Here is a 55754-nt window from a genome sequence, read left to right on the forward strand (position 1 = left end):
GTGCGGGGTGCGGGGTGCGGGGTGCGGGGTGCGGGGTGCGGGGTGCGGGGTGCGGGGTGCGGGGTGCGGGGTGCGGGGTGCGGGGTGCGGGGTGCGGGGTGCGGGGGGTTTTGGGTGATGTCTCAGCCGTGGTCCGGCGCTTGGGAGGTGGTGTCGGGTTGTGGGCAGCGCGAACGGGGCCCGGGGTGGAGCGAGCAGGCCAGGGGTTGGTGGGGGTGTGGCTAGGCGCGGGGGTGGGCTTGGCGGTAGGCGGCTCGGAGGCGGTCTATGGAGACGTGGGTGTAGATCTGGGTGGTGTTCAGGGAGGAGTGGCCCAGGAGTTCTTGCACGCTGCGCAGGTCGGCGCCGCCTTCCAGGAGGTGGGTGGCGGCGCTGTGGCGTAGGCCGTGGGGGCTCAGGTCTGGGGCGCCCTCTACCTGGCGCAGGCGGGTGTGGACGACGCGGCGGACGGTGCCGGGGTCGATGCGTCCGCCTCTTGTGCCCAGGAAGAGGGCGTTGGCGGACTTGGGGGTGCTCCAGAGAGGACGGGCGTTGACGCACCACAGGTCGACGGCTCGTAGGGCGGGGAGGCCGAAGGGGACGGTGCGTTCCTTGCGGCCCTTGCCCACTACCCGGATCACGTGGCGGGTGCGGTCCATGTCGTCCACGTCCAGGGAGCACAGTTCGCTGACGCGGATGCCGGTGGCGTAGAGGAGTTCGAGGATCGCCTGGTCGCGCAGCGACTTGGGGGTCGTGTCGTCCGCTGGGGTCAGGGCGGCCTGGGCCTGGGGCTGGTCCAGTACGGCGGGCAGTGTTCTCGGCGCCTTGGCGCTGCCCAGCAGGAGGCCCGGGTCGGTGGAGATCCGGCCTTGGCGGTGGCAGAACGCGGTGAAAGTCCTCGCACATGCGGTACGGCGGGCCAGCGTCGCCCGGGACAGCCCTTCGGTGTGCTGGGCGGCCAGCCAGTGCCGGAGCGTGGCTATGTTCAGGCCGGTCAGCCACGCTTCGCCGTTGTCCTGCTCCCTCAGGTGGCGCAGGAGCGAGGTCACGTCCGAGACGTAGGCGCGGATGGTGTGGGGGGACAGGTCGCGCTCCAGCCTGAGGTGGCGTTCGAACGCGGTGATGATCTCCGCCGCCTCGTCGTCGGGCTGGCTGGGTGCTCCGGTCGGCATGGTCTTACTCTGCCCCGATCTGAGCCTCTTCGCTCATGGCCAGTGCGGGAGGAGACGGACCAGGCCCGTGCCGGTCAGGAGGAGGGGATCCAGGTAGCGGCGTTCGCGCAGGAGGCCCCAGTGGAGGCAGTGCTGCCGGCAGTGGGGCGGGTCGAGGCCCTGGAGGGTGCCTATCGGGGTGCCGGTGGTGACCTGCTGGCCCGCGCGCACCGAGGGGAGGACGGGGAGGTACGTGGTGCGCAGGCCGTTGGGGTGGTGGACGGTGACCACGCCGCGGCCGGCCAGCTGGTCCGCGTAGCCGATGGTGCCTGGGCCCGCTGCGTGTACGGCGGTGCCCGGGTCGGCCCGCAGGTCGACGCCGCGGTGGCCGGACAGCCATGGGGCCGGGGGCGGGGCGAAGCGGCGTATCACCCCGTGATCGGTCAGGGGCCACTGCCAGGTCACCGCCTCAGGGGAGGGGGCGAGGGCCAGGAGGAGGGCGAGCGAGGCGCGAATCATGGCGGTCAGGATGGGGGAGCGGCCCCGGCGCGCGAGGGGGTGAACGGGGTTCTGTGGACAGACCCCTCCGGTCAGCGGGCCTGTGGACAGCGACCCCACCCCGAACCGGGCCACGCCCCCACGGCCGCGGCGTGGGTCTACATCAGTGAGCGCATCTTGACCAGGGTGAGCTCGTAGATAGCCGGTCCCATCGTCTGGTCGACGCGTCCAGCCGGCACATGACCGCGCCGGCCGTACCCGAAAGAGCTGTACCCGGAAGAGCTGTACCCGGAAGAGCCGCGCCCGGGAGAGATGTATCCGGGCGGGTTCACCGCGGAAGATGGGCGTGCCCACATGGACGTCCGCGACGGCACCGCCCCGGACCGCGGCCGGGCGGAGCCGAGCTCGGAACCCCGCAACGGCGAAGCCCAGATCCAGAGGGCGCTCAGCGCGATCCCCGCCGCGCACACGAGGATGACCGCCCGCAGCCCCACCACCTCGGCCAGCACGCCACCCACGAGACCGCCCACCGCCAGCACTCCCTGTACCGCGAACGTGAACGTGGAGTTGACCCGTCCCCGCAGCTCAGCCGGGGCTTCACGGAGCTGCACCGCCCCCATGCAGGTGGCGAAGGTCACGACCAGCATCCCGGTTGCCACACCGCTGACGGCCATGGCGAGGACCTTCCACCACATCGGCCCGCCGATCAGCCCGATCGTCAGGAAGTCGATGGGGAAGAGCACCACGGACCACTTGAGCAGCCGGTTCGTCCCGGTACGCCGGTTCAGGCGGGCGGTCAGCCATGCTCCCAGCAGCCCTCCGACCCCCGACAACGCCACCAGCACGCCGATCAGGCCCTTGGGAATGGCCAGGACGTTGACCAGGTAGAGCATGTAGACGGCCGTGTAGGCCATGGCGAAGAAGTTGATGGTCACGCCGGCCCCCAGCAGGGCGCGCAGCGAGGGGTTCGAGAGGCAGGCGCGCAGGCCTTCGCCGACGTCGCGCAGCATGCCGCGCGAGGCGGCGGGGGTGTGTGACTCGGGGGTGCGGATACGGCCCATCAGCAAGGCGGACAGCAGGAACGACACCCCCTCCACCAGTACGGCGAGCGGCGCCGTCAGCACCTGCACCAGCAGCCCGCCGAGCCCGGGACCGGCCACGGAGGCGACCGAGTACGACGCCTGCAGGCCGGCCATGGCCTCGGTGCGCAGGCCGGCGGGTACGACGGTGGCCAGGTGGGGGAAGCCGGCGGCGCGGAAGACGACCCCGGCGGTGCCGATGACGAACGCGACGACTACCAGCAGCGGCACGCTCAGCACCCCGAGCAGCCACGCGGCCGGTACGGCCAGCGCCGCCGCGGCGGACACCAGTTCGCAGCCGATCATCAGCGGCCGGTGCCTGCGCAGGCGGTCGGAGACGGCCCCCGCCTGCAGGCCGAACAGCAGCGCGGGCGCGAAGGCGGCGGCCGTGAGCAGGCCCATCTGCGACGGGCTCGCGGCGAGCAGTGTGATGCCGGTGAGCGGCACCGCCAGCTTGGACACCTCCGTCCCGGCGACCGAGATCGTCCGGGAGGCCCAGAGAAGGCGGTAGTCGGGCCGGCGGCGCAAGGGGACGGTCATGAGCTCCTCCAAAGACTGTGAAGGAAACCCTTCACAACTATGAAGATAATCCTTCATAACTGTGAAGGCAATACTTCAGATCTCATCCGGGTACGGTTTGCACATGACCGAGCGGAGCTCCGTGCTCAGTGACCCCAAGGTGATGCGCGCGCTGGCCCACCCCGCCCGCCTGGAGATGCTGAACCGGCTGCAGGTCGAGGGACCCTCGACGGCCACCGAGATCGCGGAGTTCGCCGGAGTCACCCCGAGCGCCGCCAGCTACCACCTGCGCATGCTGGCGAAGTACGGCTTCGTGGAGGACGCCCCGCCCCGCGCCGACGGCAGGGAACGCGTGTGGCGCTCGACCGGCCAAGGGCTGAGCGTGTCCACGGAACCGGACGACGCGCCAGAACTGCGCGCCGCCAAGGAACTGCTGATCCACACCGTCTACGACGAGGCCCACGCCGACCTGAAGCGGTCGATGGGCCAGGTGGACCGCGAGCCGCGGGAGTGGCGGGCGGGATCGACCTGGCGGCGGAAGTTCCTGCACATCGGGCCGGAGGAGATGCGCCTCCTGGGCGAGCGGCTGGAGGCGCTTCTGGCGCCCTATCAGGCGGGGTCGCGGGAGGACGCGCCGGACGACGCGCGTACCGTGGTCGTGCAGTACTCCATCTACCTGCGCCCCGAGCGTCCGGTGCCCGGATTGCCCACGGAGGACCACGACGCCGTCTGACCCGTGAGGTCAGCGCGGGAGGTAGACTTTCCGATGGCCTGTCACTGACGGGCCGACTTCGCATGCCTCACCGCGAGCCGATCCCTCGGTCCGGGCCGCAAGGTTCCGGCTGGAGCGGCTCAGGGGCATCAGGGCGGCAGTGCCCGGCTGCCGCGACACAACCGAGAATCGCGCCGCACGGCGCGCCGACCTGGAGGACCAGCACATGGCCCCCGTCGTCACCATGCGACAGCTGCTTGAGAGCGGCGTTCACTTCGGACACCAGACTCGTCGCTGGAACCCGAAGATGAAGCGCTTCATCTTCACCGAGCGCAACGGCATCTACATCATCGACCTGCAGAAGTCGCTGGCGTTCATCGACCGCGCCTACGACTTCGTCAAGGAGACCGTCGCCCACGGCGGCACGGTTCTGTTCATCGGCACCAAGAAGCAGGCCCAGGAGGCCATCGCCGAGCAGGCCGCCCGCGTCGGCATGCCGTATGTCAACCAGCGCTGGCTGGGCGGCATGCTCACCAACTTCTCCACCGTGCACAAGAGGCTTCAGCGTCTGAAGGAGCTCGAGGAGCTCGACTTCGACAACGTCGCCGCTTCGGGGCTCACCAAGAAGGAGCTCCTCATGCGCCGCCGCGAGAAGGAGAAGCTGGAGCGCACGCTCGGCGGTATCCGTGACATGGGCCGCGTGCCCAGCGCGGTGTGGATCGTCGACACCAAGAAGGAGCACATCGCGATCTCGGAGGCCAAGAAGCTTGGCATCCCGGTCGTCGCGATCCTCGACACCAACTGCGACCCCGACGAGGTCGACTACCCGATCCCGGGCAACGACGACGCCATCCGTGCCGTCGGCCTGCTGACCCGCGTCGTCGCCGACGGTGTCGCCGCCGGTCTGATGGCCCGCTCCGGCGCCGCCCGCGGCGACGAGAAGCCGGCCGCCGCCGAGCCGCTGGCCGAGTGGGAGCGCGAGCTCATCGAGCAGGGCGCCGCCGCCGAGGCCGCCACTGAGGCGGTCACCGAGGCCGCTCCCGAGGCTGCCGCCGAGGTCGCCCCCGCGGCCGCCGACGAGGTCGCCGTTGAGGACGCCGACGTCGCCGCCGAGGCTGTGGCCGAGGACGAGGCCGAGGTCGTCGCCGAGGCTGAGGCCGCTCCCGCCGAGGCCGAGGCCGGCGTCGAGAACGAGACCGAGAAGGCCTGAAGGTCCCGCACGAGCGGGCCCGCCGCCCGACGACCCGAACGCGGGGTCGCGGGGCGCGGCGGGCTCGCGAAGGCGGTCCCGGCCCGCGCGAGCGGCGCCGGAGGTCTGCGCGCAAAGCAAAGATCCAAGGCTCCTGGTACGGCTCCCGCGGGTCGTGCCGACCAGCCGGCGGCGACAGCCGTACCGGCACAGAAGGCTTGAAGGGTGGGTGGCCGGATCCCGGCGCCCACCCGATCCACGACGAAGATCCCACGAGGAAAAAGCAATGGCTTCCGTGAACATGGCCGACGTCAAGCGGCTTCGCGAGCTCACCGCCGCCGGCATGATGGACTGCAAGAAGGCGCTCGAGGAGGCCGAGGGCGACTTCGACCGCGCCGTTGAGATCCTGCGCCTCAAGGGCGCCAAGGACGTCGGCAAGCGCGAGTCGCGCACCGCCTCCAACGGCCTGGTCGCGCTCAAGCAGGACGGCGACAGCGCCGCGGCGCTGCTCGAGCTCAACTGCGAGACCGACTTCGTGGCCAAGGCCGAGCGCTTCCAGGAGCTCGCGGCCGAGGTCGTCGACCACATCCTGACCACCCGCCCGGCCGACGTGCCCGCGCTGCTCACCTCCGAGTACAACGGCAAGAGCGTCCAGAACCACCTCGACGACGCCAACGTCGCGCTCGGCGAGAAGATCGAGATCCGCCGCTTCGCGGTGCTCGAGGGCGGCTACGTCGGCGCGTACATGCACAAGACCGACCCGCAGCTCCCGCCGGCGGTCGGCGTGCTCGTGCAGCTCGACAAGCCCAACGCCGACGTCGCCAAGGACATCGCCCAGCACGCCGCGGCGATGGCGCCGAAGTACCTCAAGGCCGAGGACGTCCCCGCCGACGTCATCGAGAAGGAGCGCGCGCTCTTCGAGGAGATGACGCGCGACGAGGGTAAGCCCGAGGCCGCGATCTCCAAGATCGTCGACGGTCGCGTCAACGGCTGGTACAAGGACTTCACGCTCCTGCAGCAGGCGTTCGTGAAGGACAACAAGAAGTCCATCGCCAAGTACGCCGCCGAGAACGGCGTCGAGGTGCTCGGCTTCGTTCGCTTCAAGGTGGGTCAGGCTTAGGCTTAGTCAAGCCCTCAGCCCCACATCAGAACCACCTACCGAGGAGGCCGCCGCGTGCAGGAGAACCAGGAGCCAGCTACGTCGGCGGCTTCTTCGTATAGAAGGGTCATGCTGAAGCTGTCGGGCGAGGCGTTCGCCGGCGGCGAGGAGATGGGCATCGACCCGGTCGTCGTCGGCCACCTGGCCGACTCGATCGCCGAGGCGGTGCGCGAGGGCGTGCAGGTCGCCGTGGTCGTCGGCGGCGGCAACATGTTCCGCGGCGCCACCCTGTCGCAGGGCGGAATGGACCGTGCCCGCGCCGACTACATGGGCATGCTCGGCACGGTCATCAACTGCCTCGCCCTGCAGGACTTCCTGGAGAAGCGCGGCGTCGAGACCCGCGTGCAGACCGCGATCACGATGCAGCAGGTGGCCGAGCCGTTCCTGCCGCGTCGCGCGATCAGGCACCTGGAGAAGGGCCGCGTGGTCATCTTCGGCGCCGGGCTCGGCACCCCGTACTTCTCCACCGACACGTGCGCGGCGCAGCGCGCGCTGGAGATCGGCGCCGAGGCGCTGCTGAAGGGCACGCAGGTGGACGGGGTCTACGACTCCGACCCGCGGAAGAACCCGGACGCCGTGCGGTTCGACCACCTGGACTACGCAGAGGTCCTGGTACGCGATCTGACGGTCATGGACCAGACCGCGATCAGCCTGTGCAAGGAGAACGACCTGCCCATCGTGGTCTTCGACCTGATGGGTGAGGGCAACATCCTGCGGGCGGTCCGCGGTGAGAAGATCGGCACGCTGGTGAGTCCGGCAGGCAAGTAGAACGGGAGCCCACCCTACGGACGGGCGACCAAAACAGCAGGGAGCCGCTGTGATCGACGAAACCCTCCTCGAAGCCGAGGAAAAGATGGACAAGGCTGTCTCGGTCGCGAAGGAGGACTTCGCGAGTATCCGCACGGGCCGAGTCACGCCGTCGATGTTCAACAAGATCAACGCCGACTACTACGGTTCGCCGACTCCGATCCAGCAGCTGGCCTCGTTCCACGTGCCCGAGGCCCGCATGGTCATCCTCCAGCCCTTCGACAAGGGCTCGATGGCCGCGATCGAGAAGGCGATCCGCGACTCCGACCTGGGCGTCAACCCGAGCAACGACGGCCAGGTGATCCGCGTGAACTTCCCCGAGCTGTCGGAGGAGCGCCGCAAGGAGTACATCAAGGTCGCGCGCACCAAGGGTGAGCACGCCAAGGTGTCGGTGCGCAACATCCGCCGCTCCGCCAAGGAGACCCTTGACAAGATGATCAAGGATGGCGACGCGGGTGAGGACGAGGTGCGCCGCGCCGAGAAGGAGCTCGACGACATCACCCAGAAGCACGTCGCCAAGATCGACGAGCTGCTCAAGCACAAGGAAGCCGAGCTGCTCGAGGTCTAGGCTCCAGTACGGCAAGCCGTGGTGCCCCCATCCCCCGCGCGGGGCTGGGGGCATTCCAGGGTGATCGGCAAGAAATCCCGGCTTGGGAGAGTCTGTGGAAGAAAGTACGGCTGGCACCAGCCCGAGCGGCGGCAGCCGTACCGGAAGGAACCTGCCCGCGGCGATCGCGGTCGGCGCCGCACTGGGCGCTTCGGTCATCGTCTCGATCTACACCATCAAGGAGATCTTCCTCCTCGTGGTGGTGGCGGCGGTCGGCGTCGGTGTGATGGAGCTGGTCAAGGCGTTCGGCACGCGGGGCATCGTGGTGCCGTTGGCACCGGCGCTGGTGGGCACGGCGGGCATGCTGGCCGGGGCGTACTGGGGCGGCGCGGTCTCGCTGGTGGGCACGTTCGCGGTGTTCGTGTTCGTGATGCTGATCTGGCGGATGTTCAGCTCGGGCACCGACGGGTACGTGCGCGACGCCACCGCGTCGGTGTTCACCCTGGTCTATCCGGCGCTGCTGGCGGGCTTCATCGGGCTGCTGCTGTCGCCGCAGGACGGCGCGGACCGGGTGCTGATCTTCATCGCGGTGACCGTGGCCAGCGACATCGGCGGATATTTCGCCGGGGTGCTGTTCGGCCGGCACAAGATGTCGATCATCAGCCCGAAGAAGACCTGGGAGGGTTTCGCCGGATCGGTGCTCGCCTGTGTGGGTGTCGGGGCGTGGCTGGTCATCTGGCGCATGGACGGGGAGTTCTGGCAGGGCGCGCTGATCGGGGTACTGGCGGCGGCGCTGGCCACGATCGGCGACCTGATCGAGTCGATGATCAAGCGTGATCTCGGCATCAAGGACCTCGGCACGATCCTGCCCGGCCACGGCGGGCTCATGGACCGGCTCGACTCGCTGGTCACGACGCTGGTGCCGATCTGGCTGCTACTGGCGCTGTTCTTCTAATGCCGCGGTGGTGACGGGCACGAGCCACAGCCACCGTACGGCCTCACCTCCGAACGCGAACCCCGACATGTCGGGGAAGTCCGGCGGGTCGGCCAGCATGAGCACGCCCGAATAGTCGGCCCCGAGCGGAAACGTGGACGGGTCGTGATACCACTGCGCGGTGTGCCCGTGCCCGAGCCAGGTGACCGAATGCCACGGGTACTGCGCCAGCCAGACCAGCACCAGCGCCACCTCCCGCGGATCCTGGCGGGTGGCGACGGCCAGCTCGATCCGCGAGTACGCGCGCGGCCGGTCGATCCACTGCTCGACCGTCGGCATGCGCTGGCAGCTCATCCCGACCGTGGACAGCACGGTGAACTCGCGCTCGCCGAACGGGGGCCGCTCGGTGATGCCGACCGTGGGCAGGCGATCGCCGCTGGCGTCCCAGTAGCGGCCGGCGGGGCCGAGGGTGCGGTCGAGGTGGCCCATCACGAACTGCTGGAACGCCGGCCACGACCCCTCGCGGTGCCGCCAGCGCCAGTAGGAGCGGGCGTTGGAGATGCGGGGCAGCAGTCCTTCGAGCGCCTCCGGCAGCGACCAGGCGAACGGGGTCTCGCCTATGGCGTCGCGGGCGTACCCGGGCATGCCCCTGGACATGTCGGCCCAGCCGGGGATGACGGCCAGCAGGTCGTCGTTCTCGTAGACGGCGACGCCGTCCCCCTCCTCGAACCACAGCGCGCTGAGCTGACCGAGCGGGCGGCGGCCGCCGGGGTGGACGGTGTTGGCGTGGGGCATGACGGGCGGCAGGCCGGCGTTGATGCGGCTCAGGTCGACCGCGCCGGGCGCCTTGCGGTGGTTGGCCAGCCAGACGGCGCCGTGGACCGTGCCATCCGGCGCGCACAGGTAAGCGACCGAGGCGTCCTCGTCCCGCTCGATCACCAGGGTGCGGCTCCCGTAGGGGTTGCCGGCCACGAGGACGACCTCGGCCTGGGTGTGCTCACCCGGCTGCTCACCCGCCCGATAAATCGCCATACGAGATGACTGTAGATCGCCGCCCGATCACAGGCGAGAGGCCGTAGGAATGACAAACGCGGGCGAGACGTTCACTACCCTGGTCGGTAACCGTCGAGATGAGGCAGGAACGTGTCCCAGCAGCCAGGCCAGCTCACCTTCGTAGCGCCCCGCCGGGCCAAGCCCGCGCGGCACCTGGCGGACCTCACGATGGCCGAGCGCCGCGCCGCCGTGGCCGAGCTCGGTGAGAAGCCGTTCCGCGCCGACCAGCTCTCGCGCCACTACTTCACGCACCTGACCTCCGACGTCGAGGCGATGACCGACCTGCCCGCCCCGGCCAGGGAGAAGCTGTCGGCATTGCTGCCCCCGCTGCTGACCTCGGTGCGCGAGCTCACCACCGACCAGGGCACCACCCGCAAGATGTTGTGGCGGCTGTTCGACGGCGCGCTGGTCGAGTCGGTGCTCATGCGCTACCCCGACCGCGCCACGATCTGCGTGTCCTCGCAGGCCGGATGCGGCATGAACTGCCCCTTCTGCGCCACCGGCCAGGCCGGCCTGACCCGCAACATGTCCACCGCGGAGATCGTCGAACAGGTCGTCGCCGGCGCCCGCACCATGGCCGCAGGCGAGGTGCCCGGCGGCCCCGGCCGGATCAACAACGTCGTCTTCATGGGCATGGGCGAACCGCTGGCCAACTACAAGCAGGTCATCGGCGCCGTCCGCCGCATGGTCGAACCCGCACCCGACGGCCTCGGCATCTCCGCGCGCGGCGTGACGGTCTCGACCGTCGGCCTCGTCCCGGCGATCGGCAAGCTCGCCGACGAGGGGCTGCCGGTGACGCTCGCGCTGTCGCTGCACGCGCCCGACGACGAACTGCGTGACACGCTGGTGCCGATCAACACACGCTGGAAGGTCGCCGAGGTGCTGGACGCCGCGTGGGCGTACGCGGCCAAGACGAAGCGCCGGGTGTCGATCGAGTACGCGCTGATCAAGGACATCAACGACCACGAGTGGCGGGCTGACCTGCTGGGCAAGCTGGTCAAGAACAAACTGGTGCACGTCAACCTGATCCCGCTCAACCCGACGCCGGGCTCCAAGTGGACCGCCTCACGGCCGGAGGACGAGCGCGCGTTCGTGCGCCGCCTGCAGTTCCACGGCGTGCCGGTCACCGTCCGCGACACCCGCGGCCGCGAAATCGACGGCGCCTGCGGCCAACTCGCCGCCGCCGAGTAACCGATTCTCTTCTCACGCCGCCCTTCCGCGACGCTCTCTCTTCTCACGCCGCCCATCCGTCACCCCGCCGTTTTTCACACCTCCATCCGTTACGGCTCCGCCACCCCCACGCCACCCGCCGTCGTGCGCGGGCGTCGATCGGGGGGATCGCTTCTCACGTCGGACGTGGTCCCCACCGCAACGGCCACGTTGACCCGCGAAGGGTGGAAGCGGTGACCGGCCAAGAAAGGGGGGGGCGTTATGGGCGGGTGCGGCGTAGCCAGGCGTACCAGGCGAGGCCTGCCACGCACCACGCCAGTGAGATGGCACCCAGGGCTGGGAGGTCCGAGGGCAGGGCGCCCGATCCTGCCGCCTTCAGCCAGGCCGTGACCGGGACCGTCAGCCAGTAGGCCGGGGTGATGCTGATCAGCAGCATGGCCAGGTAGCCGAAGAGCAGCGCCATGATGGACAGGGCGGGGGAGGGCAGGATCACCCGGCTCGTCAGCGCGCCCAGTGCCAGCCCGGCCAGCGCCGCCAGTGCGTGCAGGACCGTCACGGCGAACAGCACGTCGGTCGTCGGCCCGGCCTCCAGCCCCATCAGCAGGCCGCAGGCCAGTGCCAGAGTGGCGAAGACCGTGTTCACCGCCAAGGCCGCCAGGAGGCCGCCGGTCAGTTCGCGGGTGCGTGTTCCCGCTGTGGTGGCCGAGATGGCGCGTTGCTCGTCGGGCTCGGTGTCCAGCAGAGAGCGGGTGGCCCAGGCGAGCACCGGGATGATCAGTACCGCTGAGTCGGCCAATGCGGCGGCCTCGGAACCGACCGGCGCACGGTTGGCGTAGATGATCGCCAGCAATACCAGGATCGGGATGAGCGCCTGGTAGACCCGATGTGACCTTACATAGGCGGATATCCGGAACCTGGTCAACGCGATCACTGTGCCGCCTCCGTGGCCTCGTAACCCTCCGCGCGCATCCGTGCCAGAAACGACCCCACCTCGCCACCGGGCACCCGCACCTCCACCACCACGCCGCCCTCCACCACCACGCCGCCCTCCACCACCACGCCGCCCTCCACCACCACGCCGCCCTCCACCACTACGCCGCCCTCCAACCCGCCAAGCCGCCCGGACTCCGCCGGATGCTCGACTCCCACCGGAAGGCCAACGTCCACGCCGGGCGCAAGGCCCACGGCGGACGCGGACAAAGCCGCCCGGTCAGATGCCGCCGCTTGACGTGACGCCTCCGCCCGGTCAGATGTCGCCGCATGTTCGGACATCGCCGCTCGACTGGACGCCGCCGCCGCGCGATCGTGGTCCGGAACGGGGCCTGGTGTGTGGCTCAGCGTGTGGGCCGGGGTGAGGCCGGGTGTCTGGTCGGGCAGGTGGCCGAGCGTGTGGTCCGGAATGGGGCCGGGTGTGTGGCTCGGCGTGTGGTGCTGGCTGGTGCCCGGTGTGTGGGCCGGGGTGAGGACGGGTGTCTGATCAGGCGCGTGGCCGAGCGTGTGGTCGGGCACGGGATCGGGCGCATGGTTCGGGACGAGGTGAGATGCGTGGTTCGGGACGAGGTCGGGCTCGTGGTTCGGGGTGAGGGTGGGTGGTTGGTTGTGCGGGGTTGGGGAGAGTTCTCGCAGGATGCCGTCGGTCAGTGTCCAGTGGCGGAGGGAGGGGAGGCCGTGCAGGCCTGCCTCGTGGTCGCCCGCTACCACGATGGTGCCGCGGGCGGCCAGTTCGGTCACGATCGCGGGCAGGGCCTCGCGGGTGTCGGCGTCCAGGCCGGCGAAGGGTTCGTCGAGGAGGAGCAGGCCGGGCCGGCACATGAGTGCCTGGATGAGGGCGACCTTGTGGGCGCTGCCCTTGGACAGTTCGCGGAGCGGGAGCCGTACGAGATGGGTGAGGTTGAGGCGGTCGGCCCACGGACGCCAGGTGGCGCCGCCGCGGATGCGGGCCAGGTGGTCCAGGTAGGTGGATACGGTGAACGGTTGCGCTGCGGGGAGGTGGTCGGGGGCGTAGCCGACTGTTCTGGGGCGAGTCGTTATTGTGCCGCTTGTGGGGTGGGTCAGGCCGGCCAGCAGGCGGAGCAAGGTGGACTTCCCGGCGCCGTTCGCGCCGGTCAGCTCGATGACGTCGCCGGGGTTCAGGACGGTATCCGCGTTCCTGATCACGTCGGGGGCGCGCCGCCGGTAGCGGAACGAGACGTTGGACAGGTCCATAGTGATCCAACGGTAATGGAGTGGGTCGCATTCTCCGGATAAAGAGCCCCACAATATAGACACCCCCTCAGCACATCTCAGGAGGACCGTCGCTTGAACCGCTTTCCGCGCGTCATGGGTATGCGTTCAGGCTATGACCCCATCGACGTGGACTCGCTCATCAGCCGCATCGAGGCCACGCTCGGACGGGGCGGGCGCGAGCTGGTGCCGGTGACCGCCGACGAGGTGCGCCGGGCCACCTTCCGTGCCCGGCGCGGCGGCTACAACGAGACCGCGGTGGACTTCGCGCTGGAGGCGTTCGTCGTGGCGCTGGAGACGCGTGCGAAGACGCCGGTGCCGCTGGCCATGACCGAGCCGACCGGTGAGATGCTGCGCGAGGAGTGGTTCGAGACGCAGGCGGCGCGGGTCGAGCGGGTGGCGTTCCGGTCGGGCCGAATGGGGACCGGGTACAACGAGGACGAGATCGACGCCTTCCTGGACCGCATCGTGGCCACGCTCCGCGGCACCACCGACAACCCGCTGACCGGGCAGGCCGTGCGCGATGCCAAGTTCGCCACCGTGCTGGTCCGCCCCGGATACCTGATCGCGGACGTCGACTCGTTCCTCGCGGGCATCGCCGACGTCCTGGACCAGCGCTACTGAAGCAGCACCGGTTCAGCGCTGGTGGTGAAAGCGGCCGGTGGTGAAAGCGGCCGGTGGTGGGACGCGCTGATGATGGAGCGCCGGTGGTGAAGGCGGCCGGTGGTGGGGTGGGCTGGTGGTGGGGCGGCGGTGGCTCGGTCGCTACTGAAGGGTGGCCAGCAGGCCGTGGAGGTCGGGCTGGACGGTCTGGAGGACCGACGGGTCGGTGGGAGTCTCGGCCAGGCGGTTGATCCAGATGCGGCGCAGGCCCAGCGCGTGTGCCGGGACCATGTCGTGGATGTAGCCCTGCGCGACGTGCACCCACTCCGACGGCTCGTGTGAAGAACGGAAACGTTCGAAGTGGCCGAGGGACGGCTTGTAGCCTCCGGCGTCCTCGGCGGTGACGACCGCGTCGAAGGGTACGGGCAGCCGCCGCTGCGTCAGGCCGATGAGGTCGCGGTCGCAGTTGGTGAGCAGGGCCAGGCGCCATCCGGCCGAGCGCAGCGCGCCCAGTTCCGCGCCGACCTCGGGGAAGACGGGCCAGTAGGGGAGGGTGCGGGCGAGCACGCCGGCGTTGTCGGCGCCCAGGTCCAGGCCTTCGGAGGCGCAGGCCCGGCGGAGGGTCTCGGCCATCACCTCGCGGTAGAGCATCGTCGGCGTCTCGGTCTGGACGGCCATCTCGTGCCGGTTGTAGGCGTCGAGGAGGCGGCCGCCGTACCCGGGGAAGATCAGTTCCGCGCTGGTGGCGATCCCGTGACGCCAGTCCACCAGGGTCCCGAAGCAGTCGAATGTCACCCATCGCATGAGATCTCATAATGGGCCCTATGCCACTCACCGTGCGACCCATCGTCCCCGGCGATCTGGAACAGGTCGTCGAGATTCTGACCGCGAGCTGGGGCGATACCCACGTCATTGCGCTGACCTGGGGCGAGATGATCGACGCGAGTACGTTGCCCGGCTTCGTCGCGGTCGCCGACGACGACAGGATCGCCGGGCTGATCACCTACACCGAGCGCGACGGCAGCGTGGAGATCGTCACGATCGACGCCGTCGTCAAGGGCGCCGGGGTCGGTACGGCGCTGCTGGACGCGGTCCGCGAGGTGGCGCAGCGGCGTGGCATGCGCCGCCTGACGCTGATCACCACCAATGACAACACCCGGGCGCTGGCCTTCTACCAGCGTTACGGCTTCGACCTGGTCGCCCTGCGCCGTGACGCGATCACCCGTACCCGCGAGCTCAAGCCGAGCATCCCGGAGCTGTCGGAGGACGGCATCCCGATCAGGCATGAGCTGGAGCTCGAGCTGCCTCTCGATTCCTGATCAACGCCACGATCACCGAGGCCACCGGCGCGGCCAGGAACGCGCCGGTGATCCCGGCGACCACGCTGCCCACGGCGATCGCCAGCAGGATGACCGCGCCGGGCAGATCCAGCGCCCTCCCGTAGATCTGCGGCGCCAGCACGTGGCCCTCCACCTGCTGCACCAGGATCGTGACGCCGACCACGATCAGCGCCACCAGCCAGCCCTTGGCCACGAACGCCACCACCGCGGCGAACAACCCGGCCATGAACGCCCCCACCACCGGCAGGAACGCCCCCACGAACGTCAGTACGGCCAGCGGCAGCGCGATCGGCACACCCAGGATCCACAGGGCGATCCCGATGAAGAAGCCGTCCACGAGCCCGACCATCGCGATGCCCCGGATGTAGCGTCCGACGACGCCGAAGACGACGTCGCCCGCCTCGCGCAGGTGCGGCCTGGCCTTGACCGGCGCCAGGTCGATCAGCCAGCCGAACAGCCGGTCGCCGCCGTGGACGAAGTAGATGGCCAGGATGATCGCCAGTATCGCGCCGATCACGATCTCGCCCGCGGTGCGGACCCCGGCGATCGCTCCGGTGGCGATGGAGCGGGACTGCTCGGCCAGGTACGCCTGAACCTGCTTGGACATCTCCGACAGCCGGGTGTCGTCGAGCCCGAGCGAGCGGGCGAAGTTGTGCAGGTCGTCCAGGGCCTTGCCGAGGCTGGCGCGCAGCTGTCCGAGCCCGTCGACGGTGGCCGGGACGAGGAGCCAGAAGAAGACCCCGCCGATCACCAGCGCGCCCAGGCAGACCACGGTCGTGGCCAGGGCCCGGTTCAGCCCCTTGCCCCGCAGCCAGGTGAACGGCGGCAGCAGCAGGGCCGTGATGAACACCCCGATGATCACCGAGATGGCGACGGTCCGGATGAACCAGACGCAGTAGAGGATCACCGCGATCAGCGCGATCCATCCGAGCACCCGCCATGGCTTCATGATCAGGGCGTTCCCCCGGGCGGCGCCGCGTAATCAGTGCCGCGCGCGCCTGGCCTCCTCATAGGCGGCGCGGGCGGGGCTGCCGACCTCGGCGACCGGCACGTCCCACCAGGCCTCGGAGGAGGGCGCGTCCACGTGCGGGTCGGCCTTCACGTAGATCACGGTGGTCTCGTCGGCCGCCCGCGCGCTCTCCAGGGCCTTGCGCAGGTCGTCGCCGGTCTCGGCGCGGATCACGCGCGCGCCCAGGCTGGCGGCGTTGGCGGCCAGGTCGACCGGCAGCGGCCCGCCGTCGTAGCGGCCCGAGCCCCGGTAGCGGTAGGCGGTGCCGAGGCGTCCGGCGCCCACGCTCTCCGACAGCCGGCCGATCGAGGCGAAGCCGGAGTTGTCGACCAGCACCACGATCAGCTTGACGCCCTCGGCGACCGCCGTGACCAGCTCCTGGGCCATCATCAGGTACGAGCCGTCGCCGACCAGCACGAACACCTCGCGCTCCGGCACGGCCAGCTTGACGCCGAGCCCGCCGGCGATCTCGTAGCCCATGCAGGAGTAGCCGTATTCGACGTGGTAGGAGCCGGGGCCGCTCGGGCGCCACATCTTGTGCAGGTCGCCCGGCATCGAACCGGCCGCGCACACCACCACGCCGTCCTCGCCGGCCGCGGCGTTGACCGCGCCGATGATGGCGGGCTGGGGCAGCGGTGTGCCGTCCAGCGCGTGCGCGGCGTCGACCTGGGCGTCCCAGGCGCGGGTCAGCTCGGCCGTCATGGTGCGGTAGACGCCGGCCGTACCCCAGCCGTCGAGGGCCTCGGCGAGGTCGGCCAGGCCCGCGCGGGCGTCGGCCACCAGTTGCAGGCCCGACAGCTTGGCCGCGTCGAAGGAGGTGATGTTGAGGTTGACGACCTGCGCGTCCTGGTCGAACAGCGAGCGCGAGGCGGTGGTGAAGTCGCTGTAGCGGGTGCCGACGCCGATGATCAGGTCGGCCTCGCGGGCGAGCGCGTTGGCCGCCGTCGTGCCGGTCGCGCCGACCGCGCCGGCCGCCAGCGGGTGGCCGTACGGCAGGGCGCCCTTGCCGGCCTGCGTCTCGGCGACCGGCACGCCGTACCGCTCGGCGAAGGCGCGCAGTTCCTCCGTCGCCTCGCTGTAGATCACCCCGCCGCCCGCGACGATGAGCGGCCGGGCCGAGCGCCTGATCAGCTCGGCGGCGCGGGCGAGCGCGGCGGGTTCCGGCCGCGGCCGGCCGATGTGCCACACCCGGTGCGCGAACAACTCCTCCGGCCACTCCCACGCCTCGGCCTGCACGTCCTGCGGCAGCGCCAGCGTCACCGCGCCGGTCTCGGCCGGGTCGGTGAGCACCCGCATCGCCGCGAGCAACGCGGACGGAAGCTGCTCGGGCCGGTTGATCCGGTCCCAGTAGCGCGAGACCGGCTTGAAGGCGTCGTTGACCGACACGTCGTAGGAGCGCGGATCCTCCAGCTCCTGCAGCACCGGGTTGGCCACGCGGGTGGCGAACACGTCACCGGGCAGCAGCAGCACCGGCAGCCGGTTGATCGTCGCGCCCGCCGCCGCGGTGATCATGTTGGTGGCGCCGGGACCGACCGAGGTGGTGCAGGCGAGCGTCCGCAGCCGGTTGCTCGCCCGCGCGTAGCCCGCCGCCGCGTGCACCATGGCCTGCTCGTTCCTGCTCAGGAGGTACGGCAGCGCCGCGTCCGTGGCCAGCGCCTGCCCGAGCCCCGCCACGTTCCCGTGCCCGAAGATGCCGAAGATCCCCCCGAACATCCGGTGCTCGGCCCCGTCGCGCTCGGTGTGCTGGGCGGCGAGGAAGCGGAGGGTCGCCTGGGCGACGGTCAGCCGGATCATGAGGTCCTCCCGAACGGCAGACGAGGGTCGACCTCCTGACCGTCCCACGTGCCGCGGATCCAGGTGTGGCGCGGGTCGTCGCAGAAGGCCATGGAACGCTCGCCGGACGGCCCGGCGAGCACGTTGAGGTAGTAGAGGTCGTAGCCGGGTGCGGCCATCGACGGCCCGTGGTAGCCGTAGGGGACGAGCACCACGTCGCCGGGCGCGACCTCGGCCAGGGTGTCGATGTGGCCGCGTTCCGAGGTGTAGACGCGCTGGTAGCCGGGCCCGCCCTCGAAGTAGTAGATCTCCTCCAGCACGGCCTCGCCCGGATTGGGGGTGTCGTGCTTGTGGGGCGGATAGGACGACCAGTTGCCGCCGGGCGTCAGCACCTCGACGGCCACGAGCTTGTCGCACGCGAAGGCGGTGGGGGAGCAGAAGTTGTTGATCTGCCTGCTGGCCACGCCCGCGCCCCTGATCTCGACCGGAACCCGGTCGGCCGGGACGTGACGCGGCTCCAGCCGCCGGGTCGCGCGCGCGGCGGGCAGGGCGATGCGGCCGCTGCCGCGCAGGATCACCTCGGTGTGGATCGGCAGGTACGCGAAGTCGCTGGGCCCGGCGAAGACCGACGGACGGCCGGCCAGGTGGAAGGTGGTGATGCCGCCTTCGACCTGGTCGGCGAAGGTGATCGTGCAGGAGCCGGACAGCGGCAGGACGAGCATCTCCTCCTCGCCGGTCTCGAACGCGACCGGGGCGTCGTCGGCCAGGTCGGCCACGCGCAGCGCCGAGTAGGTCCAGCCGGCCAGCTCGGGGGTGATCTCCACGGACCACGGACCGGAGGCGGCCTTGCCGTACGGGATGTGGGTCATCGTGAGGCCTCCCTGACCAGGGTCGCGGCGCCGTCCACGGCGGCGGCGACGTCGTCGTCAGGAGGGTAGAGCAACGCGCGGCCCACGACGAGGCCCCGCACGCCCGGCAGTTCCAGGGCGCGGCCCCAGTCGGCGAAGGCGGCGTCGATGTCCGGCGGGTCGCCGCCGAGCAGGAGGGCGGGCAGCGTGGTGGCGGCCATGACCCGTTCCATCTCGGGGATCGCCGGGATCTTCAGCCACGTGTAGGCGGAGGTGGCGCCGAGTGCCTGGCCCACGCTGATGGCCCGGATGACCGCCTCGGGCGACAGGTCGTTGCGTACGGGGCCGCCGTTGGCCCGGCTGGACCAGAACGGCTCGACCATCGCCACGAGGCGCCGCTTGGCCAGGTCGGTGACGGCGTGCGCGCACGACTCCAGCGTGGCGACGGTGCCGTGGTCGGCCGGGTCGATGCGGCACAACATCTTGCCGCCGTCCAGGCGCATGGCGTCGATGGCGGCGGCGTCGAAGCCGGTGAACCGGTCGTCCAGTTCGAAGACGGCGCCCTGGATGCCGGCGCGGTTCATGGAGCCGAAGGCCAGCTTGCCCTCCAGCGCGCCGAGCAGCAGCAGGTCCTCCAGGACGTCGGGGGCGGCCAGGATGCCGTGCACGCCCGGTCGTTCCAGCGCCAGTTGCAGGCGGTCGAGCAGGTCGGGGCGGCTGGCCATCGCGTACGGCCGGTCGCGCACGCCGAGCGAGCCGCGGGCCGGGTGGTCGGCGGCGATGATCATCAGCCGCTCGCCGTCGCCGGGCAGCCCGCGCCGCTGCCGCCTGGCCGCCGCGTGCGCGATCTCCTCAGGCCGGGTTGCCCGGATCCTGGTGAGCCGCTCGTAGCGGCCGGCCCTGGTGAGCGTCAGATCTGTCATGCGCGGCCTTCCATCAGCTGGGTCACCTCGTCGGTGGTGGGCATGGCGTCGGCGCAGGCCAGCCGGGCGGCGACGAAGGCGCCGGCGGCGTTGGCGAAGCGGATCGTGCGCTCCAGCGGCCAGCCGCGCAGCAGGCCCAGGCAGATCGCGCCGCCGAAGGCGTCACCGGCGCCGATGCCGTTGACGACCTCGACCTCGACCGGCTCGGCCAGCGCCGTCTCGGTACGGCTGCGCGCGAAGACCCCCTTGGGCCCCATCTTCACGATCGCCACCTTCACCCCCGCGTCGAGCAGCGCCCGCGCGGCGGCCTCCGGGTCGCGGGTGCCGACGGCCACCTCGACCTCGTCCAGGTTGCCCACGGCGACGTCGGCCAGGGGGAGCACCTGGCGGACCGCCTCCTCGGCGGGTCCCTTCCACAGCGTGGGCCGGTAGTCGAGGTCGAACACGGTCCAGCCGGCGTCGCCGCGTGCGGCCAGGGCGGCGGCGTGCGCGGCCCGGCTGGGCTCCATGCTCAGCCCGGTGGCGCTGAACCAGAAGACCTTGGCGGCCCTGATCGCGTCGAGGTCGAGGGACTCGGGTGTGACACGCAGGTCCGGCGGGTGCTCGCCCCGGTAGAAGTAGATCGGGAAGTGGTCGGGCGGGAAGATCTCGCAGAAGGTCACGGGGGTGGGCGCCTCGGCGAAGGTGGCGACGTAGCGGTTGTCGACGCCGAATCCCGCGATGGCCGAGCGCACGTAGTCCCCGAACGGGTCGGCGCCGACCGCGGTGACCACCGCCGAGCTCAGGCCGTGGCGCGCGGCCGCGACGGCCACGTTGGTCGGGCTGCCGCCGAGGAACTTGCCGAAGCTTTCGACCTGGGCCAGTCCGACGCCTGTCTGCAGCGGATAGACGTCGACGCCGCAGCGGCCGATCGTGATCAGATCGAACAAGCTACCTCCCGGGACTCGGACCTAGCATGGCATATTGTCATGACATTCTGATGTCCGCTATGTTGCAAATTACGTCCTGCCCGAAACCCGCATATACCCCCTTTTGGGACGTTCTGGAGGGTTCGCATGAGATTGCGAAAAATCTCGGCTGTCGCCGTCCTGGCCCTGTCGGCCGCCGCCTGCGGCCAGTCGTCCGGCGGCGGCGGTGACACCATCGAGCTGACGATCACCCAGAACGCGATCGCCGGCGGCAAGAACGCCAAGGGCGCCGAGTACATCGCGAAGTGGGTCATCCCACAGTTCGAGGCGGCCCAGAAGGCGAAAGGGAAGGACGTCAAGGTCAAGTTCATCCCGAGCGGGGTCGACGACGAGCAGTACAAGACCAAGCTCTCCCTGGACCTGAAGTCCGGCAAGGGGGCGGACGTCTTCGACATCGACGGCATCTGGATGGGCGAGTTCGCCGAGGCCGGCTACATCAAGCCGCTGGCCGAGGTGGCGGGCCCCGAGACGGAGTCCTGGGACGGCTGGAGCCAGATCCCCGAAGCGGTCCAGGGCCTGGCCACCTTCAGCGGCAAGAAGCACGCGCTGCCCGTCGGCACCGACGGCCGCGTCCTCTACTTCAACAAGACGCTCATGACCAAGGCGGGCCTGCCCGCCGACTGGCAGCCGAAGAGCTGGCAGGAGATCCTCGACGCCGGCGCCAAGCTCAAGTCCGCCGGTGTGCCCGTGCCGATCCAGATCAACGCCGGCACCGCGATGGGCGAGGCCACCTCCATGCAGGGCGTGCTCCCGCTGCTGGCCGGCGCTGGCGGCGAGGTGCAGAAGGACGGCAAGTGGACCGGCGCCGCCCAGCCGCTCAAGGACGCGCTCGGCCTCTACCAGAAGATCTACTCGCAGGGCCTGGGCGACCCCAAGCTCCAGCAGGAGGCCAAGGGCCGCGACAAGTCCTTCGCCCAGTTCGCCGAAGGCAAGATCGGCATCCTGATGGAGGGCGACTACTTCTGGCGCGGCGTCGTCAACCCCACCGACGGCGTGGCCAAGATGGCCGACCGCGACCAGACCGTCGGCTACGCGAAGATCCCCGCGATGGAGGCCGGCAAGGGCCTGCGCGGCCAGGACTTCGTCAGCATGTCCGGCGGCGCGCTGCGCACGCTCAACCCCAACAGCAAGCACCCCAAGGAAGCCTTCGAACTGCTCGCCTTCACGCTCTCCGCCGAGGGACTGAAGGAGGAGACCAAGAACGGCAACGTGCGCATCACCCCGCGCACCGACGTCAACAAGGAGATCCTGACCGGCGACCCGCTGCTGGCCTACATCTCCGAGGAAGTGCTCCCGCTGACCGCCTACCGCCCGCCGGTCGCGCTCTACCCGCAGGTCTCCACGGCCCTGCAGGAGGCCACGGCCGCCGTGGTGAGCGGGAAGACGCCGGACGAGGCCGCCGCGGAGTACCAGAAGAAGCTCGAAGGAATAGCCGGTGGCGCTGGCAACATCGCCTCCTGAGGCCCCGGCGCCCCCGGACAGGAAGACCTACAGCTCTGACGCGGCCGGTCTCGGCCGCGTCAGGGCGTCGGTCTTCGCCGCGCCCGCGCTCCTGCTCATCGCGGTCTTCCTGGTCTTTCCCGCGCTCTGGGTGCTCTACCTCAGCATCACCAACTACCGCCTCAGCGGGGTGCAGGCCCGCGACCCGCAGGTCGTCGGCCTCGACAACTTCTTCAACGCGCTGGCCAGCGGCAAGTTCTGGAACTCGACCTGGCTGACCGTGGAGTTCGTGCTCGGCTCCGCGGTCATCGGGCAGGTCGTGCTCGGCTTCACCATCGCGTGGCTGATGCGCGACCGGACCGGCCCGCTCAAGCGCCTGGTCGAAGGCCTGGTCATCCTCGCCTGGATCCTGCCCAGCGCCGTGGTGTCGTTCCTGTGGGTGGCGCTGCTCGACCGCGACGGCGGCACGCTGAACCTTCTCCTCGGCATCCCCGGCTTCGCCTGGCTGCTCGACTACCCGATGCTGTCGATCATCATCTTCAACACCTGGCGCGGCACCGCGTTCTCGATGATGTTGTACGGCGCCGCCCTCGGCAACGTGCCGCCCTCGCACCTGGAGAGCGCCCGCCTGGCCGGAGCCTCCGGCTGGCAGCAGTTGCGCGACGTCGTCTTCCCGCACATCCGCGGCCACATCCTGACCAACCTGCTGCTGATCAGCCTGTGGACGTTCAACGACTTCACCCCGTTCATGCTCACCGCCGGAGGGCCGGACGGGAAGACCGAGATCCTCGCCGTCTACGTCTACAAGGAGGCCCTGATCGGCGGGAACCTCGGCGTCGGCGCGGCCATCTCCGCGATCATCCTGCTGATCAACCTCGTGGTCGCCGTGTTCTACCTTCGGCTGCTCAGGAGGAAGTCATGAGCCCGCGGCGCGTACTCGGCCGGATCGGCTTCTACACGCTGATCGCCGTGGTGCTGGCCTTCTTCAGCGTGCCGCTGCTGTGGCTGGCCACGGCCCCGTTCACCAGCGACCCGACCTACGAGGTCTCGCTGCCCGACTTCACGCTCGCCAACTTCCGGGCGATCCTGGAGCATCCGTACGCGCTCGGCTCGCTCTACAACTCGCTGATCCTGGCCGTCGGCACCGCGTTGCTGGTCGTGGTGTTCGCGGCGCTGGCCGCGTACGCGCTGAGCCGGGTGCGCATCCCCGGCCGCGACGGGCTCCTCTACGCGCTCCTGCTGCTGTCGTCGATCATCACCGGCACCGCGGCGATGGTGCCGATCTACCAGCTCGCGGTCGAGCTGAACCTCATCGACACCCACCTGGGCGTCATCCTCATCCTCACCGGCGGCCTGCTGCCCGCGGCGATCTTCATGCTCAAGGACTTCATGGACACCACGCCCAAGTCCTACGAGGAGTCGGCGCGTGTCTTCGGTGCCTCGCCGCTGCAGATCGTGCGGCACGTGGTGGTGCCGCTGGTGCGGCCGGGGCTGGCGACGATCGCCGTGTGGGCGATCGCCAACGTGTGGGGCAACTTCCTCATGCCGTACCTGCTGTTCAGCAGTGACCCGGAGAACCAGCCGGCCGCGGTGATCATCTATACGCTCTACACCGAGGGCGGCCAGGCCAACCTGCAGTTGCTGTCGACCTTCGGCCTCCTCTACTCGGTGCCGGTGGTGCTCATGTACCTGTTCGTCAGCAAGAAGTACGGCTTCCGCTTCCACGGAGGGATCAAGCGCTGATGTCGGCCATCGAACTGCGCGGCCTCACCAAGGTCTACCCCGGCGGCGTCCGGGCGCTCGACGCCCTCGACCTGGTCATCCCCGACGGCGAGTTCTTCGCCCTGCTGGGCCCGTCCGGCTGCGGCAAGACCACGCTGCTGCGCACCATCGCCGGGCTGGAGACCGCCACTTCCGGCGCGGTCGTCCTCGGCGAGCGCGACGTGACCAACATCCAGCCGGGCGCCCGCGACCTGGCGATGGTCTTCCAGGACTACGCGCTCTTCCCGCACATGGACGTCACCGACAACATCGCCTACCCGCTGCGCATCAAGAAGGTCGCCAAGGCCGCGCGCGGCGACAAGGCCCGCGAGGTCGGCGAACGGCTGGGCCTGGCCCAGCTCATGGACCGGCGCCCCGGCCAGCTGTCGGGTGGCCAGCAGCAGCGCGTGGCGCTGGCCCGCGTGATGGCCACGCAGGCGCGGGCGTTCCTGTTCGACGAGCCGCTGTCCAACCTCGACGCGCGGCTGCGGCTGGAGGCGCGCACGTTCCTCAAGCGGCTGCAGCGCGAACTCGGCGTCACCACCGTCTTCGTCACCCACGACCAGGCCGAGGCCCTGGCGATGGCCGACCGGATGGCGGTCATGGAGGCGGGACACATCCGCCAGGTGGGCACACCGGCCGAGGTGTTCCAGCGCCCGGCCAACACCTTCGTCGCCTCGTTCATCGGCTCCACGCCGATGAACCTGCTTGACGCCGTCGTACGGGGCGACAGTCTGGAGGTGTCCGGATGCAAGGTGGCCGTCCCCGGGTCGGCCGCCGGCCTGCTCACCGACGGGGAGAAGATCGTGTACGGCGTGCGTCCCGAGTACATGTCCTACTCCGCCGAGCCCGCGGAGGGCGCGCTGGGCGGGAAGGTGTCGATCGTGGAGAACCTGGGAGCGTCCCACCTGGTGACGCTTGAGGTCGGGACGGCCTCGGTGCAGGCGGTGGTGCCGGAGGGCCGCGAGCCCGCGCCCGGCGACGACGGCTACGCGCTGCCCCGGGCCGACCGCGCGCTGGCCTACCGCGACGGCGACCTGGTGGCGGCCGGACGTGGGGGTACGGAGGCCGGAGCGTGAGCGTGATCCGAGGACACTGGTCGCTGGACGACCGGCTGGAGCGCATCCTGCGCGAGGTGCCGTTTGAGGTGCCGGCGGGGGCGCGGTCGGTGACCGTGCGGCTGTCCTATGACCGCGCCCAGGGCGTGATCGACCTCGGCTGTGGCGCGCCGTCGGGTTTTCGCGGCTGGTCGGGCGGTGCCCGTGACGAGTACACGATCACCACGGAATGGGCGACGCCCGGCTACCTCCCGGGCGAGGTGCCCGGGTATCCGCCGGGGGCGGCCGGTCCTTTGCCCGGGGCGGCCGGACCTTTGCCGGGGGTGGCGGCCGTGACGGGAGGTGGGCTGGAGGCCGGGACCTGGCAGGTGTGGCTCCGGCTGCACCGCATTCCGCCCGAGGGCCTGGACTACACGCTGGAGATCGAGACATCCCCCCGGATCACGAAATTTCCGGACACTCCAGAGCCGGAGATCGGCGCGCGCCCCCCTCGGCGCGACATTCCAGATGTCTCAGGGATGCGGTGGTACGCGGGTGACTTCCACGCCCACACCGTCCACAGCGACGGCACCCTGACCATCCCCGAACTGGCCGAGCTGGCCGCCTCCCGCGGCCTGGACTTCCTGGCCGTCACCGACCACAACACCGTCAGCCACCACCCCTGGCTGGCCAAGACGGACCGGGGCATCACGCTCATCCCCGGCCAGGAGGTCACCACCGACCGCGGCCACGCCAACGTCTTCGGCGACGTCGGCTGGGTCGACTTCCGCGAGCCCGCCGACTCCTGGGCCGAGCACGCGCGCGAACGCGGCGGCCTGATGTCGGTCAACCATCCGCTCGGCGGCGACTGCGCCTGGCTGCTGCCCATCGAGCGGCGTCCGCGGGTGGCCGAGGTGTGGAGCTCCGGCTGGTGGGATCGCCGCTGGGGCGCGCCGCTGGCCTGGGCCGACGCCTGGCGTGACGACGTGATCGCGATCGGCGGCAGCGACTTCCACCGCCACGGCAGCGACGGCCTGCCCGGCGCGCCCACCACGTGGGTGCTGGCCGAGGACCCGAGCCTGATCCTCGACGCCGTCGCCGCCGGGCGCACCGCCGTCTCGGCGGGACCGGACGCGCCCCTGCTGCTGCGGCTCGGCGACGAACTGCTCGCGCTCGGCGCCGACGGCCTGGTCCTGGTCCGTCCCGACGGGCGCCGCCAGGTGATCAGGGGCGAGCGCGTGCTGGTCCCCGGTACGGCGGGGCAGCACCGCCTGGAGACCTACGAGAACGAAGTGATGGCTCTATGTGCGTGACAGGAGAGAGGCACTCATGCGCGTGACACGGATCGCCAACGCCCCCGTGAGCTTCGGGGTGTTCGAGCTGAGCGACGGGCCCGCGCCCCTGAGCGCCGACGCGATGGTCGCGGCGCTTTCCGAGGCCGGATACCAGGGCATCGACCTGGGGCCGATCGGATTCCTCGGAACCGGCGGGGACTTCGCCCGGCGGCTGTCGGCGGCCGGGTTCCTGCTGGCCGGTGGGTGGGCCGACCTGCGCTACGGTGACGCCGATGGGTTCGCCGCCGGGTTGCCCGCGCTGGATGCCACGCTCGACGTCTTCGACGCGGCGCCGCCGTACGAGGAAGGCTTCGCGCCGCGGCCGACGCTCGGCGAGTCCGGATCGCCCGCGCGCTTCGCCCGGCCCGGCGGGAACGCGCCGGGGCTGGAGGCGGGCGAGTGGGCCGGGTACGCCAAGCGCGTGCAGGAGGCGGTCGACCGCTGCCGGGCCCGCGGATACGAGCCGGTCTTCCACCACCACCTCGGCACCAACGTGGAGACGACCGACGAGATCGAACGCCTGCTGGAGCTCACCGACGCCCAGCTCTGCCTTGACACCGGGCACCTGCTGCTGGCCGGTGGCGACCCGGTGAAGGCGCTGCGCGACTGGCGCGGGCGGATCGGGCAGGTGCACATCAAGGACGGCGATCCTGCCATCCTGGCCGAAGCGCTGGACGACGGCGCCGACCTGCGGGAGATCATGGGCCGCGGCGGGTTCAGCGCGCTGGGACGCGGCGTCCTCGACCTGCCCGGCGTCGTGTGGGCGCTGGACGAGATCGGCTACCGGGGCTGGATCGTCGTCGAGCAGGACACCCTGCCCGGCCGCCGTCCGATCGACGACGTCATCGCCGACCAGACCGCGAACCTGGCCAAGCTGAAGGACCTGGGGCTGTGAGTCCGAGAGGGAGGGGGAGCCGACGATGAGCACGAGGCTCGCACTGGTGGGGTGCGGGGCGGTCACCCAGGCCGTCTATGTGCCGCTGCTGTCGAGGCGGCGGGAGTTGTTCGAGGTCACGGCGGTCTGCGACCTGTCGAGGACGCTCGCCGACGCGGTCGGCGACCGGCTCGGGGTGACGCGCCGTCACACCTCGCTCGCCGGCATGCTGGCCGAAGGCGGGTTCGACGCCGTCGTCATGCTCGCCTCCGGCTCCCACGGCGAGCCGGTACGGCAGGCGCTCGCCGCCGGATACGCCGTGTTGTGCGAGAAGCCGCTGGCCCTGACCGAGGCCGAGGTCGCGGCGCTGCCCGAGGGCAGGCTGATGGTCGGATACATGAAGCAGTACGACCCGGCGGTGCGCAGGGCCGAGGAGATCCTGGCGGAGCTGGGCGGGGCGGGCGTGATCCGCTCGGTCGAGGTGACCGTGCTGCACCCGAGCGGGGAGTCGCAGCTGGCCTTCGCCAACCTGGCCCACGCGCGGGACGTGGACGTCGAGCCGCTGCGGGCGGCCGAGAACACGATCCTGGACCGGGCGCTGGGAGAGGAGGCCACGGCGGAGCTGCGGTCGGTCTACAGCGTGGCGCTGGGCTCGATCTGCCATGATCTGTCGCTGTTGCGGCGCTTCACCGGCTCGCCGGTCGCGGTGGATCACGTCGAGAACTGGGGTGGTTCCCCCGGCTCCATCGAGATTTCCGGTCCCTTGCCGGTCGCCGGGCGATATTCCATTCGATGGCACTACCTGGAGGATTATCCGGCCTACCGGGAGACCGTCGCCATCCACCACACCAAGGGCACGCTGGAGCTGGCCTTCCCCGCCCCGTACCTGATGAACGCGCCCACCGTGCTGACCGTCGTCTCCGGGGCCGAGAGCCGCAACGAGTACCGGGACGTGACCGAGGCGTTCGAGACACAGTTGCTCGCCTTCCACGCCTTCGTGACCTCCGGCAAGCCGCCGCTCACCGACGCCGCCGGGGCGCTGGAGGACATCGTCACCGCCCAGCGGATCGCGGCACGCTACGCCGTACGGCATGACCTTGCCCTGGGGGGAGAAGCCCGTGAGCGTTGAGATCGTTCTGGTTCCGCACACGCACTGGGACCGCGAGTGGTACGAGCCGTTCCAGCGCTTCCGGCTGCGGCTGGTGGCGCTGCTCGACGAAGTGATCGAGACCATGGAACGCGAGCCCGGCTACCACTTCACCCTCGACGGGCAGCTGGCCTGCGTGGACGACTACCTGGAGGTGCGGCCGGAGAACCGCGAGCGCCTGGCCGCGCTGGTGCGCTCCGGGCGGCTGGCCGTGGGGCCGTGGCAGATCTTGCTGGACGAGTTCCTGTGCTCGGGCGAGAACATCGTGCGCAACCTGGAGCTCGGGCTCTCCCGCGCCGACAAGCTCGGCGGGGCGATGGAGGTCGGCTACCTGCCGGACATGTTCGGGCATGCCGCCCAGATGCCGCAGATTCTTCGGCGGGCGGGGCTGGAGCACGCCTGCGTCTACCGCGGCGTACCGTCGAAGGTGGTCACCGACGCCTTCGCCTGGGTCGCGCCCGACGGCAGCGCCGTCCGCACGCAATACCTGCCAGAAGGCGGCTACGGCAACGGCGTCGACCTGATCCACGGCGCCGGGAAGCTGGAGGAGCGCGCGGCCGCCTTCGCCCGGCGGATGCGCCCGTGGCACGGACCCGAGGGCCCGCTGCTGGCCATGTACGGCACCGACCATTCCGCCCCGGTCGCCGGACTGCCGGAGCTGGTCGCGTCGATGGGCTCCCGCATGGACACCTTGTCCGGATATATCGAGGCATTTGACCCGGCCGTCCACGGCCTGCCCCGCGTCGAAGGCGAGCTGCGCTCGCACGCGCGCGCCAACATCCTGCCCGGCGTCATCTCCGTGCGCGCCCACGTCAAGCAGGCCATGGGCCGCGCCGAACGCATGGTCGAGCGCTACGCGGAACCCCTGGCCGCCCTCTGGGGCGAGGACTGGCCGGGCCGCTTCCTCGACATGGCCTGGTGGCGCCTGGTCGACGCCAGCGGCCACGACTCCGTCACCGGCTGCGGCGTCGACGAAACCGCACAGCAGGTCGCCGCCCGCATCGCCGAGGCCGAACACCTCGGGCAGGCCGTGCGCGACATGGTCACCAGCCGCCTGTCCGCGGCTGTCCCGTCCGACGGCGTACTCGTCGTCAACCCCACTCCCGCGGTACGGCGCGGCGTCGTCCTGACCCAGGTCGCCGGCCAGGACCCGCTCGCCGGACCCGGCGGCCCCCTCCACACCCAGACCCTCGAATACGAGCCCACCCTGCTGCTCGACGAGGAGATGGACCCCGAGCTCGCCCTCTCCTTCATCCACGGCCCCGAGCTCTACGGCCAGCACATCACCGGCTGGAACGTCGAGGACGGCGTCCTGACCTTCACCGTCGCCCGGAACAGCGACGAGGCCTTCGACACCGCCGACATCGCCGCCGCGGCATCGGGGGTCACCCGGGTACGCATCCTGGCCGAGCCCCGCCGTACCGTCGCCGCGCTGGTCGAGGTGCCCGCGCTGGGCCACACCAGCCTGCGTCCCGTCCCCTGGGAGCCCGGCCTGGCCCCGGCGGGCGGCATCGCCCCCGCCCGCGCGGAGGGGCAGGTCCTCGACAACGGCCTGCTCCGGGTCGAGGTGGCCGCCGACGGCACCCTCACCCTCACCGGTCCCGACGGCGTGACCGTCACCGGCGCCGGACGCGTCGTGGACGGCGGCGACGCCGGTGACACCTACAACTACGCGCCACCGGCCGGCGACCGCCTGGTGTCGGAGCCGGTCGTGGTCGAGGTCTCCCCGGTGTGGTCAGGGCCGCTGGTGGCCGCCTTCGACATCCGCCGCACGTACCTGTGGCCCGCCACCGACTCCGAACCCATGACCGGCGCCGACCACGCCCGCGTCCCCCAGCTCGCCGCCCCCGACCCCGGCCGCGGCACCAACGCGGCCGAAACCGTCGTGGAGACGCGCGTCGAACTTCGAGCCGGTGAGCCGTTCGTCCGGCTCCGCGTGGAGTTCGACAACCGGGTCAACGACCACCGGGTCCGCCTGCACATCCCGATGCCGGTCGCGGCGACCTCGTCGTACGCGGAGGGTCAGTTCGCCGTCGTCGAACGCGGCCTCAGCCCGGAAGGCGGCTGCGGCGAAACCCCGCTGCCCACCTACCCCGCCTCCGGCTGGGTCGCCGCGGGCGGAGTGGCCGCCCTGCTGGAGCACGTCACCGAGTACGAGGTCACCGGCCAGGAACTCGCCCTCACCCTGCTGCGCTCGGTCGGCTTCCTGTCCCGCAACCGCAACGCCCTGCGCCCGGAACCCGCCGGCCCCCAGATCCCCACCCCCGCGGCCCAGTCAAGGGGACTCCGCTCGGTGAGCCTGGCCCTGATGCCCTACAGCGGAGACTGGGCCGATATCCCCGCCGCAGCCGAAACCTTCCGCCACGACCTCCTGGCAGTGCCAGGCACCGGCACAGGCGCCCTGCCCGACCCCCAGAGCGGTCTGTCGATCACCGGCCCGGGCGTGATGATGACCTCGCTGCGCCGCCGCGACGACTGGAAGGAACTCCGCGTCGTCAACTACGCGCCCGTGGCCACCACGGCGACCATCGAAGGCACCTTCACCGAAGCCCGCCAAGCCGACCTCCGCGGCCGCCCCGGCGACGAACTGCCCACCACCCCGGGCCACCTCAACCTCCCCCTCGGCCCTTGGGAGATCGCGACCATCCAGTTCCGCTGACGAAACAGCGCAGCACCGCCCCTTGGCCAGGGGCGGTGCGGCGGTTGGTCAGGAAATGAAGAGCTCTCCGCCCGGAGGCAGGGAAACGGCGCGCTTCGTCAGGCCATCCAGGATTTTGACGTCGGTGCACCTTTCGATGGCAGCGCGCTGCTCATCGGTGACCCGGATGTCGCGTGCCCGCGTGTACCGGATCAGTTCGCTCGCAAGGGCGGTGGTCTGTGCTCGGGCTCGCCCTACGGCTCGACCAAGCTCGAGGATGCTCTCCGCGTACTCGCCTCGATAGATTTCAGGACTGAGCTCCATCAGGTGAAGAGCTCCTCGGTCGCGGTGACGGAAACGGCGCGCTCCACCCAGCGGTCGAGTGTCTCGGGGTCGGAACAGGCTTGAATGCGAGCCTGCTGTTCGTCACTGACCGGGATACCGCGTGCCTTCAGCACCTTGACCAGGGTTTTGGCCTCGCCTTTGGCTTCGCCAAGTATTTCGCCTTTGGCGATGAGACTCTGGGCGTACTCGCCCTGGTACAGGAATGACGTGGTCGCCATGAGCCGCTCCATTTCTTTCTGCGCGTCACCGGTCAGGGCCACGGCAACGTATTCAGCATAGCGAGCCGCCTCAGACGGGTCGATGCTGTTCAGGGCTGTGGTGAGGGTGGCCAGGATGGTCTGGATCTCCGGGTCCTGGCCGTGGGTGATGGCCGAGATGGCGGCCAGGCCGATGTTGCCCACCGCCGTGGCGACATCGGTGATGACGGGGGTGTTGCCGGGGCCGATCACCAAGGGGATGAGGGTCAGCCCGGGGTGTCCGGTGTGGATGGCCCTGCCTGCCCAGCGGGCGGTGGTCTCGCTGGGGCAGATGACGACGAGACAGGCGGGGCAGTGGTAGCGGGCCCGCATGTTGGCGATGTACGCCAGCCACGTCTCGTGCTTAACGGGGTCGCAGGCGAGCTGCACTTCGGTGATGACCGCGAGCCGGTCTTCGTCGCTCCCGTAGAGGACCGCGCCGTCCGCGCGGTACTCGGCGGGTACGCACTCCGACAGCGAGCAGGTCACCACTTGGCCGCTGTCGGCGGGGATGCGGAGGCTGTCACCGAACAGGGACTCCAGCATGTGGGCGGTATGCCCGGGGTCGAGGGTGGCGATACCCACCAAGCCCTCGTGAAGGGGTGTAACCATAGAGTAAAGCTACGGTAAGGATTCAGTCAGCTACTCTGTGTTTACGAAATGTCCCCTTACCTGGTACCCCAGGAATACGTCTGCTTTCGGAGCTTCAGGTAAACGAAGGACTCGGTGGCTCGGACCGCGGGGATGGCGCGGATCTTGCTGAGGATCTCCAGCAGGTGGGAGTCACCCTCGCAGACCACCTCGACGATCACGTCGAAACTGCCCGCCGTCAGCACCACGTAGTCGATCTCGTCGATCGCGGAAAGCTCGTCGGCGACGAGTTCCAGGTCGCCTTCGCAGTTGACGCCGATCATGGCCTGGCGGGGGAAGCCGAGCGTCAGCGGGTCCGTGACCGCGACGATCTGCATCACCCCCGCGTCCTGCAGTCGCTGCACGCGCTGGCGGACCGCGGCCTCGGAGAGCCCGACCGCCTTGCCGATCGCGGCGTACGGCATCCGCCCGTCGTTCTGCAGTTGCTCGATGATCTGCTTCGACAAATCGTCGAGCACAACCGGCCCGGAAGCGGCCTCGTTGCTTCGGCGTACGCGAGGCGGGGTCGTCATCGCGGGGAATCCTCCTACCAGTCCGGCGTTACGGGCGCATTCCCGCTAGCTTGCCGTCCTGGTGCGACATGCTGTCAGTTCTCCCCGTCCTGTCAAGCGAATTCGTAGCAATTCGGTATCCTTTGCTTCGGAATCCCTTGTCTAGATGCGGTTACTCTGTCAGAGTCGCGGCATCTCAGCCACGTTCACCAGGAGGTCACACGTTGACCAGCCGTCTGCAGAACTTCATCAACAATGAGTTCGTGGACGCCAAGAGCGGCCGATTCTCCGATGTCATCGATCCCTGCACCGGCGAAGCCTATCTTCAGGCTCCGATCTCCGGTCCAGAGGATGTCGATGCCGCCTACGCCGCCGCGGCTGCCGCGTTCGAGTCGTGGGGTCAGACCACGCCGGGAGAGCGGGCCAATCTCCTGCTCAAGGTCGCCGAGGCGATCGAGGCGAGGGCCGATGAGATCAACGAGGCTGAGTGCCTCAACACCGGCAAGCCCCGCGCCCGCATGGCCGAGGACGAGACTCCGGTCGCGGCCGACCACTTCCGGTTCTTCGCCGGTGCGGCCAGGACCCTTGAGGGCCCGACGGCCGGTGAGTTCCTCGCCGAGCACACAAGCGTCATCCGGCACGAGCCGATCGGCGTCATCGGCCAGGTCACGCCCTGGAACTACCCGATGATGATGGCGGTCTGGAAGATCGCCCCGGCGCTTGCCGCCGGAAACACCATCGTGCTCAAGCCGTCGGACACGACGCCCGTATCCACCGTCAAACTCGCCGAGATCATCGGCAGCGTCCTGCCGCCCGGCGTCTTCAACGTCGTCACCGGCGACCGCGAGACCGGCGCGCTGGTCGTGGGCCACCCGACCGCCGCCATGGTGGCGATCACCGGCTCGGTCGGCGCGGGCATGGCCGTCGCCAAGACCGCCGCCGACGACCTCAAGCGGGTCCACCTGGAGCTGGGCGGCAAGGCCCCGGTCGTGGTCTTCGAGGACGTCAAGGACCTCAAGACCGCCGCCGAGTCCATCGCCACCGCCGGGCTCTACAACGCCGGCCAGGACTGCACCGCCGCCTGCCGCGTGCTGGTCCACGAGAGCGTGCACGACGAGTTCGTGGCCGCCCTCACCGCGGCCGCCGCCGGTACGGTCACCGGCGACCTGTCCAACGAGGACGCCCTGTACGGCCCGCTGAACAACGAGAACCAGCTGACCAGGGTCCAGGGCTTCATCGAGCGGGCCCCGTCGCACGCCAAGGTCCTGACCGGCGGCCACCGCGTGGGCGACAAGGGCTACTTCTTCGCTCCGACCATCGTCGACGGCCTCAGGCAGGACGACGAGATGGTGCAGAACGAGGTCTTCGGCCCGGTCATCACCGTCCAGACGTTCACCGACGAGGCGGACGCGCTGGCCAAGGCCAACGACGTGCGCTACGGCCTGTCGGGCTCCGTCTGGACCTCCGACCACGGCCGCGCGATGCGGATGTCGAACAGGCTCGAGTTCGGCGTGGTGTGGGTCAACACGCACATCCCGTTCGTGAGCGAGATGCCGCACGGCGGCTTCAAGCACTCCGGCTACGGCAAGGACCTGTCGGTCTTCGGTCTTCACGACTACACGCGCGTCAAGCACGTCATGCACTACATCGGAGACTAGATGCACGCGATCCAGCTCGATGACGTCGTCAAGGAATACCAGTCGCACGGCGAGGTCGTCCAGGCTGTGAAGGGCGTCACGCTGGAGATCGCCGAGGGGGAGTTCTTCTCCCTCCTCGGCCCCTCCGGTTGCGGCAAGACCACGACCATGCGCATGATCGCGGGCTTCGAGGAGCCCTCGAAGGGCGTGGTCAAGCTGCTCGGGAAGGACGTCACCAACGTCCCGCCCAACAAGCGCGATGTGAACATGGTCTTCCAGTCCTACGCGCTGTTCCCGCACATGAACGTGTGGGACAACGTGGCCTTCGGGCTCAAGCAGAGGGGCGTCGCCCAGGCCGAGATCCGGCAGCGGGTGACCGAGATGCTGGAGATCGTCGACCTGACCGGCCGCGAGAAGCGCCGCCCGCGGGAGATGTCCGGCGGCCAGCAGCAGCGTGTGGCGCTGGCCAGGGCACTGGTCAACCGCCCGCGCGCGCTCCTGCTCGACGAACCGCTCGGCGCGCTCGACCTGAAACTGCGCCAGGCCATGCAGATCGAACTCAAGCGTATCCAGCGCGAGGTCGGCATCACCTTCGTCTACGTCACGCACGACCAGAACGAGGCGCTGACGATGAGCGACCGCATCGCCGTCATGAACGACGGCCTGGTGGAGCAGCTCGCCGGCCCGCGTGAGATCTATGAGCGCCCGGCGACGCAGTTCGTCGCCGGCTTCATCGGCACATCCAACCTTCTCGCCGGTACGGCTGCCGCCGGCGTGCTGCCCATCGGCGGTGGCCGGGTCCTGGTTCCGGGCCAGGACGGCGACGTTTCGGTCACCGTACGCCCGGAGAAGATCACCATCGACACCGCTGAGCCGAACGGCCAGGTCAGCGCGGTGCCGGGCACGGTCGCCGAGGTGGTCTACCTCGGTACCTACAACAGTTACGCCGTGGCCCTCGCCGACGGGGCCGAGGTCACGGTATTCCAGCAGAACGCGCACGACTCCACTACCACGGCCGAGCGGGGTGACTCGGTCTGGCTGTCGTGGCAGCCGCAGCACTCATATGTGATTGGAAGTTGAAGGCCATGGACCCCGTGAACAAGATCGCCCTTCTGCGTGGGATGACGCAGACCCGCACCCGGCGTGAGGCGTTGCGGCTCGCCGGGCTGTCGGCCACCGGCCTGATGCTGGCCGCCTGCGGTGTGCAGGGTCAGAAGCAGGCCCCGGCCAAGCCGGACGCGGTCCAGGAGTATTGGGCCAAGCAGAAGAAGACCGGCAAGGTCGTCTTCGCCAACTGGCCCGAGTACATGCCCGAGGACAAGAAGCCGCTGGAGGAGTTCAAGAAGGCGACCGGTATCTCTTACGAGTACAAAGAGGTCATCGACGAGAACGCCTCCTTCTTCGGCAAGGTCGACCCGGTGCTCAGGGCGGGCCAGTCGCTCGGCTACGACATCGTGGTCATGACGAACGGCATCCAGCTCCAGCACATGATCGAGCTGGGTTACGTCGTCCAGCTGGACCAGTCGAAGCTGCCGAACTTCAACGCCAACGCGGGCGCCAAGTACAAGGACCGCGCCTACGATCCGGGCAACGTCTACACCGTGCCCTACACCTCGGGCATCACGGGGATCGCGTACAACACCAAGTACATCAAGGACGACATCACCAGCATCAACGCGTTGTTCGATCCCAAGTACAAGGGCCGCGTCGGGATGATGCGCGACGCCCAGGAGATCGGCAACTTCGGCATGTTCGCGCTGGGCATCGACCCGGAGAAGTCGACGCAGGCCGACTGGGAGAAGGCGGGCGCCAAGCTCAAGGAGCAGCGCGACGCCGGGCTGGTGCGCAAGTACTACGACCAGGACTACATCGACGCCGTCTCCAAGGGGGACGTGTGGCTGACGATGGCCTGGTCGGGCGATGTGTTCCAGCGCCAGCTCGCGGGTGAGCCGGTCAAGTTCGTGGTGCCGGGGGAGGGCGGCACGATCTGGACCGACAACATGCTCATCCCCAAGGGCGCGGCCAACCCGATCGACGCGATCACGCTGATGGACTGGTTCTACAAGCCGGAGATCGCCGCCGAGCTGGAGGAGTTCATCCAGTTCGTCACCCCGGTCCCCGCGGCGCACGACATCCTCAAGGCGAAGGTCGCGACGCTGCAGGGCAAGGAGAAGACGGACCTGGAGACGCTGGTCAACAGTCCGCTGATCTTCCCGACCGAGGGCGACTACTCCAAGCTGCGCGGCTACACCCAGCTCACCACCAAGACCGAGCAGGTGTTCAACCGCATCTTCCAGACCGTCACCCAGGCCTAGGCATGAAAGGCCGGCTTACCCCCTACCTGCTCGCACTGCCGAGCTGGCTATGGCTAGGGATCTTCCTGGTGGTGCCGCTGGCGGCGATGGCCTCGGTCTCGACGACCACCGGCAACAACATCGACGGCTTCGTCCAGACCTTCGCCTTCTCCAACTACACCGACGCCCTGAGCCGCTACAGCACCCAGCTGGCCCGCTCGTTCGCCTACGGGGCCATGGCCACCGTGGCGATGCTGGTGATCGGCTACCCGGTGGCGTACTTCATCGCCTTCAAGGGCGGTACGCGCAAGTCCACCTATCTGTTCCTGCTCCTGCTGCCGTTCTTCGTCTCGTTCGTGCTGCGCACGATCTCGTGGGGCTTCCTGCTGGCCGACGACGGCATCCTGCTCGGCACGCTGAAGGGCTGGGGGCTGCTGCCCGCCGGTTTCCACGTGCTGGCCACGACCTTCTCGGTGGTGGCGGGGCTGACGTACAACTGGCTGCCGTTCATGATCCTGCCGATCTACGTCGCGCTTGAGCGCGTGGATCCGCGCGTGATCGAGGCGGCCCAGGACCTGTACGCGACCCGCCTGGCCGCCTTCCGCAGGGTGGTGCTGCCGCTGTCGCTGCCCGGTGTGTTCGCCGGGGTGCTGATGACGTTCGTGCCCGCCACGGCCGACCCGGTCAACGCCCAGATCCTCGGCGGCACCTCGAACACGATGATCGGCAACGTCATCCAGACCGAGTACCTGACGAACCTGGCCTACCCGTCGGCGTCGGCGCTGTCGTTCACACTGATGGCGGTGCTGCTGGTGGGCATCTTCATCTACGCCAAGGCACTGGGCACGGAGAACGTTCTGGAAGCGGCGGCCAACCGATGAGAAGGAACCGTCTGGGCGACCGCCTCCTCCACGCCTACACCTGGCTGATCATCGTCTGGCTGTCCGCGCCGATCGCCGTGATGATCCTCTTCGGGTTCAACGACAAGAAGAGCAAGTCCAACACCAGCTGGCAGGGCTTCACCCTGCGCTGGTACCAAGAGCTCTTCTCGATCTCGGACCTGTCCACCGCGCTGATCAACTCGCTGGTGATCGCGGTCGCCAGCACCGTGGTGACCGCGGTCATCGGCACGATGCTGGGCCTCGCGCTCGGCCGCTTCCGGTTCCGGGGCAAGGGCATCACCAACTTCCTGGTCTTCGTCGCGATCTCGACGCCGGAGCTGGTCATGGGCTCGTCGCTGCTGTCGCTGTTCGTCTCGGCGAACATGCCGCGCGACTCCGTCACGATCATCATCGCGCACGTGCTGTTCTCGCTGTCGTTCGTGACGGTGACCGTACGGGCCAGGGTGGTCACGCTCGACCCCTCGCTGGAGGAGGCGGCCAGGGACCTCGGCGCCACGCCGTGGGGCACCTTCCGGCAGGTGACGCTTCCGGCGATCATGCCGGGTGTCGCGGCGGGGGCGATGCTGGCCTTCGCGCTGTCGGTCGACGACTACGTGGTGACGAGCTTCGTCAACGGCTCCACCATCACGTTCCCGCTGTGGATCGTCGGGTCGGTGAAGACCGGCATTCCGCCGCAGGTTAACGTCATGGGTACGCTGATCTTCGGTGTCGGGGTGCTGATCGCCGTGGCCAACTTCGTCGCGGCTCGGCGGCGCCGTACCTGAGAAATCCGACCTTCCCCCCCCGCCGGTCGGCGGGGGGTTTGGCATAGAACGACAAAGAACAGGGAGGCGAGATCGGATTTCGGCGGGGGGAACCCGTGCGTGATCACTCATAAGATCCCGCAATTTCGTATTTCACACTAACTTCGTAGGGAAGTGGGATTTGTGGATCCGCTGAAGGCGCTTGCTGATGCGGAGCGCAAGCCGTACTGGCTGGACAGTCCGGCCAGACCTGAGCCGCAACCGCGGCTCTTCGGACAGACGACCGCCGACCTCGTCGTCGTCGGCGGAGGCTTTTCTGGGCTGTGGACCGCCCTGATGGCCAAGGAACGCGACCCCTCCCAGGACGTCGTCCTGCTGGAAGGCCGCAGGATCGGCTGGGCGGCCACCGGCCGCAACGGCGGGTTCTGCATGGCGACCCTCACACACGGGCTGGCCAACGGGCTGGAGCGCTGGCCGGAGGACATCGAGCGGCTCGAGAACATGGGCGTGGAGAACCTCGACGAGATCGAGGCGACCCTGCGCCGCTACGACATCGACTGCTCCTTCGAACGCACCGGTGAACTGCACGTGGCCACCGAGCCGTGGCAGCTCGACGACCTCAACGAGCACCTGGACCTGATCTCCGACCTCGGGCTCGACTACGTGCCCCTGGACCAGGCGCAGGTGCGGGCCGAGGTCGACTCGCCCACCTACCTGGGCGGGCTGTGGGAGCGCAGCGGCTGCGCCATGCTCGACCCGGCCAAGCTGGCCTTCGGGCTGCGCGCGGCCTGCCTCAAGCTCGGCGTCAGGATCTACGAGCGCTCGCCGGTCCGGGCCCTCGACGACGACGGCGTCACCATCACGTTGCGCACCCCGCACGGCAGCGCCGCCGCGCCCAAGGTCGCGCTCGGCACCGGCGTCTTCCCGCCGCTGCTGCGCCGGCTCAAGCACTTCGTCGTGCCGGTCTACGACTACGCGCTCATGACCGAGCCCATGTCACCCGGCCAGCTCGCCTCGGTGGGCTGGGAGAACCGGCAGGGCGTCGGCGACTCGGCCAACCAGTTCCACTACTACCGGCTGAGCGACGACAACCGCATCCTGTGGGGCGGCTACGACGCCGTGTACTACAACGGCGGCCACCTCAAGCCCGAGTACGACCAGCGCGACGAGACGTTCGTCAAGCTGGCCGGGCACTTCTACGACACCTTCCCGCAGCTGTCCGGCCTGCGCTTCACCCACCGGTGGGGCGGCGTCATCGACACCTGCAGCCGCTTCTCCGCCTTCTTCGGCCAGGCCCACGGCGGCCGGCTGGCCTACGCCGTCGGCTACACCGGCATGGGCGTGGGCGCCACCCGCTTCGGCGCGAACGTCATGCTCGACCTGCTGTCGGGCGAGCGTACCGAGCGGACCGAGCTGCGGATGGTCAAGGAGAAGCCGTTCCCGTTCCCGCCCGAGCCGGTCCGGTCGGGGGTGATCCAGTTCACCCGGTGGTCGATCGCCCGCGCCGACCTCCACCAGGGCAAGCGCAACCTGTGGCTGCGCACGCTCGACAGGATGGGCCTGGGCTTCGACTCCTGAGTCCCGCGCGCGGCCGTGGACACCCGGACCCACGGCCGCCCAGACTTGGGGCATGAGAGTGGACTTCTCCGCCGACGGGATCGTGCTGGCCGGCGACCTGCGGGTCCCCCCGGGCTCCGGGGTACGGCCGGCCGTCGTGCTGACCGGCCCCTTCACCGGGGTGCGTGAGCAGGTGACCGGGCTTTACGCCGAACGGCTGGCCGCCGAGGGGTTCGTCACCCTGGCCTTCGACCACCGGTGCTGGGGGGAGTCGGGCGGCGAGCCCCGGCGGCATGAGGACGTGCAGGGCAAGCTGCACGACCTGCGGGCGGCGGTGTCGTTGCTGCGGTCGCGGCCGGAGGTGGATCCGGAGCGGATCGCGGCCGTGGGCATCTGCCTGGGCGGCGGATATGCCCTGAAATTTGCTGCTTTTGATCCCAGGGTTAAGGCCTTTGCCGGGGTCGCGGGCGCGTACAACAACCCGTACGGGATGCGGGCGGGCATGGACTACCAGGGCGCGCTGGACGGGTTCACCGGCGTGCTGGAGCGTCAGGACCTTGGTGGCCCGGTCGAGTACGTGCCCGCCGTCGCCGCGGAGGGGGAGGCGGCGATGCCCGGCGACGAGCCGTTCGCCTACTACGGGACCTCCCGCGGGGCGGCCGCGTCCTGGAAGAACGAGGTGACCAGGGCGAGCATCCGCGAGCTGATCACCATGGACAACATGATGGGCGCCGACTTCCTGTCCCCGAAACCGGCGCTGATCGTGCACGGGGTGATCGACCGGTTCTGCGCGCCCGAAGGGGCCGAGGAGGTCTACCGGCGGCTGGACGAGCCCAAGAAGCTGGTCTGGCTGGATGCCAAGGAGCACGTGGACCTGTACGACCGCGAGCCGTACGTGGGGCAGGCGGTGGCCGAGGTGGCGGCCTTCCTCCGCGAACACCTCGCCCCTTGCCCGCCTCCGGGATAGTGGCCCTTCCGAGTTGGGGTGTTAGGTGCCCTTTCCCGGATATCGGGGCGTGTGACCTGTTGAGGTGGTGGGCAGAGATCATCCTGTAATGGGAGGATCGCCACCCCCGGGGCGACGTCTGGTTCCGGGGGGACGGGCATGCGTGCTGGGTGGCGATCGGCTTTCGCCGGTGGGATCGTCGCGGGCTTGGCGGGGTGCGGTGGCGGGGGTACGGCGGTGCCGTTCGTGCCGCATGTGCATGTGGCCAACCCCGCGTGTGTATTGAAATATCCGGATTTGGTGGGTGGGGCGGCGGCGCGAGGGCGGCTTCAGCGGGATCTCGACCGGTATCTGACCCGGCAGCCCGGGCGGATCGTCTACAGCGCGCACGAACTGGTCAGCGGGTTGCGGTTGTCGTACCGGGAGCACGAGAGCGGCATGATCACCGCCAGCGGCAGCAAGGTGGACATCCTGACGGCGCTGATGCTGCGGCGGGGGCGGCTCAGCTCCGCGGAGAGCGATCTGGCGGCCCGGATGATCCGGGAGAGCGACAACCACGCCGCCGACGCGCTGTGGTGGCGGGTCGGCGCGGGATACGGGATGGGGAACTTCTACCGGCGGATGGGGCTGCGGGAGACCACCCCGGGCCCCAGCCGGTATTGGGGCGGGACCAACACCAGCCCGGCCGACCGCATCCGGCTGCTGCGGCTGCTGGTCAAGGGCGGCGCGGGACTGTCGGCCGCCCACCGGGCGCACATCCTCGGGTTGATGAGCCGGGTGCAGGCCGACCAGGCTTGGGGGGTCAGCGCCGCCGCGCGGCCCGGGGACCGGGTGGCGTTGAAGAACGGCTGGACTCCCCGGCCCTTCGTGCACAACACCTGGGCGGTCACCAGCTACGGCCGGATCCATGGGCCGGGGCGTGACCTGCTGCTGGCCGTGCAGACGGACCTGCAGCCGGGGGAGGGGCGGGGCATCCAGGCCATCGAGGGGCTCGCGAGGCTGATCGGCCGGCGCCTCGACGCCCTGTCGCCCCATCTCACCCGCACATGCCCCGCCGTCCCCGCCATCACGTGACACCCGCCGCCCCGTGCCCACACGCGGCCCCTCGCCCACGCCCCTTCCCACGGAGGCGGGTGACCCCGTGAGAGGGCGTTGTCGTCGTGCCCCCTCCCGCGAACGTCGTTCCCCGGGGTGTTGGAGTCGGCTGCGGGTGACCCCGTGCGTGGTCGCGTGGGTGGAGCCGGTGGCGGGGGAAAGGTGTGTCCAAGGGCACCCGTTGAGGGGCAATAAAGGGGGATCCTTCGGCGTTATAGCTCACCGTTAGACCGCTCGGCGGCCGACTGAACCACGTCGGTATCACCCCGGTCGAAGCCCACCACGACGGTGCGCTCCCGGGAGGCTCCGTCATGACCTGGACGGAGACCAGATGAGGTCCTACCTGAACGTGCTGGCCACCCCCGGCGCCTGGCGCTTCCTGGTGCCCGCGCTGGTGGCCCGCCTGCCGTACGCGATGCTGCAGATGGGTGTGCTGCTGCTCGTGCAGTGGTCCACCGGCTCCTACGGCGCGGCCGGGATCGCCGCCGCGGCCGCCGCGGTGTCGCAGGCGCTGGTGGGGCCACAGACCGGTCGTCTCGCCGACCGTTACGGCCAGCGCGGCGTGCTGCTACCGCAGATCGCAGTCCACGGACTGGCGCTCGGGGCACTGCTCGCGCTGGCTTCCGCGCGGGCGGCGGTGCCGTTCCTCGTGCTCACCGCGGCGCTGGCGGGAGCGTCGGTGCCGCAGGTCGGGGCCATGGTCAGGGCGCGCTGGGCGCACCGGCTGGGCGGTTCGGGAAAGCTGAACACGGCCTTCGCGGTCGAGTCGATCACCGATGAGCTGACCTTCACGCTCGCTCCCGTCCTGCTGGTGGGCCTGTCCACGGGGTTCTCGCCGGTCGTGGCGCTGCTGGGCGCGCTGGTGCTGATCGTGGCCGGGACCGTCGTGTTCGCGAGCGTGCGGACCGCGCTGCCGGAGCCGATGCCGGTCCGGGTGCGGGCCACCGGCGGCGTGCTGCGGCTGCGCGGGGTCGCGCCCCTGGCGCTCGCGTTTCTCGCCATGGGTTCCGTCTTCGGCTCGCTGCAGGTCGGCATCACGTCGCTGACGGCCGCGCTGGGCGAGCCCGCGCTGGCCGGCCCGATCTACGGGACGTTCTCCGCCGCGAGCGTGGTGGGCGGGCTGCTCTACGGCGCCGTCCGCTGGAAGGTCGCGGCCCGCGTCCGGCTGGTGATCGGCCTGGCGCTGCTGGCCGTCGCGACCACCGCGCTGACGTTCGCGGGCTCCATCCCCATGACGTACGGCGCCGCCGCCCTCGCCGGCCTGGTGATCGCCCCCGTGGTGATCACCGGCTACACGATCATCGACGACCTGGTCCCGGCGGACGTGCGTACCGAGTCGTTCACCTGGCTCAACGGCGCCATCGGCCTCGGCATCGCGACCGGCGCCTCGGTGGCCGGCCAGCTGGTCGACCAGGCCGGCCCCGCCCTCGCCTTCGTCGTGCCGCCGCTGACCACGGGCCTGGCCGCCCTCCTGGTCCTGGTACGGCTGCGCGCCCTCCGCCCCCAGCCGGAGCCCGCGGTCACCGGTGGGCAGGTTCTTCAGCGTCGGTGATGACCTTGGGCACCCCGCGCAGCCCGGCCAGCGCGAGCCCCGCGACGACCACCAGGATGGCGGCGGTGACCACCGAGGTCGTCTGCATCCCGGCCACGAACGCCCGCTCCGCCGCACTGATCAGCTCACCGGCCCGCTCGGCGGGCAGCGTGCCCGCCAGGTTGATCGCGTCGGTGATCGACTCGCGGGCGGCCGGGTCCGGATAGGTCATGTTGGCGCGGTAGGTGCTGGTCAGGACGGTGCCGAGGACGGCGATGCCGAGCGCGCCGCCGAGCTCGAAGGCGGTCTCGGAGATGGCCGCCGCGGCCCCGGCACGCCGCTTGGGCGCGGTGGCCAGCACGTTGTCGTTGTTCACGGTGAACGTCAGCCCGATCCCGATGCCGCCGATGACCATGGGGATGAGCAGGTAGAAGTAGTTCAGTTCGGTGCCGAGCGTGGCGTACCAGGCGAAGGACACGGCGTTCATGGCCAGTCCGAGCGCGACCACGCCGTTGCGGCCCATGACCCGGATGAGCGGCGCGGCCACCATGCCGCCGATGGCGCCGGACAGGCCGCCGGGCAGGCCGGCCAGGCCCGCCTGGAGCGGCGACCAGCCGATGACGAGCTGCAGGTACCAGGCGAACATGAGCGACATCGCCATCATCGTGAAGATGGCCAGCAGGTTCGTGCCGATGGAGGCGCTGAAGGCGCGCTTGGCGAACAGCCGCACGTCGATGAGCGGATGGGCCAGCCGCGTCTGACGGAGTGCGAACACCACGAGCGCCGCCGTCCCGAGCACGCCGGCCGCGAGGACGTCGGGGGCGCCGAGGCCGTTGTGCGCCGCCTCCTTCACCGCGTAGATGACGGCGACCACGCCGGCGAAGGACAGCACGACGCTCAGCACGTCGATCCGGCCCGCGTCCGGGTTGCGTGACTCCGGCAGCACGAGGTAGCCGCCGACGAGCACGACGGCCATGATCGGCAGGTTGATCAGGAAGACCGATCCCCACCAGAAGTGGTCGAGCAGGACGCCGCCCACGACCGGCCCGATCGCGAACCCGGCCGCGCTCATCGAGCTCCAGACGCCGATCGCGGTGGTGCGCTCGCCGGGCTCGGTGAAGACGTTGCGGATGATCGACAGGGTGGACGGCATGATCGTGGCCGCCGCGATGCCGAGCAGGGCCCTGGCCGCGATGAGCAGTTCGGCGCTGGGGGCGTAGGCGGTGACGACGGAGGCGGCGCTGAACGCGACGGCGCCGATGAGGAGCAGCCGCTTGCGTCCGATCCGGTCGCCGAGGTTGCCCATGGTGATGAGCAGACCGGCGAGTGCGAAGCCGTACATGTCGCCGATCCACAGCAACTGCGTCGGGGAGGCGCCGAGGTCGGCGACCAGCCTCGGCAGGGCGAGGTGAAGGACGGTCAGGTCGAGGGAGAGGAGGAGCGTGGCGAGGCAGGCGATCGCCAGGCAGGCCCATTTACTGCGCATGGCGCCCACACTGGGCGCCGGCACTGACCGGTCACTGACCGGTGGCTGACGGTTTCCCCGCGAGCTCCAGCGCCTCGCGCGGTGTGAGCGTGCGCAGCAGCTTCGCGGTCTCGCCGTCGCCGCGCGCCTCGGCGGTCGCCGCCAGCCCGTCGATCGCGGGCCGTGACAGTTGCTTGAACGTGCGCTGCGCCTCGCCCAGCGCGGCGGCGAAGCGCTCCCACGCCGCGTCCGTGTCGCCGGCGGCCAGGTCGAGCCGGCCGAGCGCGAGGAGAATGCGGGCCCGCGTGTCCACGACGGCGTACCAGCCTTCCGGGCACTCGGTCAGCGCCTGCTCCAGGTAGGCGCGGGCCGCCTCGGCCCGCCCGCGCCGCGCGGCCACCTCGCCCAGCCCGAAGTGCGCCCACGCCAGCGTGTCCGGCGCGCCGATCCTGCGGGCCTGCTCGGCGGCGCGCAGGTAGCCCGCCTCGGCCTCGTCCAGATCGCCGAGGCACAGGACGCTGTCGGTGCGGCGGCACAGGTTCTCGGCGGCGTCGGCGCTCGCGCCCAGCTCCTGCGACAGCGCCATCGCCCGCTCGGCCAGCGCGATCGCGCCCGCGTAGTCGCGGCGTTCGAAGCGCAGGTCCTGGAGCCCGCCCAGCGCCAGCATGCAGCCCCACCGTTCGCCGATGGCGGTGAAGTCGGCCAGCGCCCGCTCGAACCGCTCAGCGGCCTCGTCCAGCTGGTCGTAGGCGTGGTGGACGAAGGCGGTGCCCAGCGACGTCAGCGCCCGCGTCCACGGCGAGAGCGGCAGCTCGGGGGGCGGCGCCACGTCCGCGGGCCGGTAGCCCGCCGGCGGTCCGGTGAACAGCGGCATCAGCATGGTCAGGAACTCCAGCCGGAACGGCAGCCGGTACTCGCCCATCCCGGCCGCCAGCAGCTCGCGGCGGCGCGTCAGGTCGGCGGAGGCGCGGCCGTCGGCCGAGGCGGTCAGCACGCACGTCGCGTACTCCTCCGTCAGCCCCTCGGGCGGCCTTTCGCCCATCTGGCCGAGCACCAGGTTGGCGAGCTGCGCGCTGACCACCCGGTGCCCGCGCATCCACCAGTAGCAGGCCATCCGGGAGATCAGCCGCAGCGCCAGCTCGATCTGTCCCGTCTCGCCCACCCAGCGGATCGCCGCGTGCAGGTCGTCGCTCTCCTCGTCCAGGCGCGCAAGCCACGGCAACTGGTCGCGGGTGCGCAGCCGGGCGTCGGCCTCGGTCGCCAGCTCCAGGCAGTAGGCGGCGTGCGCGGCCAGCGTGGCGTCCACCTCGTCCGCCTCGGCCAGCCGCTCGGCGCCGTAGGCGCGGATCGTCTCCAGCATGCGGAAGCGGCCGTCGACCAGCTCCACCAGCGACTTCTCCGCCAGTGAGGTCAGCACGTCCTCGGTGCCCGCTCCGCCGCCCGACACCCGCTCCGCCGCCTCCACCCGGCCGCCGCCCACGAACACCGTCAGCCTGCGCGCCAGCCGCTGCTCGTCGGCGTCGAGCAGGTCCCAGCTCCAGTCGACGACCGCGCGCAGCGTCTGGTGCCTGGGCAACGCGGTACGGCTGCCGCGGGTCAGCAGCCGGAAGCGGTCGCCGAGCCGTTCTGCCACGTCGGCCAGCGTCAGCGTGCGCAGCCGGGCCGCGGCCAGCTCGATGGCCAGCGGCAGGCCGTCAAGCGCCCGGCAGATCCCCACGATCAGCTCCAGGTCCGCGCCCTCCACGGAGAAGTCCTGGCGTACGGCCGCCGCCCGATCGGCGAACAACCGCACCGCCGGATAGTCCAGCGGGTCAGGCACCCCGGGCGGCGGCAGGCGCAGCGGCGGTACGGGCACGAGCGACTCGCCGGTGATCGCGAGCGCCTCCCGGCTCGTGGCCAGCACCCGCAACGCGGGGCAGACGGCCAGCAGCTCGTCGGCCAGCTCCGCCGCGGCGGCCACCAGGTGCTCGCAGTTGTCCAGGACGAGCAGCAGCTTCCTGTCGGCCAGCGCCGCCACCAGCCGCTCGCGGGGCGCGGGCGCGGGACGGCCGGGCCCGGTGACCGGCGCGTCCCTGATGCCCAGCGCGGCCAGCACCGCGCGCACCAGGCCGGTGGCGTCGGCCACCGGCGCCAGCTCCACGAAGCAGACGTCGCCGGGCGTGCGCTCGGCCGCCTCGGTGGCCAGCCGCGTCTTGCCCGCGCCGCCCGGCCCGATCAGCGTCACGAGCCTGGCCGAGTCCAGCAGAGTGCCCAGTCGGGCCAGGTCGTCGGCCCGGCCGACGAAGCTGGTCAGCTGCGAGCGCAGGCCGAGCCTGGTCACGCCCTCCGCCGCCCCGCCCAGGGCCGGGTCGGCGCGCAGGACCGCCAGGTGCGCCGCGGTCATCTCGGCGCCGGGCTCCACGCCGAGCTCCTCGTCGAGGATGCGGCGGCCTTCCTCGTAGGCGGTCAGCGCCTCGGCCTGGCGGCCGCTGCCGTACAGGGCGCGCATGAGCTGGGCGCGCAGCCGTTCGCGCAGCGGGTGGGCGGAGATGAGCTGGCGCAGCTCGGCGACCAGGTCGCGGTGGCGGCCGAGCGCCAGGTCGGCCTGGACGCGGTCCTCCACGGCCGCCAGGCGCAACTCCTCCAGCCGGGCGGCGGCCGCCTCGGCCAGCGGGGCGTCGCTCAGCGGAGCGCCGTGCCACAGGTCAAGGGCCTCACGGAGCACGGCGGCGGCGGTGCGGGCGTCACCCGAGCCGAGCGCCTGCCTGCCGTCGGCGGCCAGCTTCTCGAACCGGTGGGCGTCCACCTGCGACGGGTCGGCCGCCAGGCGGTACCCGGCCGGATGGAACTCCACCAGGTCCTTGCCCAGCGCTCTGCGCAGCCGCGACACCTGCGACTGCAGGGCGTTGGAGATGCCTTCCGGGGGGCGGGTGCCGTACAGGTCGTCCACGAGCTGCTCCGCGGGGACGATGCGCCCGGCCCGCAACGCGAGGAGGACGAGCAGCGCCCGCACCCGCGGGCCGCCGAGCACGACCTCCCGCCCGTCCTCGGCCTGGACCTTGGTCGGGCCAAGGATCTCGAAGCGCATGCCTCGATTATCGTGGTTGCGGGAGCATCGCGGCGATCTGCTCGTAGGTCGGCATCGCTCGCCGTTCATCTCCCAGTACGGCCAGCATCCCGCGCAACGACGCCCGATACAGCAGCGAACCCGTGCTGACCCGCGCCACCCCCGCCTCGGCCAGCGCCTCCATCGGCGGACCGTAGAGCACGTTGACCGGCCGGCTCGTGCTCCGGACGATCTCCGCGATCCGCGCAGGGTCCGTCAGGCCGGGGACGAAGACGCCGTCGGCCCGCTCGTACGCCTTGACCCGCTCGATGGCGTCGTCGCCGGTCCTGAGCCAGTGCGCGTCGGTACGGGCGTTGACGAACACGCCGTGGCCGAGTGCCGCCTCGATGATCTCCCGGTGGTGCGCGGTGTCCCTGAGCGTGCCGTCGGGCCGTCCGTCCTCCAGGTTGACGCCCGCCACTCCGGCCCGTCCCAGCTCCGCGACCAGCGCGGCCACCTCGGCGGGGTCGTCGCTGAACCCGCCCTCGATGTCCACGGTCACCAGCACGCCGAGTTCGACCATGGCCTTGGCCAGCGTGATCGTCTCGTGCTTCGTGGCGCCGGCGGCGTCCGGCTTGCCGTGTACCGCCGCGACACCCAGGCTCGTCGTCCCGATCGCCGGGTACCCCTCCGCGGCCAGCGCGGACGCCGACCCGTGGTCCCAGGCGTTCGGCAGCAGCAACGGCCGCCCCGGCACGTGCAGGCGCCCGAACACCTCGCCCGCCGTCTCGTTCGCTGTCATGAGCGCTTCCCTTCGAGGTAGCCGGCGGCGATGGCCAGGGCGTGGCCGGCGGCGGGGCAGGGGCGGACACCGTGGCCGAACGTGAGGTGCGGGGTGCGCCCGCGGGACGGGTCGAAGCGGTCAGGGTCGGGGAAGACATCGGGGTCGCGGTTGGCGGCCACCAGGTCGATCTCCACCCCCACCCGGCGGGTGCGCTTCAGCGGCGGGTCGTGGCGGAGCGTCTCGTGCAGCAGGTCCTCGACGGGCGTGACGCCGTCCTCGTGGGCCAGGGCGTTCGCGATGAGGGCCGCGGTCGAGGCGTGCGCCTGCAGCAACACGGTGATCATCGGGATGCCGAGCGGCAGCAGCTCCCTGACCGCGGCATCGGCCTCGGGGCTCGTCTCCCCGCTGAGGTAGCCGCTCGCCGCCGCGGCCACCGCCGCCACCTGGCCGACCCCGAAGCTCCTGGCCGCCACCTCGTCGGTCGGTACGCCGGCCAGCGCCCTGGCCCGTACCCGCAGCTCGGCCGGATCGAACGCGGCCAGCAGCTCGACGACGGCCCGGCGGCGCTCGGCGTGCACGGGGCCGGAGGCGAAGCGCGACACCTGCGCCCGCAGCCACGCGAGCGTGCCGGGCGCGGCGTCCTGCGGGACCGGGGGCGGCACCACGCCGCTGTCTTCCAGTACGGCCGTGGCCTGCGCGTATCGGGTGATGAGCATGTTCCGAGCCTAGGTCCGATTCGCTTCGACGCCCGTCGAAGGGTCCCGGATGACAAACACCCCCATGACCAGGGGGAGAGGCAGTCGCCTCCCCGTGGTCAAGGGGGTATTTGCGCTACGCGGCCAGGTGTTCCGTACGCCCGGTGCCCGGCACCGGATCGGAGGCGTTGCCGGGCGCGGTGCCCGGGACGGTGTCCGGCGTGGGGATGGCGGTGGTGGACGGGTGGCGGTGTTCCCGGAGGGCGGCGATGGCCATCATGACCAGGAGCACGATCTCGGCCAGGACGAGCGCCCGCTCCAGCAGCCCGTAGTAGGCGCCGCCGTTGATCAGCGGGGACAGGAACGAGGCGGGGTGCGTCGCCAGGTAGACCACCAGCGTGATCGCCGAGGTCACCGCCAGGGCTCGCACCGCGTTCCAGCGGGGCAGCGCGCCGCGGGCGCGGGCCAGCATCCAGCCGGCCACCGGCAGCGTGGTGAAGACGACGGCCGCGGACCAGCGGTGGATCTCCCCGGCCATCGACTTGACCGCGACCCCCGCGGGGTCGGTGGGGAAGACGGCGCTGAGCATGAGGCCGGCGGCACCGGCCAGCAGCAGGACCCGGGTGGCCGCGGTGCGCGCGGGCTCGCGGACCGCGAGGCCGTACGCGAGGAAGACGCAGGTGGCGGCGAGGCCGAGCATGCCGGCCACGACCGGCACCAGCCCGCCGGAGACCAGTGCGTAGTCACTGAGGAGAGGCTGCTCGGGCAGCGCGAGCTGGGCGTAGCCCAGCGAGAACACAGCGACCAGCGCACCGGCGACGGCACCCCAGATCATCGCGCCACCTCATCATAAATCTGCTCGAACCGGGCAAGGGAGTTCTGGTGGTCGTGGGTGAGGGCGAGCTCGCGGCTGGCCTTGCCCATGCGCTCGCGCAGCGCGTCGTCGGTGAGCAGCGTCGTCAGGTGCTTGGCGAGCGCGATGACGTCGCGGGGCGGGAACAGGAAGCCGTTCTCGTCGACGAGGTGCGGCAGCGCCATCGCGTCGGCGACGACCACGGGCAGCCCGCTGGCCATGGCCTCCAGCGTCGCGATGCTCTGCAGTTCGGCGATGCTCGGCATGGCGAAGGCGTCGGCGGCGGCGAAGGCCTGCGGCATCTGCTCGTCGGGCACGAACCCGAGCATGAACACCCGGTCGGCCACCCCGATCCGCTTGGCCAGCTGCTCCAGCACCTCGCGCTGGTTGCCGCGGCCGACGAAGGCGAGCTGTGCGTCGGTCTCGTTCAGCACGTACGGCAGCGCCCGCACGAGGTCGTCAAGCCGCTTCTCCTCGTCGAGGCGCCCCACGAACAGCACGGTGTTGCGGTCGGGCAGCCCGAACATCTTGCGCGCCCACTGCTTGGGCTCGGTGTGCGGGTGGAAGCGGGTCAGGTCGATGCCGCACGAGACCGGCTCGACCTCGCCGGCGAAGCCCTGGTCGGCCAGCAGCTTGGCGGCCAGCGGCGTGGGCGTGGTGACCCGCTGGGCGCGGTTGAAGATGCGGCGGAAGTCACGCCAGGCCAGCTGCCCGGCCTTGGCCCGCAGCCGCGCGGGCACGTGCCCGAACTGGAAGAGGTTGTCGGGCATGAAGTGGTTGGTCGCCACGACCGGCACCCCGCGGCGGCGGGCGGCGTTGATGGCGGCCCGGCCGACCACGAAGTGGCCCTGGGAGTGCAGCACGTCGGGGTCGATGGCCTCGACGAGCCGGTCGAGCCGGGTCGGGACCGTCACCCGCATGGTGGGGTGGACCAGCAGCGGCGCCGAGCGCAGCCGGTGCACGATGACCCCGTCGACCACGTCCGCCTTGGCCGGGCCCTCGTCCGACTGGCAGATCACGTGGACCTCGTTGCCGCGCTCCGCCAGGCCGGTGGCCAGGCGGTAGGTGAAGACCGCGGTGCCGTTCACGTCGGGGGGATACGTGTCGGTGGAGATCAGGATCCGGCGGGGACGGTCGGCGACGGGGTGAAGCTCGGGAGTGCGGGTCGGCAGGGGCATGGCCATGTCAGGCGGACCTTTCCAAGGGGGTGGTGCGGGCAAGTGCCACGGTTCCGGCCGCGGTGAGCGCGGCGGCGGCGATGGGGGCAACGCCGGTGGGCAGAGGTTCGCCGAGCAGCAGGGCGCCGAAGGCCACCGCGGTGAGCGGGTCGGCGATCTGCAGCGAGGCGAAGGAGACGCCGAAGTGGCCTACGGCGTAGGCGCGCTGCAGGAGCATCAGGGCGAGCAGCGCGGGGATGGGCAGAGCGAGCAGGTACCACCAGTTCCAGCCCTGTTCTCCGAAGGTGTCGGCGAGCACCCTCATGAGGGTGGCCGTGGCGCCGTAGAGAACTCCGGCACTGGTGGCGAGCAGGGCGGCGCGACCGGCGGGGGAGGCGATCCTGGCACCGGCCCAGAGCAGCACCGCGGCCACCCCGGAGACGGCGAGCAAGGTCGCCACCTCCTGGAGGCTCAGGTACGAGGGGCCGGTTGATGGGGGAACCAGGAGCACCAGGCCGATCAGCCCGATCGCCACGACGGCGGCCGAGCCCAGCTCGGCGCGGGAGGGCCGGCGCCCGTGCAGCGCCGCCGCGAGCGGCAGCGCGAACAGCAGGCTGGCCACGCCCATCGGCTGCACGATCGTCAGCGGGCCGAGACCCAGCGCGACGATGTGCAGGCCGCCACCCGCGACGATGGAGACTCCGCCGATGACCCACCGCGGCCGCCTGATCAGCGTACGGAGGCGGGTCTTGCCGGAGCCGAGTGCTTCGAACTGCTGAAGTGCCGCACCGAGCGCGAAGAACAGCGAGCCGATCAGGGCGATCGCCGCGGCCAGCACAGTCATGAAACGCTCCTCTCACGTGGATAGTCGCCAAAAAGGGTCAAACGGACGTGTCTACAGGGAGTCGCTCGGCCGAATCCTGAGTAGCGGCTCGCTTCTTCCTGATGAAACGGACCCCTTCGACGATCGCGGTGATCGACAATGCGATGCCGAGGCCGAGCAGGAGCCCCTTGATCGGGTCGTTCTCGAAGGCCATGCCGCCGAAGTAGCCGATCAGGGCCGAGTAGACGGCCCAGGAGGAGGTCGCGATCGCGTCGAAGAAGGTGAACGACCGCAGAGGGTGGCGCACCGCGCCCATGGTCAGCGTCGTCGCCGTCCGCCCGCCCGGGATGTACCTGGCCACCACCAGCACCAGCCCGCCTCGCTCGGCCAGCGCGTTGCGCGCCCACACGAGGGCCTTGCGTTCGCGGAGCCGTCCGCCGAACTTGCGGCCGATGAGGTAGGAGATGTGGTCGCCGGCGAAGGCGCCCAGGGCGGCCACCACGATGACCAGCACCAGGTTGGTCTGCCCGGTCACCGCGAACACCCCGGCGGTGATCACCGAGGTCTCCGCGGGCACGATCGGGAAGAACCCGTCGAGCAGCGCGAGGGCGAACAGCGCGACATAAAGCCACGGCGAGGACATGACCTGTTGCAACAGGTCGAGAATCGCGTGAGACATGTCGTGCACTCCGAATCTTCAAGTGGGCCCATCCACCATCTCGGGGGAGGAGCCGCGAGGCATCGGGGGACAACCCCCTAAGGTCACGGGCTAACCCCTGAGGCGTTCTCGGGGTCACACCACCACGAAGGTAAGAAGTCCGCAGTTCACGGCGCATCGGACGTTCGGTACGCACCACCCCCGACTTTCGTCAGGGTCGAGGTACGACCTCCGGCTGACACCATCGATCCTTCCCGGCTCCTCCCGGTGAGTCAGGAGTGCAGGTATCCGCATCCGGGGTGGGGTTAGCCCTACCTTCGCCGGGGTTCTCACACCACGTTCGGCAGGTCCGGGCGCTGCCCGGCGCCCGCTACCGTCGAGGGCGTGAACCACCTCCGCCGATCCGGCCGCCAGGCCGTCTCCGACGTGTTCCTCTGGCTGGCGCTGTCGGTGCTCGCCGCCGCCTCCGGGCCCGATCCGCTCGACGGCCTGGGGCCGTTCGCGGCCGTGACGGGCACGCGTGTCGTGGTGCTGGCCGCGGCCGTCCTCGTGGGGCGGGCCTGGCCGGTGGCCGCGGTCGTGCTCATCACGCTGGCCTCGCCCTGGGACCTGGAGACGAGCTTCGCCACGCTCGACCTCAGCTGGCTGCCGGGGCTGGGGAGCACGAAGGTCATCCCGACGACCCTGCTGTCGATGGGCCTGTTCTGGTACGCCTACCTGGCCGGGCGCCAGATCGATCGCGTGTGGCCGGCGGTGGCCGCGTTCGCCGGGATCGCCGCGGGCGGATGCGTGCTGGTGCTGGCCGAAGGCGGGCGGGCCGAGCAGTGGATCGCCCTGGTGACCGGGATGCTGGGCACGTACGCGGTGCCGTACCTGCTCGGGGGGCTGCGGAGCAGGCTGCGCACCCAGCGCGCGCGGGCGCAGGCGGCGGCCGAGTCGCAGGCGCGCATGCGCGAGCGCACCAGGATCGCGCACGACATGCACGACTCCCTCGGCCACGACCTGGCGCTCATCGCGGTGCGCGCGGCAGGGCTTGAGCTGTCACCGGGGCTGACGTCCGCGCAGGTCAACGCGGCGGGGGAACTGCGCGTGGCCGCGGCGGACGCGACCGAGCGGCTGCGTCAGATCATCGGGCTGCTGCGCGAGCAGGGAGAGAGCGCGCCGCTCGACCCGGTGGACGAGAGCGTCGCCGAACTGGTCGAGCGGGCGCGCGCCTCGGGCATGGAGATCACGTTGCGGCAGGACGGCGGGCCGCCGCTGGCGCACCGGGTGGTCCAGGAGGGGCTGACGAACGCGGCCAAGCACGCGCCGGGCGCGCCCGTGACGGTCACGGTCGAGGAGCTGCGGGTCAGCGTCGTGAACGGGGCGTCGCGCGGGCGGGCCACCGTGATCAGCGGCGGCACCGGCCTGACGGCCCTGCGCGAGCGCGTACGGCTGGCGGGCGGCACCCTGACCGCGGGCCCGCGCGGCGACGGCTACGAGCTGACCGTGGAGCTCCCCCGCGCGGGGGAGGCAGATCCCCGCACAGCGGGATGAGCCGGGCGGCCCGCCGCAGCACGATCGGAGCATGACCAGTGAACGAGCCGGCATAGGCCGGATCACCGCCGCGATCGTCGCGATGGCCGCCATGCTCCCCTACCTCACCATCAAGCTGCTCTGGCTGGCGGGCAACCCCGTCGGCGTCTCCGACCCGGCCTTCCTCGCCAATCCCGTCATGGTCGCCATGAACGCCATGACGTTCGGCATGGACCTGGTGGGGCTGGTGCTGGCGCTGTCGTTCACCATGCGGTGGGGGATGCGGCTGCCCGCCTGGCTCGTGCTGCTGCCCATGTGGGTCGGCATCGGCCTGCTCTCGGTGATCCTGGTGACCGCGCCGGTGGGCGTGCTGGTCGAGGGCCTGTCGGTCTTCCCCGCGGACGGCCCGATCGCACCGTGGGTGTACATGGCGGTCTACGGCGGATTCATCGGCCAGGCGATCGGGCTGAGCACGGCCTTCGCCCTCTACGCCCGTGACCGCTGGCCGCGGGCGTTCCGCGCGGTCCGCCCGGCGCCGGCCGCGACTCTGCCGCTCCAGCGGATCATGGCCGGCGGCGCGCTCGCCGTGGCACTGCCGCTCGCCGGCATCAAGCTCTTCTGGGCCTTCGGCGGCACGCTCGGCCTGCCCCCGGAGATGGCGGCGGTCTCCGGCACCACCGCCTTCCTGCAGAACGGCCTGAAGGGCGCGCTCATCGCCGCCGCCGCGTTCGCACTGCTCGCCCTGGTCAAGGGGTACGGCGGGCGCGCCCTGGCCATCGCCTGGGTGGGGTCGGGTTCGATGTTCGGCTGGGGCCTCTACGGCCTGATCGTCACGCTGAGTGCGGGCCCGCTGGCCGGGACGGTGGCCATGCCGGTGCCGGACCTGGTGGAGCTGTTCGCGACGCTCACCGGCCTGGTGATGGCCTGCTGCGGCGCGATCGTGCTGGCCGAGCGGTCAGGCGTGGGCGACGTGCATGCGGCGCAGGACCCGCTTGAAGGCCAGGACGGAGAAGGCGATCGCCGAGCCGCTGATCAGCGCGACCACGCCGGTGCGGACCAGCATGTAGCCCTGGAGCTGTGACTCGTTGAGCGCCAGCCAGATGCTCACCGTGGAGTTGGCCAGCAGCACGAAGCCCCACAGCAGCGTGATCCTGGCGAAGAACCTGCGCATCCGGGCGTGCCTGAGCACCACGGACGGCAGCGGGACGTAGTCGAGGGTGAGCTTCTGCACGAGCGGCTTGTTCAGCCGGACCGAGGCCAGGAAGACCACGCTGATGCAGATGGTGCCGAGCTCCGGCTGGATGGCCCAGTAGTGCCAGTCGCCGGTCCAGAAGGAGACCGCCGTCCTGAACGACAGCGCCAGCGCCGCCATCCACATCGTGGCCGGGACCTTGGCCCGCCGCGCCAGCCGCCAGACCAGTCCGCCGAACAACCACGCCAGGCCCGCGAACAACGCGCCCTGCGTGCCCAGCAGCCACACGCTGGCATACACGATGACCAGCGGCGCCACGACCGCCTCCAGCAGCTTCGGCACCGCGTCGCGGGCGAGCGTGGTCAGGCGAGGCAAGGTGATCGGAGGGTGGTTCAAGGCTGCTCCGCAGGTAGGCCGAGATCCTATGACTACCCGGGCAGCGGG

General features: G+C 70.6%; 51 protein-coding genes. 27 read left to right on the forward strand and 24 right to left on the reverse strand.

The features are described 5' to 3' along the window. Nucleotides 1-221: 221 nt before the first annotated feature. From ACIBKY_RS07885 to ACIBKY_RS07895, 3 genes are all read right to left on the reverse strand, one after another. Complete coding sequence (locus ACIBKY_RS07885) at nt 222-1151, reverse strand: tyrosine recombinase XerC (RefSeq protein ID WP_397095292.1); 930 nt, start codon at nt 1149-1151, stop codon at nt 222-224. A 33-nt stretch (nt 1152-1184) separates the two neighbouring features. Beyond that, on the reverse strand, nt 1185-1649 hold the full coding sequence (locus ACIBKY_RS07890; protein WP_397095293.1) for a murein hydrolase activator EnvC family protein: 465 nt from the start codon (nt 1647-1649) through the stop codon (nt 1185-1187). A 137-nt stretch (nt 1650-1786) separates the two neighbouring features. After that, a complete protein-coding gene (locus ACIBKY_RS07895) occupies nt 1787-3247 on the reverse strand; it encodes an MFS transporter (RefSeq protein WP_397095295.1) in 1461 nt (486 codons plus the stop codon). Nucleotides 3248-3350: 103 nt separating this feature from the next. Here ACIBKY_RS07895 and ACIBKY_RS07900 point away from each other — a divergent pair, with 103 nt between their 5' ends. The 6 genes from ACIBKY_RS07900 (at nt 3351) to ACIBKY_RS07925 (ending at nt 8595) form a co-directional block, all read left to right on the forward strand. Next, nucleotides 3351-3959, forward strand: a complete 609-nt coding sequence (locus tag ACIBKY_RS07900; protein WP_397095297.1) for an ArsR/SmtB family transcription factor — start codon at nt 3351-3353, stop codon at nt 3957-3959. A 205-nt stretch (nt 3960-4164) separates the two neighbouring features. Beyond that, nucleotides 4165-5148, forward strand: coding sequence for a 30S ribosomal protein S2 (rpsB, locus tag ACIBKY_RS07905; RefSeq protein WP_397095299.1), 984 nt, complete (start codon nt 4165-4167; stop codon nt 5146-5148). 265 nt (nt 5149-5413) lie between these two features. After that, nucleotides 5414-6247 carry a translation elongation factor Ts gene (tsf, locus tag ACIBKY_RS07910; protein WP_397095301.1) on the forward strand — a complete coding sequence of 278 codons (834 nt, stop codon included), beginning with the start codon at nt 5414-5416 and terminating at the stop codon, nt 6245-6247. A gap of 108 nt (nt 6248-6355) precedes the next feature. Further along, nucleotides 6356-7054 carry a UMP kinase gene (gene pyrH, locus ACIBKY_RS07915; RefSeq protein WP_379620386.1) on the forward strand — a complete coding sequence of 233 codons (699 nt, stop codon included), beginning with the start codon at nt 6356-6358 and terminating at the stop codon, nt 7052-7054. A 49-nt stretch (nt 7055-7103) separates the two neighbouring features. After that, a complete protein-coding gene (gene frr, locus ACIBKY_RS07920) occupies nt 7104-7661 on the forward strand; it encodes a ribosome recycling factor (RefSeq protein WP_397095302.1) in 558 nt (185 codons plus the stop codon). Between the two features lie 94 nt (nt 7662-7755). After that, nucleotides 7756-8595, forward strand: a complete 840-nt coding sequence (locus tag ACIBKY_RS07925; RefSeq protein ID WP_397095304.1) for a phosphatidate cytidylyltransferase — start codon at nt 7756-7758, stop codon at nt 8593-8595. Here the strand turns inward: ACIBKY_RS07925 and ACIBKY_RS07930 are convergent. Continuing rightward, nucleotides 8575-9606, reverse strand: a complete 1032-nt coding sequence (locus ACIBKY_RS07930; protein WP_397095305.1) for a suppressor of fused domain protein — start codon at nt 9604-9606, stop codon at nt 8575-8577. The two genes, ACIBKY_RS07925 and ACIBKY_RS07930, sit on opposite strands and share 21 nt — an antisense overlap. A gap of 111 nt (nt 9607-9717) precedes the next feature. Here ACIBKY_RS07930 and rlmN point away from each other — a divergent pair, with 111 nt between their 5' ends. Beyond that, nucleotides 9718-10818, forward strand: coding sequence for a 23S rRNA (adenine(2503)-C(2))-methyltransferase RlmN (rlmN, locus tag ACIBKY_RS07935; RefSeq protein WP_397095307.1), 1101 nt, complete (start codon nt 9718-9720; stop codon nt 10816-10818). A gap of 238 nt (nt 10819-11056) precedes the next feature. Here rlmN and ACIBKY_RS07940 read toward each other — a convergent pair whose 3' ends face one another. Both ACIBKY_RS07940 and ACIBKY_RS07945 read right to left on the reverse strand, forming a co-directional pair. Then, nucleotides 11057-11719, reverse strand: a complete 663-nt coding sequence (locus ACIBKY_RS07940; RefSeq protein WP_397095309.1) for a hypothetical protein — start codon at nt 11717-11719, stop codon at nt 11057-11059. A 5-nt stretch (nt 11720-11724) separates the two neighbouring features. After that, nucleotides 11725-13002, reverse strand: coding sequence for an ATP-binding cassette domain-containing protein (locus tag ACIBKY_RS07945; RefSeq protein WP_397095310.1), 1278 nt, complete (start codon nt 13000-13002; stop codon nt 11725-11727). 120 nt (nt 13003-13122) lie between these two features. Here ACIBKY_RS07945 and ACIBKY_RS07950 point away from each other — a divergent pair, with 120 nt between their 5' ends. After that, nucleotides 13123-13644, forward strand: coding sequence for a DivIVA domain-containing protein (locus ACIBKY_RS07950; RefSeq protein WP_397095311.1), 522 nt, complete (start codon nt 13123-13125; stop codon nt 13642-13644). 141 nt (nt 13645-13785) lie between these two features. Here ACIBKY_RS07950 and ACIBKY_RS07955 read toward each other — a convergent pair whose 3' ends face one another. Continuing rightward, nucleotides 13786-14427, reverse strand: coding sequence for an HAD family hydrolase (locus tag ACIBKY_RS07955; RefSeq protein ID WP_397095313.1), 642 nt, complete (start codon nt 14425-14427; stop codon nt 13786-13788). A 20-nt stretch (nt 14428-14447) separates the two neighbouring features. Between ACIBKY_RS07955 and ACIBKY_RS07960 the strand changes: the two genes are divergently transcribed. Continuing rightward, the gene (locus ACIBKY_RS07960) at nt 14448-14942 is read left to right on the forward strand and encodes a GNAT family N-acetyltransferase (RefSeq protein ID WP_397095315.1); all 495 of its coding nucleotides are present in this window, start codon (nt 14448-14450) and stop codon (nt 14940-14942) included. On the opposite strand, the gene ACIBKY_RS07965 is transcribed toward ACIBKY_RS07960, so the two are convergent. From ACIBKY_RS07965 to iolC, 5 genes are read right to left on the reverse strand one after another with little or no spacing between them, the layout of a single operon-like run. Beyond that, nucleotides 14902-15912 carry an AI-2E family transporter gene (locus ACIBKY_RS07965; RefSeq protein ID WP_397095316.1) on the reverse strand — a complete coding sequence of 337 codons (1011 nt, stop codon included), beginning with the start codon at nt 15910-15912 and terminating at the stop codon, nt 14902-14904. The genes ACIBKY_RS07960 and ACIBKY_RS07965 overlap by 41 nt on opposite strands. A 33-nt stretch (nt 15913-15945) precedes the next feature. Further along, the gene (gene iolD / locus ACIBKY_RS07970) at nt 15946-17766 is read right to left on the reverse strand and encodes a 3D-(3,5/4)-trihydroxycyclohexane-1,2-dione acylhydrolase (decyclizing) (protein ID WP_397095317.1); all 1821 of its coding nucleotides are present in this window, start codon (nt 17764-17766) and stop codon (nt 15946-15948) included. Beyond that, on the reverse strand, nt 17763-18614 hold the full coding sequence (gene iolB / locus ACIBKY_RS07975) for a 5-deoxy-glucuronate isomerase (RefSeq protein ID WP_397095318.1): 852 nt from the start codon (nt 18612-18614) through the stop codon (nt 17763-17765). The genes iolD and iolB overlap by 4 nt, the downstream gene beginning before the upstream one ends. Then, complete coding sequence (locus tag ACIBKY_RS07980) at nt 18611-19516, reverse strand: deoxyribose-phosphate aldolase (RefSeq protein WP_397095320.1); 906 nt, start codon at nt 19514-19516, stop codon at nt 18611-18613. The genes iolB and ACIBKY_RS07980 overlap by 4 nt, the downstream gene beginning before the upstream one ends. Beyond that, nucleotides 19513-20445, reverse strand: coding sequence for a 5-dehydro-2-deoxygluconokinase (gene iolC / locus ACIBKY_RS07985; protein WP_397095322.1), 933 nt, complete (start codon nt 20443-20445; stop codon nt 19513-19515). The genes ACIBKY_RS07980 and iolC overlap by 4 nt, the downstream gene beginning before the upstream one ends. 126 nt (nt 20446-20571) lie before the next feature. On the opposite strand from iolC, the gene ACIBKY_RS07990 reads away from it, so the two are divergent. Genes ACIBKY_RS07990 through ACIBKY_RS08025 form a run of 8 tightly spaced genes read left to right on the forward strand, consistent with a single transcriptional unit; the run spans nt 20572 to nt 30736 of the window. Next, nucleotides 20572-21945, forward strand: a complete 1374-nt coding sequence (locus ACIBKY_RS07990) for an extracellular solute-binding protein (protein WP_397095324.1) — start codon at nt 20572-20574, stop codon at nt 21943-21945. Next, nucleotides 21920-22846 (forward strand): carbohydrate ABC transporter permease, encoded by a 927-nt coding sequence (locus ACIBKY_RS07995; protein ID WP_379620417.1) that lies wholly within the window; start codon nt 21920-21922, stop codon nt 22844-22846. The genes ACIBKY_RS07990 and ACIBKY_RS07995 overlap by 26 nt, the downstream gene beginning before the upstream one ends. Next, the gene (locus ACIBKY_RS08000; RefSeq protein ID WP_379620419.1) at nt 22843-23667 is read left to right on the forward strand and encodes a carbohydrate ABC transporter permease; all 825 of its coding nucleotides are present in this window, start codon (nt 22843-22845) and stop codon (nt 23665-23667) included. Before ACIBKY_RS07995 ends, ACIBKY_RS08000 begins: the two co-directional genes overlap by 4 nt. After that, nucleotides 23667-24764, forward strand: a complete 1098-nt coding sequence (locus ACIBKY_RS08005; RefSeq protein WP_397095326.1) for an ABC transporter ATP-binding protein — start codon at nt 23667-23669, stop codon at nt 24762-24764. Before ACIBKY_RS08000 ends, ACIBKY_RS08005 begins: the two co-directional genes overlap by 1 nt. After that, entirely contained in the window at nt 24761-26035 is a 1275-nt protein-coding gene (locus tag ACIBKY_RS08010; RefSeq protein ID WP_397095327.1) for a CehA/McbA family metallohydrolase, read from the forward strand. The genes ACIBKY_RS08005 and ACIBKY_RS08010 overlap by 4 nt, the downstream gene beginning before the upstream one ends. A gap of 16 nt (nt 26036-26051) precedes the next feature. Continuing rightward, a complete protein-coding gene (locus tag ACIBKY_RS08015) occupies nt 26052-26951 on the forward strand; it encodes a sugar phosphate isomerase/epimerase family protein (protein ID WP_397095329.1) in 900 nt (299 codons plus the stop codon). 25 nt (nt 26952-26976) lie between these two features. After that, complete coding sequence (locus ACIBKY_RS08020; RefSeq protein WP_397095331.1) at nt 26977-28059, forward strand: Gfo/Idh/MocA family protein; 1083 nt, start codon at nt 26977-26979, stop codon at nt 28057-28059. Beyond that, on the forward strand, nt 28049-30736 hold the full coding sequence (locus tag ACIBKY_RS08025; protein ID WP_397095333.1) for an alpha-mannosidase: 2688 nt from the start codon (nt 28049-28051) through the stop codon (nt 30734-30736). The genes ACIBKY_RS08020 and ACIBKY_RS08025 overlap by 11 nt, the downstream gene beginning before the upstream one ends. A 48-nt stretch (nt 30737-30784) precedes the next feature. Here the strand turns inward: ACIBKY_RS08025 and ACIBKY_RS08030 are convergent, their stop codons facing one another. The 3 genes from ACIBKY_RS08030 to ACIBKY_RS08040 form a co-directional block, all read right to left on the reverse strand. Continuing rightward, nucleotides 30785-31039 (reverse strand): hypothetical protein, encoded by a 255-nt coding sequence (locus tag ACIBKY_RS08030; RefSeq protein WP_397095334.1) that lies wholly within the window; start codon nt 31037-31039, stop codon nt 30785-30787. Beyond that, a complete protein-coding gene (locus ACIBKY_RS08035) occupies nt 31039-31842 on the reverse strand; it encodes a hypothetical protein (RefSeq protein ID WP_397095336.1) in 804 nt (267 codons plus the stop codon). Before ACIBKY_RS08035 ends, ACIBKY_RS08030 begins: the two co-directional genes overlap by 1 nt. A 122-nt stretch (nt 31843-31964) precedes the next feature. Then, entirely contained in the window at nt 31965-32459 is a 495-nt protein-coding gene (locus tag ACIBKY_RS08040; protein ID WP_397095337.1) for an Lrp/AsnC family transcriptional regulator, read from the reverse strand. A gap of 203 nt (nt 32460-32662) precedes the next feature. Here ACIBKY_RS08040 and ACIBKY_RS08045 point away from each other — a divergent pair, with 203 nt between their 5' ends. The 9 genes from ACIBKY_RS08045 to ACIBKY_RS08085 all read left to right on the forward strand — a co-directional run bounded on the left by ACIBKY_RS08045 (nt 32663) and on the right by ACIBKY_RS08085 (nt 43164). Next, nucleotides 32663-34096, forward strand: coding sequence for a gamma-aminobutyraldehyde dehydrogenase (locus ACIBKY_RS08045; RefSeq protein ID WP_397095339.1), 1434 nt, complete (start codon nt 32663-32665; stop codon nt 34094-34096). Then, nucleotides 34097-35155, forward strand: coding sequence for an ABC transporter ATP-binding protein (locus ACIBKY_RS08050; protein ID WP_379620439.1), 1059 nt, complete (start codon nt 34097-34099; stop codon nt 35153-35155). Between the two features lie 5 nt (nt 35156-35160). Then, entirely contained in the window at nt 35161-36390 is a 1230-nt protein-coding gene (locus ACIBKY_RS08055) for a PotD/PotF family extracellular solute-binding protein (RefSeq protein ID WP_397095341.1), read from the forward strand. Between the two features lie 2 nt (nt 36391-36392). Continuing rightward, nucleotides 36393-37250: an ABC transporter permease gene (locus tag ACIBKY_RS08060; protein ID WP_379620443.1), complete on the forward strand. Its 858-nt coding sequence runs from the start codon at nt 36393-36395 to the stop codon at nt 37248-37250. Beyond that, nucleotides 37247-38035, forward strand: a complete 789-nt coding sequence (locus ACIBKY_RS08065) for an ABC transporter permease (RefSeq protein WP_397095343.1) — start codon at nt 37247-37249, stop codon at nt 38033-38035. Before ACIBKY_RS08060 ends, ACIBKY_RS08065 begins: the two co-directional genes overlap by 4 nt. A gap of 162 nt (nt 38036-38197) precedes the next feature. Further along, entirely contained in the window at nt 38198-39592 is a 1395-nt protein-coding gene (locus tag ACIBKY_RS08070) for an NAD(P)/FAD-dependent oxidoreductase (RefSeq protein WP_397095344.1), read from the forward strand. A gap of 52 nt (nt 39593-39644) precedes the next feature. After that, a complete protein-coding gene (locus tag ACIBKY_RS08075) occupies nt 39645-40538 on the forward strand; it encodes an alpha/beta hydrolase (RefSeq protein ID WP_397095345.1) in 894 nt (297 codons plus the stop codon). Between the two features lie 225 nt (nt 40539-40763). Then, nucleotides 40764-41591 (forward strand): serine hydrolase, encoded by an 828-nt coding sequence (locus ACIBKY_RS08080; protein ID WP_397095347.1) that lies wholly within the window; start codon nt 40764-40766, stop codon nt 41589-41591. Between the two features lie 352 nt (nt 41592-41943). Beyond that, nucleotides 41944-43164 (forward strand): MFS transporter, encoded by a 1221-nt coding sequence (locus tag ACIBKY_RS08085; RefSeq protein ID WP_397095348.1) that lies wholly within the window; start codon nt 41944-41946, stop codon nt 43162-43164. Here the strand turns inward: ACIBKY_RS08085 and ACIBKY_RS08090 are convergent. From ACIBKY_RS08090 to ACIBKY_RS08125, 8 genes are all read right to left on the reverse strand, one after another. Next, nucleotides 43133-44629, reverse strand: a complete 1497-nt coding sequence (locus tag ACIBKY_RS08090) for a DHA2 family efflux MFS transporter permease subunit (RefSeq protein ID WP_397095350.1) — start codon at nt 44627-44629, stop codon at nt 43133-43135. The two genes, ACIBKY_RS08085 and ACIBKY_RS08090, sit on opposite strands and share 32 nt — an antisense overlap. Nucleotides 44630-44660: 31 nt before the next feature. After that, complete coding sequence (locus ACIBKY_RS08095; RefSeq protein ID WP_397095352.1) at nt 44661-47675, reverse strand: BTAD domain-containing putative transcriptional regulator; 3015 nt, start codon at nt 47673-47675, stop codon at nt 44661-44663. Nucleotides 47676-47682: 7 nt separating this feature from the next. Further along, nucleotides 47683-48435, reverse strand: coding sequence for an isocitrate lyase/phosphoenolpyruvate mutase family protein (locus ACIBKY_RS08100; protein WP_397095353.1), 753 nt, complete (start codon nt 48433-48435; stop codon nt 47683-47685). After that, entirely contained in the window at nt 48432-49133 is a 702-nt protein-coding gene (locus ACIBKY_RS08105; RefSeq protein ID WP_397095354.1) for a hypothetical protein, read from the reverse strand. Before ACIBKY_RS08105 ends, ACIBKY_RS08100 begins: the two co-directional genes overlap by 4 nt. 115 nt (nt 49134-49248) lie before the next feature. After that, a complete protein-coding gene (locus ACIBKY_RS08110; protein ID WP_397095356.1) occupies nt 49249-49947 on the reverse strand; it encodes a DUF998 domain-containing protein in 699 nt (232 codons plus the stop codon). Continuing rightward, nucleotides 49944-51149, reverse strand: a complete 1206-nt coding sequence (locus ACIBKY_RS08115; RefSeq protein ID WP_379633804.1) for a glycosyltransferase — start codon at nt 51147-51149, stop codon at nt 49944-49946. Before ACIBKY_RS08115 ends, ACIBKY_RS08110 begins: the two co-directional genes overlap by 4 nt. Before the next feature lies 1 nt (nt 51150). Then, nucleotides 51151-51966 (reverse strand): DMT family transporter, encoded by an 816-nt coding sequence (locus tag ACIBKY_RS08120; protein ID WP_397095358.1) that lies wholly within the window; start codon nt 51964-51966, stop codon nt 51151-51153. Between the two features lie 37 nt (nt 51967-52003). Further along, a complete protein-coding gene (locus ACIBKY_RS08125) occupies nt 52004-52624 on the reverse strand; it encodes a DedA family protein (RefSeq protein WP_379627705.1) in 621 nt (206 codons plus the stop codon). 363 nt (nt 52625-52987) lie between these two features. On the opposite strand from ACIBKY_RS08125, the gene ACIBKY_RS08130 reads away from it, so the two are divergent. Beyond that, on the forward strand, nt 52988-54139 hold the full coding sequence (locus ACIBKY_RS08130; RefSeq protein ID WP_397095360.1) for a sensor histidine kinase: 1152 nt from the start codon (nt 52988-52990) through the stop codon (nt 54137-54139). A 934-nt stretch (nt 54140-55073) separates the two neighbouring features. On the opposite strand, the gene ACIBKY_RS08135 is transcribed toward ACIBKY_RS08130, so the two are convergent. Continuing rightward, a complete protein-coding gene (locus tag ACIBKY_RS08135; protein WP_397095362.1) occupies nt 55074-55706 on the reverse strand; it encodes a VC0807 family protein in 633 nt (210 codons plus the stop codon). Nucleotides 55707-55754: the final 48 nt, after the last annotated feature.

The sequence above is a fragment of the Nonomuraea sp. NPDC050394 genome (assembly GCF_044459065.1).
Classification (GTDB): domain Bacteria; phylum Actinomycetota; class Actinomycetes; order Streptosporangiales; family Streptosporangiaceae; genus Nonomuraea.

Excerpts from the sequence above, each read along its gene's own strand:
- ACIBKY_RS07885 (WP_397095292.1), bottom strand. The coding sequence starts at position 1,151 with ATGCCGACCGGAGCACCCAGCCAGCCCGACGACGAGGCGGCGGAGATC.
- ACIBKY_RS07890 (WP_397095293.1), bottom strand. The coding sequence starts at position 1,649 with ATGATTCGCGCCTCGCTCGCCCTCCTCCTGGCCCTCGCCCCCTCCCCT.
- ACIBKY_RS07895 (WP_397095295.1), bottom strand. The coding sequence starts at position 3,247 with ATGACCGTCCCCTTGCGCCGCCGGCCCGACTACCGCCTTCTCTGGGCC.
- ACIBKY_RS07900 (WP_397095297.1), top strand. The coding sequence starts at position 3,351 with ATGACCGAGCGGAGCTCCGTGCTCAGTGACCCCAAGGTGATGCGCGCG.
- rpsB (WP_397095299.1), top strand. The coding sequence starts at position 4,165 with ATGGCCCCCGTCGTCACCATGCGACAGCTGCTTGAGAGCGGCGTTCAC.
- tsf (WP_397095301.1), top strand. The coding sequence starts at position 5,414 with ATGGCTTCCGTGAACATGGCCGACGTCAAGCGGCTTCGCGAGCTCACC.
- pyrH (WP_379620386.1), top strand. The coding sequence starts at position 6,356 with ATGCTGAAGCTGTCGGGCGAGGCGTTCGCCGGCGGCGAGGAGATGGGC.
- ACIBKY_RS07930 (WP_397095305.1), bottom strand. The coding sequence starts at position 9,606 with ATGGCGATTTATCGGGCGGGTGAGCAGCCGGGTGAGCACACCCAGGCC.
- ACIBKY_RS07945 (WP_397095310.1), bottom strand. The coding sequence starts at position 13,002 with ATGGACCTGTCCAACGTCTCGTTCCGCTACCGGCGGCGCGCCCCCGAC.
- ACIBKY_RS07950 (WP_397095311.1), top strand. The coding sequence starts at position 13,123 with ATGCGTTCAGGCTATGACCCCATCGACGTGGACTCGCTCATCAGCCGC.
- ACIBKY_RS07955 (WP_397095313.1), bottom strand. The coding sequence starts at position 14,427 with ATGCGATGGGTGACATTCGACTGCTTCGGGACCCTGGTGGACTGGCGT.
- ACIBKY_RS07960 (WP_397095315.1), top strand. The coding sequence starts at position 14,448 with ATGCCACTCACCGTGCGACCCATCGTCCCCGGCGATCTGGAACAGGTC.
- ACIBKY_RS07965 (WP_397095316.1), bottom strand. The coding sequence starts at position 15,912 with ATGAAGCCATGGCGGGTGCTCGGATGGATCGCGCTGATCGCGGTGATC.
- iolD (WP_397095317.1), bottom strand. The coding sequence starts at position 17,766 with ATGATCCGGCTGACCGTCGCCCAGGCGACCCTCCGCTTCCTCGCCGCC.
- iolB (WP_397095318.1), bottom strand. The coding sequence starts at position 18,614 with ATGACCCACATCCCGTACGGCAAGGCCGCCTCCGGTCCGTGGTCCGTG.
- ACIBKY_RS07980 (WP_397095320.1), bottom strand. The coding sequence starts at position 19,516 with ATGACAGATCTGACGCTCACCAGGGCCGGCCGCTACGAGCGGCTCACC.
- ACIBKY_RS07990 (WP_397095324.1), top strand. The coding sequence starts at position 20,572 with ATGAGATTGCGAAAAATCTCGGCTGTCGCCGTCCTGGCCCTGTCGGCC.
- ACIBKY_RS08000 (WP_379620419.1), top strand. The coding sequence starts at position 22,843 with ATGAGCCCGCGGCGCGTACTCGGCCGGATCGGCTTCTACACGCTGATC.
- ACIBKY_RS08005 (WP_397095326.1), top strand. The coding sequence starts at position 23,667 with ATGTCGGCCATCGAACTGCGCGGCCTCACCAAGGTCTACCCCGGCGGC.
- ACIBKY_RS08015 (WP_397095329.1), top strand. The coding sequence starts at position 26,052 with ATGCGCGTGACACGGATCGCCAACGCCCCCGTGAGCTTCGGGGTGTTC.
- ACIBKY_RS08020 (WP_397095331.1), top strand. The coding sequence starts at position 26,977 with ATGAGCACGAGGCTCGCACTGGTGGGGTGCGGGGCGGTCACCCAGGCC.
- ACIBKY_RS08030 (WP_397095334.1), bottom strand. The coding sequence starts at position 31,039 with ATGGAGCTCAGTCCTGAAATCTATCGAGGCGAGTACGCGGAGAGCATC.
- ACIBKY_RS08035 (WP_397095336.1), bottom strand. The coding sequence starts at position 31,842 with ATGCTGGAGTCCCTGTTCGGTGACAGCCTCCGCATCCCCGCCGACAGC.
- ACIBKY_RS08040 (WP_397095337.1), bottom strand. The coding sequence starts at position 32,459 with ATGACGACCCCGCCTCGCGTACGCCGAAGCAACGAGGCCGCTTCCGGG.
- ACIBKY_RS08050 (WP_379620439.1), top strand. The coding sequence starts at position 34,097 with ATGCACGCGATCCAGCTCGATGACGTCGTCAAGGAATACCAGTCGCAC.
- ACIBKY_RS08055 (WP_397095341.1), top strand. The coding sequence starts at position 35,161 with ATGGACCCCGTGAACAAGATCGCCCTTCTGCGTGGGATGACGCAGACC.
- ACIBKY_RS08060 (WP_379620443.1), top strand. The coding sequence starts at position 36,393 with ATGAAAGGCCGGCTTACCCCCTACCTGCTCGCACTGCCGAGCTGGCTA.
- ACIBKY_RS08065 (WP_397095343.1), top strand. The coding sequence starts at position 37,247 with ATGAGAAGGAACCGTCTGGGCGACCGCCTCCTCCACGCCTACACCTGG.
- ACIBKY_RS08075 (WP_397095345.1), top strand. The coding sequence starts at position 39,645 with ATGAGAGTGGACTTCTCCGCCGACGGGATCGTGCTGGCCGGCGACCTG.
- ACIBKY_RS08085 (WP_397095348.1), top strand. The coding sequence starts at position 41,944 with ATGAGGTCCTACCTGAACGTGCTGGCCACCCCCGGCGCCTGGCGCTTC.
- ACIBKY_RS08090 (WP_397095350.1), bottom strand. The coding sequence starts at position 44,629 with ATGCGCAGTAAATGGGCCTGCCTGGCGATCGCCTGCCTCGCCACGCTC.
- ACIBKY_RS08095 (WP_397095352.1), bottom strand. The coding sequence starts at position 47,675 with ATGCGCTTCGAGATCCTTGGCCCGACCAAGGTCCAGGCCGAGGACGGG.
- ACIBKY_RS08100 (WP_397095353.1), bottom strand. The coding sequence starts at position 48,435 with ATGACAGCGAACGAGACGGCGGGCGAGGTGTTCGGGCGCCTGCACGTG.
- ACIBKY_RS08105 (WP_397095354.1), bottom strand. The coding sequence starts at position 49,133 with ATGCTCATCACCCGATACGCGCAGGCCACGGCCGTACTGGAAGACAGC.
- ACIBKY_RS08110 (WP_397095356.1), bottom strand. The coding sequence starts at position 49,947 with ATGATCTGGGGTGCCGTCGCCGGTGCGCTGGTCGCTGTGTTCTCGCTG.
- ACIBKY_RS08115 (WP_379633804.1), bottom strand. The coding sequence starts at position 51,149 with ATGGCCATGCCCCTGCCGACCCGCACTCCCGAGCTTCACCCCGTCGCC.
- ACIBKY_RS08120 (WP_397095358.1), bottom strand. The coding sequence starts at position 51,966 with ATGACTGTGCTGGCCGCGGCGATCGCCCTGATCGGCTCGCTGTTCTTC.
- ACIBKY_RS08125 (WP_379627705.1), bottom strand. The coding sequence starts at position 52,624 with ATGTCTCACGCGATTCTCGACCTGTTGCAACAGGTCATGTCCTCGCCG.